Annotated in this window: 56 protein-coding genes (1 of these 56 cut by a window edge); 21 read left to right on the plus strand and 35 right to left on the minus strand. The window is 66.5% G+C overall.

Annotated elements, in window-relative coordinates; all coding sequences use genetic code 11:
- Positions 1-53: 53 nt before the first annotated feature.
- On the minus strand, positions 54-521 hold the full coding sequence (locus tag ACP15I_RS19695; protein WP_424974124.1) for a hypothetical protein: 468 nt from the start codon (positions 519-521) through the stop codon (positions 54-56).
- Positions 522-1,319: 798 nt separating this feature from the next.
- On the opposite strand from ACP15I_RS19695, the gene adh reads away from it, so the two are divergent.
- Positions 1,320-2,840, plus strand: a complete 1,521-nt coding sequence (adh, locus tag ACP15I_RS19700) for an aldehyde dehydrogenase (protein ID WP_424976359.1) — start codon at positions 1,320-1,322, stop codon at positions 2,838-2,840.
- Between the two features lie 70 nt (positions 2,841-2,910).
- On the opposite strand, the gene ACP15I_RS19705 is transcribed toward adh, so the two are convergent.
- From ACP15I_RS19705 to ACP15I_RS19715, 3 genes are read right to left on the minus strand one after another with little or no spacing between them, the layout of a single operon-like run.
- A complete protein-coding gene (locus ACP15I_RS19705; RefSeq protein WP_424976360.1) occupies positions 2,911-3,912 on the minus strand; it encodes an ABC transporter substrate-binding protein in 1,002 nt (333 codons plus the stop codon).
- Positions 3,876-5,261 carry a sensor histidine kinase gene (locus ACP15I_RS19710; protein ID WP_424976361.1) on the minus strand — a complete coding sequence of 462 codons (1,386 nt, stop codon included), beginning with the start codon at positions 5,259-5,261 and terminating at the stop codon, positions 3,876-3,878. Before ACP15I_RS19710 ends, ACP15I_RS19705 begins: the two co-directional genes overlap by 37 nt.
- Positions 5,258-5,923 carry a response regulator transcription factor gene (locus ACP15I_RS19715; RefSeq protein WP_424976362.1) on the minus strand — a complete coding sequence of 222 codons (666 nt, stop codon included), beginning with the start codon at positions 5,921-5,923 and terminating at the stop codon, positions 5,258-5,260. The genes ACP15I_RS19710 and ACP15I_RS19715 overlap by 4 nt, the downstream gene beginning before the upstream one ends.
- A gap of 106 nt (positions 5,924-6,029) precedes the next feature.
- Here ACP15I_RS19715 and ACP15I_RS19720 point away from each other — a divergent pair, with 106 nt between their 5' ends.
- The 5 genes from ACP15I_RS19720 (at position 6,030) to ACP15I_RS19740 (ending at position 11,057) form a co-directional block, all read left to right on the plus strand.
- A complete protein-coding gene (locus ACP15I_RS19720) occupies positions 6,030-7,010 on the plus strand; it encodes a tripartite tricarboxylate transporter substrate binding protein (RefSeq protein WP_424976363.1) in 981 nt (326 codons plus the stop codon).
- An 81-nt stretch (positions 7,011-7,091) separates the two neighbouring features.
- Positions 7,092-7,580, plus strand: coding sequence for a tripartite tricarboxylate transporter TctB family protein (locus tag ACP15I_RS19725; RefSeq protein WP_424968254.1), 489 nt, complete (start codon positions 7,092-7,094; stop codon positions 7,578-7,580).
- Positions 7,581-7,583: 3 nt separating this feature from the next.
- A complete protein-coding gene (locus ACP15I_RS19730) occupies positions 7,584-9,107 on the plus strand; it encodes a tripartite tricarboxylate transporter permease (RefSeq protein WP_424976364.1) in 1,524 nt (507 codons plus the stop codon).
- Positions 9,097-10,299 (plus strand): CaiB/BaiF CoA transferase family protein, encoded by a 1,203-nt coding sequence (locus tag ACP15I_RS19735; RefSeq protein ID WP_424976366.1) that lies wholly within the window; start codon positions 9,097-9,099, stop codon positions 10,297-10,299. The genes ACP15I_RS19730 and ACP15I_RS19735 overlap by 11 nt, the downstream gene beginning before the upstream one ends.
- Entirely contained in the window at positions 10,296-11,057 is a 762-nt protein-coding gene (locus ACP15I_RS19740) for a citryl-CoA lyase (protein ID WP_424976367.1), read from the plus strand. Before ACP15I_RS19735 ends, ACP15I_RS19740 begins: the two co-directional genes overlap by 4 nt.
- A 4-nt stretch (positions 11,058-11,061) precedes the next feature.
- Here ACP15I_RS19740 and ACP15I_RS19745 read toward each other — a convergent pair whose 3' ends face one another.
- The 9 genes from ACP15I_RS19745 to ACP15I_RS19785 form a co-directional block, all read right to left on the minus strand.
- Positions 11,062-12,309, minus strand: a complete 1,248-nt coding sequence (locus ACP15I_RS19745) for a BatD family protein (RefSeq protein WP_424976368.1) — start codon at positions 12,307-12,309, stop codon at positions 11,062-11,064.
- Positions 12,306-13,820, minus strand: coding sequence for a VWA domain-containing protein (locus tag ACP15I_RS19750; RefSeq protein ID WP_424976369.1), 1,515 nt, complete (start codon positions 13,818-13,820; stop codon positions 12,306-12,308). Before ACP15I_RS19750 ends, ACP15I_RS19745 begins: the two co-directional genes overlap by 4 nt.
- A complete protein-coding gene (locus ACP15I_RS19755; RefSeq protein ID WP_424976370.1) occupies positions 13,817-14,803 on the minus strand; it encodes a VWA domain-containing protein in 987 nt (328 codons plus the stop codon). The genes ACP15I_RS19750 and ACP15I_RS19755 overlap by 4 nt, the downstream gene beginning before the upstream one ends.
- Positions 14,800-15,306, minus strand: coding sequence for a DUF4381 domain-containing protein (locus ACP15I_RS19760; protein WP_424976371.1), 507 nt, complete (start codon positions 15,304-15,306; stop codon positions 14,800-14,802). Before ACP15I_RS19760 ends, ACP15I_RS19755 begins: the two co-directional genes overlap by 4 nt.
- The gene (locus ACP15I_RS19765) at positions 15,303-16,238 is read right to left on the minus strand and encodes a DUF58 domain-containing protein (RefSeq protein ID WP_424976372.1); all 936 of its coding nucleotides are present in this window, start codon (positions 16,236-16,238) and stop codon (positions 15,303-15,305) included. Before ACP15I_RS19765 ends, ACP15I_RS19760 begins: the two co-directional genes overlap by 4 nt.
- 9 nt (positions 16,239-16,247) lie before the next feature.
- On the minus strand, positions 16,248-17,222 hold the full coding sequence (locus ACP15I_RS19770) for an AAA family ATPase (RefSeq protein WP_424976373.1): 975 nt from the start codon (positions 17,220-17,222) through the stop codon (positions 16,248-16,250).
- A 16-nt stretch (positions 17,223-17,238) separates the two neighbouring features.
- Positions 17,239-18,951: an alkaline phosphatase family protein gene (locus tag ACP15I_RS19775; RefSeq protein ID WP_424976374.1), complete on the minus strand. Its 1,713-nt coding sequence runs from the start codon at positions 18,949-18,951 to the stop codon at positions 17,239-17,241.
- A 16-nt stretch (positions 18,952-18,967) separates the two neighbouring features.
- Positions 18,968-19,924: an HAD family hydrolase gene (locus ACP15I_RS19780; protein WP_424976375.1), complete on the minus strand. Its 957-nt coding sequence runs from the start codon at positions 19,922-19,924 to the stop codon at positions 18,968-18,970.
- A 104-nt stretch (positions 19,925-20,028) separates the two neighbouring features.
- A complete protein-coding gene (locus ACP15I_RS19785) occupies positions 20,029-21,630 on the minus strand; it encodes an arylsulfatase (protein WP_424976376.1) in 1,602 nt (533 codons plus the stop codon).
- Positions 21,631-21,962: 332 nt separating this feature from the next.
- On the opposite strand from ACP15I_RS19785, the gene ACP15I_RS19790 reads away from it, so the two are divergent.
- Together ACP15I_RS19790 and ACP15I_RS19795 are read left to right on the plus strand one after the other, a co-directional pair.
- A complete protein-coding gene (locus ACP15I_RS19790; RefSeq protein ID WP_424976377.1) occupies positions 21,963-22,634 on the plus strand; it encodes a Crp/Fnr family transcriptional regulator in 672 nt (223 codons plus the stop codon).
- On the plus strand, positions 22,631-24,601 hold the full coding sequence (locus tag ACP15I_RS19795) for a multiheme c-type cytochrome (protein WP_424976378.1): 1,971 nt from the start codon (positions 22,631-22,633) through the stop codon (positions 24,599-24,601). Before ACP15I_RS19790 ends, ACP15I_RS19795 begins: the two co-directional genes overlap by 4 nt.
- A gap of 61 nt (positions 24,602-24,662) precedes the next feature.
- On the opposite strand, the gene ACP15I_RS19800 is transcribed toward ACP15I_RS19795, so the two are convergent.
- The 5 genes from ACP15I_RS19800 to ACP15I_RS19820 form a co-directional block, all read right to left on the minus strand.
- Positions 24,663-25,220, minus strand: coding sequence for a nuclear transport factor 2 family protein (locus ACP15I_RS19800; protein WP_424976379.1), 558 nt, complete (start codon positions 25,218-25,220; stop codon positions 24,663-24,665).
- A 59-nt stretch (positions 25,221-25,279) separates the two neighbouring features.
- The gene (locus ACP15I_RS19805) at positions 25,280-26,239 is read right to left on the minus strand and encodes an alpha/beta hydrolase (protein ID WP_424976380.1); all 960 of its coding nucleotides are present in this window, start codon (positions 26,237-26,239) and stop codon (positions 25,280-25,282) included.
- A 124-nt stretch (positions 26,240-26,363) separates the two neighbouring features.
- Positions 26,364-27,251, minus strand: coding sequence for a helix-turn-helix domain-containing protein (locus ACP15I_RS19810; RefSeq protein WP_424976381.1), 888 nt, complete (start codon positions 27,249-27,251; stop codon positions 26,364-26,366).
- Between the two features lie 62 nt (positions 27,252-27,313).
- On the minus strand, positions 27,314-28,081 hold the full coding sequence (locus ACP15I_RS19815; RefSeq protein WP_424976382.1) for a DsbA family protein: 768 nt from the start codon (positions 28,079-28,081) through the stop codon (positions 27,314-27,316).
- 75 nt (positions 28,082-28,156) lie between these two features.
- Complete coding sequence (locus ACP15I_RS19820; RefSeq protein ID WP_424968235.1) at positions 28,157-28,774, minus strand: LysE family translocator; 618 nt, start codon at positions 28,772-28,774, stop codon at positions 28,157-28,159.
- A 117-nt stretch (positions 28,775-28,891) separates the two neighbouring features.
- On the opposite strand from ACP15I_RS19820, the gene ACP15I_RS19825 reads away from it, so the two are divergent.
- The 4 genes from ACP15I_RS19825 to ACP15I_RS19840 all read left to right on the plus strand — a co-directional run bounded on the left by ACP15I_RS19825 (position 28,892) and on the right by ACP15I_RS19840 (position 31,436).
- Positions 28,892-29,551: an RluA family pseudouridine synthase gene (locus ACP15I_RS19825; RefSeq protein WP_424976456.1), complete on the plus strand. Its 660-nt coding sequence runs from the start codon at positions 28,892-28,894 to the stop codon at positions 29,549-29,551.
- 524 nt (positions 29,552-30,075) lie between these two features.
- Positions 30,076-30,741, plus strand: a complete 666-nt coding sequence (pgsA, locus tag ACP15I_RS19830) for a CDP-diacylglycerol--glycerol-3-phosphate 3-phosphatidyltransferase (RefSeq protein WP_424968234.1) — start codon at positions 30,076-30,078, stop codon at positions 30,739-30,741.
- Positions 30,738-30,989: a molybdopterin converting factor subunit 1 gene (moaD, locus tag ACP15I_RS19835; protein WP_424976383.1), complete on the plus strand. Its 252-nt coding sequence runs from the start codon at positions 30,738-30,740 to the stop codon at positions 30,987-30,989. The genes pgsA and moaD overlap by 4 nt, the downstream gene beginning before the upstream one ends.
- Before the next feature lie 3 nt (positions 30,990-30,992).
- Positions 30,993-31,436, plus strand: a complete 444-nt coding sequence (locus tag ACP15I_RS19840; RefSeq protein ID WP_424976384.1) for a molybdenum cofactor biosynthesis protein MoaE — start codon at positions 30,993-30,995, stop codon at positions 31,434-31,436.
- 10 nt (positions 31,437-31,446) lie between these two features.
- Here ACP15I_RS19840 and ACP15I_RS19845 read toward each other — a convergent pair whose 3' ends face one another.
- From ACP15I_RS19845 to ubiA, 3 genes are all read right to left on the minus strand, one after another.
- Entirely contained in the window at positions 31,447-31,761 is a 315-nt protein-coding gene (locus tag ACP15I_RS19845) for a hypothetical protein (RefSeq protein ID WP_424968231.1), read from the minus strand.
- Positions 31,758-33,620: an OmpA family protein gene (locus ACP15I_RS19850; protein WP_424976385.1), complete on the minus strand. Its 1,863-nt coding sequence runs from the start codon at positions 33,618-33,620 to the stop codon at positions 31,758-31,760. Before ACP15I_RS19850 ends, ACP15I_RS19845 begins: the two co-directional genes overlap by 4 nt.
- Positions 33,621-33,681: 61 nt before the next feature.
- On the minus strand, positions 33,682-34,650 hold the full coding sequence (ubiA, locus tag ACP15I_RS19855; RefSeq protein WP_424976386.1) for a 4-hydroxybenzoate octaprenyltransferase: 969 nt from the start codon (positions 34,648-34,650) through the stop codon (positions 33,682-33,684).
- A 27-nt stretch (positions 34,651-34,677) separates the two neighbouring features.
- Here ubiA and ACP15I_RS19860 point away from each other — a divergent pair, with 27 nt between their 5' ends.
- The 4 genes from ACP15I_RS19860 to ACP15I_RS19875 all read left to right on the plus strand — a co-directional run bounded on the left by ACP15I_RS19860 (position 34,678) and on the right by ACP15I_RS19875 (position 38,212).
- Positions 34,678-35,436 carry a 16S rRNA (uracil(1498)-N(3))-methyltransferase gene (locus tag ACP15I_RS19860; RefSeq protein ID WP_424976387.1) on the plus strand — a complete coding sequence of 253 codons (759 nt, stop codon included), beginning with the start codon at positions 34,678-34,680 and terminating at the stop codon, positions 35,434-35,436.
- Between the two features lie 130 nt (positions 35,437-35,566).
- Positions 35,567-36,193, plus strand: a complete 627-nt coding sequence (locus ACP15I_RS19865; RefSeq protein WP_424968227.1) for a VPLPA-CTERM sorting domain-containing protein — start codon at positions 35,567-35,569, stop codon at positions 36,191-36,193.
- A gap of 70 nt (positions 36,194-36,263) precedes the next feature.
- Positions 36,264-36,797: a hypothetical protein gene (locus ACP15I_RS19870; RefSeq protein WP_424976388.1), complete on the plus strand. Its 534-nt coding sequence runs from the start codon at positions 36,264-36,266 to the stop codon at positions 36,795-36,797.
- 44 nt (positions 36,798-36,841) lie between these two features.
- Positions 36,842-38,212, plus strand: a complete 1,371-nt coding sequence (locus tag ACP15I_RS19875; RefSeq protein ID WP_424976389.1) for a glutamate--cysteine ligase — start codon at positions 36,842-36,844, stop codon at positions 38,210-38,212.
- Here the strand turns inward: ACP15I_RS19875 and ACP15I_RS19880 are convergent.
- From ACP15I_RS19880 to ACP15I_RS19910, 7 genes are read right to left on the minus strand one after another with little or no spacing between them, the layout of a single operon-like run.
- Positions 38,206-38,628, minus strand: a complete 423-nt coding sequence (locus ACP15I_RS19880) for a DUF805 domain-containing protein (RefSeq protein ID WP_424976390.1) — start codon at positions 38,626-38,628, stop codon at positions 38,206-38,208. The two genes, ACP15I_RS19875 and ACP15I_RS19880, sit on opposite strands and share 7 nt — an antisense overlap.
- Positions 38,588-39,088 carry a DUF805 domain-containing protein gene (locus ACP15I_RS19885; protein WP_424976391.1) on the minus strand — a complete coding sequence of 167 codons (501 nt, stop codon included), beginning with the start codon at positions 39,086-39,088 and terminating at the stop codon, positions 38,588-38,590. Before ACP15I_RS19885 ends, ACP15I_RS19880 begins: the two co-directional genes overlap by 41 nt.
- Before the next feature lie 2 nt (positions 39,089-39,090).
- Positions 39,091-39,708 (minus strand): glycerol-3-phosphate 1-O-acyltransferase PlsY, encoded by a 618-nt coding sequence (plsY, locus tag ACP15I_RS19890; RefSeq protein WP_424976392.1) that lies wholly within the window; start codon positions 39,706-39,708, stop codon positions 39,091-39,093.
- Entirely contained in the window at positions 39,705-41,000 is a 1,296-nt protein-coding gene (gene pyrC, locus ACP15I_RS19895) for a dihydroorotase (protein ID WP_424976393.1), read from the minus strand. Before pyrC ends, plsY begins: the two co-directional genes overlap by 4 nt.
- Positions 41,000-41,572 (minus strand): hypothetical protein, encoded by a 573-nt coding sequence (locus tag ACP15I_RS19900; RefSeq protein ID WP_424976394.1) that lies wholly within the window; start codon positions 41,570-41,572, stop codon positions 41,000-41,002. The genes pyrC and ACP15I_RS19900 overlap by 1 nt, the downstream gene beginning before the upstream one ends.
- A complete protein-coding gene (locus ACP15I_RS19905; RefSeq protein ID WP_424976395.1) occupies positions 41,569-42,021 on the minus strand; it encodes a hypothetical protein in 453 nt (150 codons plus the stop codon). Before ACP15I_RS19905 ends, ACP15I_RS19900 begins: the two co-directional genes overlap by 4 nt.
- Positions 42,018-42,968 (minus strand): aspartate carbamoyltransferase catalytic subunit, encoded by a 951-nt coding sequence (locus ACP15I_RS19910; protein WP_424976396.1) that lies wholly within the window; start codon positions 42,966-42,968, stop codon positions 42,018-42,020. The genes ACP15I_RS19905 and ACP15I_RS19910 overlap by 4 nt, the downstream gene beginning before the upstream one ends.
- Before the next feature lie 116 nt (positions 42,969-43,084).
- Here ACP15I_RS19910 and ACP15I_RS19915 point away from each other — a divergent pair, with 116 nt between their 5' ends.
- Both ACP15I_RS19915 and moaB read left to right on the plus strand, forming a co-directional pair.
- Positions 43,085-43,885 carry a uracil-DNA glycosylase gene (locus ACP15I_RS19915; protein ID WP_424976397.1) on the plus strand — a complete coding sequence of 267 codons (801 nt, stop codon included), beginning with the start codon at positions 43,085-43,087 and terminating at the stop codon, positions 43,883-43,885.
- Positions 43,882-44,424, plus strand: coding sequence for a molybdenum cofactor biosynthesis protein B (moaB, locus tag ACP15I_RS19920; RefSeq protein WP_424976398.1), 543 nt, complete (start codon positions 43,882-43,884; stop codon positions 44,422-44,424). Before ACP15I_RS19915 ends, moaB begins: the two co-directional genes overlap by 4 nt.
- A gap of 250 nt (positions 44,425-44,674) precedes the next feature.
- On the opposite strand, the gene ACP15I_RS19925 is transcribed toward moaB, so the two are convergent.
- The 5 genes from ACP15I_RS19925 to ACP15I_RS19945 form a co-directional block, all read right to left on the minus strand.
- A complete protein-coding gene (locus ACP15I_RS19925; protein WP_424976399.1) occupies positions 44,675-44,809 on the minus strand; it encodes a hypothetical protein in 135 nt (44 codons plus the stop codon).
- A 151-nt stretch (positions 44,810-44,960) separates the two neighbouring features.
- Entirely contained in the window at positions 44,961-45,557 is a 597-nt protein-coding gene (locus tag ACP15I_RS19930; protein ID WP_424968214.1) for a hypothetical protein, read from the minus strand.
- Between the two features lie 17 nt (positions 45,558-45,574).
- Positions 45,575-45,712, minus strand: coding sequence for an aa3-type cytochrome c oxidase subunit IV (locus ACP15I_RS19935; protein ID WP_424968213.1), 138 nt, complete (start codon positions 45,710-45,712; stop codon positions 45,575-45,577).
- A 56-nt stretch (positions 45,713-45,768) separates the two neighbouring features.
- On the minus strand, positions 45,769-46,854 hold the full coding sequence (locus tag ACP15I_RS19940; protein WP_424976400.1) for an MBL fold metallo-hydrolase: 1,086 nt from the start codon (positions 46,852-46,854) through the stop codon (positions 45,769-45,771).
- A 25-nt stretch (positions 46,855-46,879) separates the two neighbouring features.
- Complete coding sequence (locus tag ACP15I_RS19945; protein WP_424976401.1) at positions 46,880-48,595, minus strand: acyl-CoA dehydrogenase; 1,716 nt, start codon at positions 48,593-48,595, stop codon at positions 46,880-46,882.
- Positions 48,596-48,741: 146 nt separating this feature from the next.
- On the opposite strand from ACP15I_RS19945, the gene ACP15I_RS19950 reads away from it, so the two are divergent.
- Together ACP15I_RS19950 and ACP15I_RS19955 are read left to right on the plus strand one after the other, a co-directional pair.
- Entirely contained in the window at positions 48,742-49,698 is a 957-nt protein-coding gene (locus tag ACP15I_RS19950; protein WP_424968209.1) for an L-threonylcarbamoyladenylate synthase, read from the plus strand.
- A gap of 32 nt (positions 49,699-49,730) precedes the next feature.
- Entirely contained in the window at positions 49,731-50,294 is a 564-nt protein-coding gene (locus ACP15I_RS19955; protein WP_424968208.1) for a GNAT family N-acetyltransferase, read from the plus strand.
- Positions 50,295-50,340: 46 nt separating this feature from the next.
- Here ACP15I_RS19955 and ACP15I_RS19960 read toward each other — a convergent pair whose 3' ends face one another.
- The gene (locus ACP15I_RS19960; protein WP_424968207.1) at positions 50,341-50,919 is read right to left on the minus strand and encodes a YqgE/AlgH family protein; all 579 of its coding nucleotides are present in this window, start codon (positions 50,917-50,919) and stop codon (positions 50,341-50,343) included.
- A 157-nt stretch (positions 50,920-51,076) separates the two neighbouring features.
- On the opposite strand from ACP15I_RS19960, the gene ACP15I_RS19965 reads away from it, so the two are divergent.
- Complete coding sequence (locus ACP15I_RS19965) at positions 51,077-51,901, plus strand: protein-disulfide reductase DsbD domain-containing protein (RefSeq protein WP_424976402.1); 825 nt, start codon at positions 51,077-51,079, stop codon at positions 51,899-51,901.
- A gap of 41 nt (positions 51,902-51,942) precedes the next feature.
- On the opposite strand, the gene ACP15I_RS19970 is transcribed toward ACP15I_RS19965, so the two are convergent.
- Positions 51,943-54,031 carry the 3' portion of an efflux RND transporter permease subunit gene (locus ACP15I_RS19970; protein ID WP_424976403.1) on the minus strand. Its footprint extends 1,304 nt past the window's final position, so the window shows 2,089 of its 3,393 coding nt (coding positions 1,305-3,393); its start codon lies beyond the right edge, outside the window — the gene reads right to left on this strand; it ends in the stop codon at positions 51,943-51,945.

The raw sequence follows: 54,031 nt of genomic DNA on the forward strand, positions 1-54,031 counted from the left end.
GAAACGCCCGCCCGGCGGGAGGAGGCCGGGCGGGGTTTGGGGGATGTTAAGGATTACTCGTTAGACGAACCCTTGGCGCCTTTGATCGCGGCCAGCTCGGCGAAGCTGTAGTCGTTTGCGTCCAGCCCGAGGGAGGCTGCGAGCTGTGCGCTTGCGCCGGTCACGCCCACGGATTGGGTCGAGACGACTGCGCCGCGCTCGGCCACGTTATAGCCGGTGTCGGTGTCGAAGCTGCCCTTGATGGCGGCCAGTTCGCCGAAGCTGTAGTCATTGGTGTCCAGGCCCAAGGTCGCGGCCAGCTGTGCATGGGCCGGGGAGATGCCGACCGACTGGGTCGAGACCACGTCGCCGCGGGGCGGGATGTTGTAGCCATTGTCGGTGTCGAAGGAGCCTTTGATCGCGGCCAGTTCGGAGAAGCTGTAAGCGCCGGGCTCGACGCCGAGCTGACGCTCGAGCTGGGAGGAGGCGAAGGCCGGAGCGGTCAGGGCGATCACGAGGGCGGATGTCAGAGCGAGTTTCATTTCAGTAGTCCTTTCAGTGTGTTACGCGGCTTGAATGTGCGTTGCGAGCCGCGGTGTTGTGTGTGTCGGCGGTGTGTGTCGCTGCCGATGAGTTGGATTTGGGGCGGTTGGGCCGGGAATGAAATGGCGATGATGAGAGAGGCATTTGCGCGCTGACGCACATCACGCTCGCGCGATCAGGCCTTCTGCGCGGGGCGCCGATGCCTTTCGGGAAAACGTAGCCCTTCCAGAGACTTACCCCGAAACACCCCCTCACGCGCCGGTGATGTTTCCAACACCGCCCGCCCAGAGCCCGAAACCTCACGCCGCGCGTGACAGAAAAACATCGAAAAAAACGCACACATGCCCTTGGCGGCGTGGAACCCCGCCGTTTTACCCGCCGAACTGGCCGATCCTGCGCTCAAATCAGGCCGAGTTGCCCTGGAGATCCCTAGGTCGACTGCGAAAATCACCGGAAAAGGGGCAATGACAGGTCACTGCCTCTCCATGCGAGAGCCATCCCTCTGCCGGTGCCGCGCGAACACTCTCTATATATATGTCCCGCTGGGAAACCGGCGCGCCTGTCGCGGGATCGAGTCGGGAACTTGGCCTGAGCCGAGGGTGTAAAGCCGATACCGCGCCATGCCACGCCGGAAATTGCACAGGATCCGTGAATTTGTCCTGCAACCTGTCTCACTCCTGAGACAGGTCCCCCGAACCACGACTAAGGGACCACCCCGGCCGCGGGATCCGCTGTCCTAGGCTCCGTTGCATCACATGGGGGCAACCCCGACTGCACCACCCTAGGAGGACCACGACATGAATGAGATGACCCAACTGGACGAGACCCTCGTCTCCCCGTTCAAGGACCGCTACGACAACTTCATCGGCGGCCAGTTCGTGGCCCCGGTCGAAGGGCGCTACTTCGACAACGTCACGCCGATCACCGGCGAAGTGGTCGGCCAGATCGCCCGGTCCTCTGCTGCGGATGTGGAGCTGGCGCTGGATGCGGCCCATGCGGCGAAGGACGCCTGGGGCAAAACCTCGGTCACCGAGCGCGCCAATATCGTGCTGAAGATCGCCGACCGGATCGAAGAGAACCTCGACATCATCGCCAAGGCCGAGACCTGGGATAACGGCAAGCCGATCCGCGAGACGACGCTGGCCGACATTCCGCTGGCCGTTGACCACTTCCGCTATTTTGCCGGTGTGCTGCGCGGGCAGGAAGGGTCGATGTCCGAGATCGACAACGACACCGTGGCCTATCACTTCCACGAGCCGCTTGGCGTCGTGGGCCAGATCATCCCGTGGAATTTCTCGATCCTGATGGCGGCCTGGAAACTGGCCCCGGCCATCGCAGCAGGCAACTGCATCGTAATGAAGCCCGCCGAGCAGACGCCCGCGGCCATCATGGTCATGGTCGAGCTGATCGCAGACCTGCTGCCGGCTGGTGTTCTGAACATCGTGAACGGCTATGGCGGCGAAGTGGGCGCGGCCCTCGCGACCTCCGACCGGATCGCAAAGATCGCCTTCACTGGCTCTACCGCCACGGGCCGCAAGATCATGGAGGCCGCCACGGTCAACCTGATCCCGGTGACGCTGGAACTGGGCGGCAAGTCCCCCAACATCTTCTTCAAGGATGTCATGGCCGAGGACGACGCCTTCCTCGACAAGGCCGTCGAAGGCTTCGTGCTCTTTGCGTTCAACCAGGGCGAGGTCTGCACCTGCCCGAGCCGCGCGCTGATCCACGAAGACATCTATGAAGAGTTCATCGCCCGCGCCATCGCCCGCGTGAAGGCCATCGTGCAGGGCGACCCGCGCAAGATGGAAACCATGGTCGGTGCGCAGGCCAGCGCCGAGCAGAAAGAGAAGATCCTCTCCTACTTCCAGATCGGTGTCGAAGAAGGTGCCGAGGTCCTCACGGGCGGCAAGGTCGCAGAGGTCTCCGACGATCTGAAGGACGGCTTCTATATCGAGCCGACCATCCTGAAGGGCCACAATAAGATGCGCGTCTTCCAGGAAGAGATCTTTGGCCCGGTTGTCTCGGTCACGACCTTCAAGACCGAAGAAGAAGCGCTCGCGCTGGCCAATGACACCATGTACGGCCTCGGCGCCGGTGTCTGGTCGCGGGATCAGAACACCTGCTACCGCTTCGGGCGCGGTGTCGAAGCGGGCCGTGTCTGGGTCAACAACTACCACGCCTACCCGGCCCATGCGGCCTTTGGCGGCTACAAGCAGTCCGGCATCGGGCGTGAGAACCACAAGATGATGCTCGACCACTATCAGCAGACCAAGAACATGCTGGTCAGCTACAACCCGAACAAGCTGGGCTTCTTCTAAGCCCGGACCTTCGAAATGCGGATCGGCGCGGCGCCTTCGGGGGCCGCGCCTTTTTCATGGGGGCGGGTGGTCACTGCAGGATTGCGCTTTCCCATTCCGACAGAAAACCGCGCCGTTTGAACCGGTCGAGATAGACCATCAGGGCCGGACCCAGCTCGATCCGCCGCACCGCACTGTCATTGCTGGCGGGGCTGAGGGGGGGCAGGGCGGTCCCGTCAAAGGTCTCGCTCAGCAAGTGATCCACGAATTGCCGCGCTGTCTCGGGTTCGGCGGCCCCCGCCGGGATCAGGGCCGAGCGCAGCATGAGTGTCGTGAAATCCGAGGGCAGGATGATCGTATAGGCGTCCCGATCCGTCCGCCCCAAAGCATAGCTCGCCAGAACATTGTAAGCGATGGCCAGCTCGCCCCCGACCACGCCATCGATCATGTCGGACGAACAGCAATAGAGCTGGACGTCGAGCGCGCCCATCACTTCGGTCAGCCGCCAATAGGTCTCGGAGGTGCGGGCGTCCTGCGTCGCGAACAGATAGCCGAGCCCGGATTGGCGCACATCATAGGTGCCGATCCGCCCGCGAAACCGGTCGGGGTTCTCGCGCAAGGTCGTGATGAGCTCCTGCCGGCTGCGGGGCAGGGGCAGATCGGCGAAGGCCGCCTTGGAGACGACCATGGCCGCCGGCTCTTGGCTGAAGGCGAAGACCCGGTCGTTCCACAGGGCCCAATCGGGCAGCGCTTCGGTGGCGTCCGAGCTGTGCGGCTGGGCCAGCCCGTCATTGGCCAGTTTGGTCTGCAGATCCATTGCACTGGAGATCGCGATGTCGAACCGCGCGCGCTCGCTGCGCAGGGCACGGTCCAGCTCGGCAGAGCTGGCCACGGTATAGGCCACCGCCGTATCCGGTGCGCCCGCGAGGTAGGACAGGATCATCGGCTCGAAGAACGCGATATCGGCGGTCGAGATGATCTCGAGCGTGGTCGTGGCCCCCTCCGGGCCGAAGCGCGCCTGATCCTCGATCTCGAAGGCCGCGAGCGGCGCGGCGATCAGGAACCCGACAAGGGAAAGGAGAGTGTGACGCATGCGCCGCCTCCGGCTGAATTGGCAAGGATGAGCTGACCGCCATGGACCCGGGCGACCTCGTCGGCAATGGTCAGGCCGAGTCCGGACCCGATGATCTGCGCCGCGTTGCTTCCGCGCACGAACCTTCCGGTCAGCGCCGCAGGGTCCGCATCCGGAAAGCCCGGGCCGGTATCAGTCACGCGCAGCCGCGCACGGTCTTGGTCCCGGTCCACGCTCAGGGTGATCTGCCCCTCGGCGGGTGTGTATTTGATCGCGTTGTCGAGGATATTGGCCACCGCGCTCTGCATCAGGATGAGATCGCCACGCAGGCGGGACTCGGCGGCGCCCTCTACTGTGATCTCAATGTCCTTGAGCTCCGAGATCGGGCGCGCGCGGGCCGCAGCCTCCCGCGCGAGCGTCTGGAGAGAGATCTCGCCGCTCTCCAGACTGTCGGAGCGGAAGCTCACGGTTGCGTGATCCAGCAATTGCCCCGCCGTGCGCGAGGTTTCGTCCACGGCGCGCATCATCTCTTGCAGGGTCTGGCGCGCCTCCGGGGTCTCGGCGCGGCGATGCAAGATTTCGGCTTGCGTCCGGACAATGGCCAGCGGGGTGCGCACCCGGTGCGCCGCCTCGGCGATGAAATCCTCGGACCGGGCGAGCGACGTTTTCAGCCGCGTCATGAAACTGTTCAGCGTCGCGACCAGCGGGGCCATCTCGCGCGGCACGGCCGTGGTCACCTCGCGCAGATCCGACGGGCCCCGGCGGGACAGACTGCCGGTCAACCGGTTGACTGGGCGGATCGTGGTGCTGGCCACGACAATCGCGAGTAGCGCGGTGAGCGCAAAGAACCCCGCCCCGATCCCGAGCGAGAGCCGCGACACCCGGGTCAGCACCGCGCGCTGCCCCTGCCGCGTCTGCGCGATGGACACCTGCAGCAGGGACGACCCCTCGATCAGCGAGATTGGCCGGGCCACGGTGGCAAGTCGCACCTCCTCGCCGAGAAAGGGCAGGGTGTCGAACCGCGCGGGCTCCGCCGGGGGGCCTTCGGGACGGGGCAGGCTGTCATAGCCCGACAGAAACTCGTCGCCGAGCCAGATCGCATAGAACACCCGTTCATCGGCGGCACTGCCCAGCATGGAGAAGGCGAAATAGGGGATGTCGATCATGATCTCGCCATCGCGCACCCGGGCGTTGTCAACAATGGAGACCGCCGAGGCCGTCAGGATATTGTCCTGGCTTTCCTGGGCGAGTTGCGCGGCCACGGATTGCACAACGAAATAGAGAATGATTGCCGTGGCCGCCGCCCCCGTCAGCAGAAAGGTCAGCAGGCGTCGCCGGATCGATGTGGTCGGCGCCAGTCCGAAACTCATGGCACGTCCAGCTTGTAGCCGAGCCCGCGCACTGTGGTGATCCGCACCCCGGTCTCGGCCAGATGGCGGCGCAACCGGCCCACATAGACCTCGATCGCGTTCTCGGTGACCTCTTCGTCAAAGGAAAAAAGCCGGTCCACAAGGGCCGATTTCGAGAAGATCTGGCCCGGTGCATTGGCAAAGGTTTCGAACAGCCGCAGCTCGCGCGTGCGCAACTGCACCACCCGGTCCGGTGTCTCGAGCGTGCCGGCCAGCGCGTCGAAAGTGACCTCGGCCAGGGTGATCTGATTGCCCGCCGCCCCGCTCTTGCGCCGCATGACGGCCCGGCAGCGGGCCTCCAGCTCGGCGAAATCGATGGGTTTGACCATGTAATCATCCGCGCCCAGATCCAGAACGCTGACCCGGTCGGACACCTCGGAACGGGCGGTCAGCACGATCACGGGGGTCTCCTGCGCCTCGCGGCGGCAGCGGCTCAGAAAGGTGCGGCCATCTCCGTCGGGCAGCATAATATCCAGCAAAAACAGATCGTAAGTCGTGGTCGCGATGAAATCCCAGGCCTCGGCCATGCTGTCGGCATGATCGACCACATGGCCATCGAGGCTGAGCCGGTCGATGACGGCCCGGGCCAGCGGCGCGTGGTCCTCGATCAAAAGAAATCGCATGGGCGCAAAGATTCCCGTGAGCGGTGTCAGGTTTATGTCAGCTTTCGGTGCGACGTATCTTTCATGGGCGGCAACGACCGCCTTTGTCAAACGGGAGGATCTTGACATGACATTCGCAATGACTCGTCGCGCGCTCATGGCAGCCGCGGCTTCGCTCGCGCTGGCCGGTGGCGCTCAGGCCGGTGGCCACCAGATGCTCGACAGCGTGCATTTCCTCATCCCCGGCGGCGCCGGTGGTGGCTGGGACGGCACCGCGCGCGGCACCGGTGAGGCGCTCACCAATTCCGGGCTCGTCGGCTCGGCATCTTATGAAAACATGTCCGGCGGCGGCGGCGGCAAAGCCATCGGGTATCTGATCGAAAACGCCGAGAGCAACTACGGCACGCTGATGGTGAACTCCACGCCGATCGTGATCCGCTCGCTCACCGGTGTGTTCCCGCATAACTTCCGCGACCTGACCCTCGTGGCCGGGACCATCGGCGATTATGCGGCCATCGTGGTTGGCAAGGACAGCCCGATCAACTCCATGGAAGACCTGCTGGCGGCCTATGACGCAGACCCGAACTCCACCGCGATTGGCGGCGGCTCGGTGCCGGGCGGCATGGACCACCTCGTGGCGGCCATGGTGATGGAAGCCGCGGGCAAGGACCCGCTGGGCGTGAAGTACATCCCCTATGACGCGGGCGGCAAAGCCATGGCGGCTCTGCTCTCGGGCGAGATCGCGGCGCTGTCCACCGGGTTCTCCGAAGCGGTCGATCTGGCCGATGCGGGCGAGGTGAAGATCATCGGCGTGACCTCCGATGAGCGCGTGGGCGCAGCCCCCGAGGCCATGACCATGATGGAGCAGGGCATCGACACCACCTTCGTCAACTGGCGTGGCTTCTTCGGCGCACCCGGCATGCCTTCCGAGCAGGTCGAAGCCTATCAGGCGGCCATCGAGAAGATGTACGACACCGAAGAGTGGGAAACCGTCCGCGCCCGCAATGGCTGGGTCAACATCCACAACAGCGGCGACGAGTTCCTCAAGTTCCTGGAGACCCAGGAAACGCAGATCGGCGATCTGATGAAGAAGCTCGGCTTCCTCTGATCTGAAGCCTCGGCTTCTCGGGTGCGGCGCGGAGAACAACGCGCCCGCCCGCATTATTTCGAAAATTTGGGAGGGATGGACATGGCGCTCGACCGTTGGATCGCGCTTGTTTTGCTGGGTATTTGCCTGGTCTACGGCTACACGGCCTATTTCACGATGGACGACAATCTTGCCCCGTTCATGCGGCGCAATCCGATCTGGCCGTCCACTTTCCCCAAGGTTCTTGCCGTGCTCGGCGCGGTGGCCTCGCTGGTGATCCTGCTGGGGCTCGAGGGCCCGCAGAAGCCGCCCAAGGAGGGCGATATCGATTACCGCCGGCTTGGCGATTACAAGATTGGTCAGGCGGCTGCCCTTCTCGGGCTGATGGTGGCCTATGCGCTGCTGCTGCGTCCGGCCGGGTTCCTTCTCTCGACGAGCGGCTTCCTGATCCTCGGATCGGTCATCCTTGGCGAGCGGAACTGGCCGGTGATGATCGGTGTCTCGGCGGTGGCCGCGGGCTTTGTCTGGTATCTGGTGCAAGAGGTGCTCGGCATCTTCCTGCGCCCGCTGCCCATGTTCCTGGGGGCGTAAGAGATGCTTGAAGGACTGCTTATCGGCCTGCAAACGGCCTTTTCCATCCAGAACCTGCTGATGGTGATCGGGGGCTGCCTGATCGGAACGTTCATCGGCATGTTGCCGGGCCTCGGCCCGATGTCGATCATCGCGATCATGATCCCCGTGGCGATCTCGCTCGGCGACCCCTCGGCGGCGCTCATCCTACTGGCGGGCGTCTATTACGGCGCGATCTTCGGCGGCTCGACCTCGTCGATCCTGCTCAACGCGCCGGGGGTTGCGGGCACCGTGGCCACCAGTTTTGACGGCTATCCCATGGCCAAACAGGGCAAGGCGGGCAAGGCGCTGACCATTGCGGCCATCGCCTCCTTCTGTGGGGGAACCATTGGGGCGATCCTGCTCATGGTCTTTGCACCGGCCCTGTCCTCGGTCGCGCTGCTGTTCCACTCGGCGGAATACTTCGCGCTGATGGTGGTGGGCCTCTCGGCCATCGCGGCCTTCGCGGGCACGGGCCAGGTGGCCAAGGCGCTGATGATGACCATCCTCGGGCTGATCATGGCGACCGTCGGCGAGGGCGCTCTGTTCAACCTGCCGCGCTTCACCATGGGGCTGATGGACCTGCAATCGGGCTTTGGCTTCATCACCCTGGCCATGGCGATGTTCGCCCTGCCCGAAGCGCTGTTCCTGGTCATGAACCCGGTGCGCTCCGCCTCTGGTGGCGGTGATGACAGCGGCGAGATCAAGGATCTGCGCATCACCAAGGCCGAAGCGAAATCCATGGCCCCCGTGGTCGGACGGCAATCTGTGCAGGGCTTCTTCATCGGCGTGCTGCCGGGGGCGGGCGCGACCATCGCCTCCTTCCTCGGCTACGCGGTGGAGCGGAACATCGCGCCCAAGGAGGAGCAGGAGGAGTTCGGCAAAGGCTCGATCAAGGGCCTCGCCGCGCCCGAGACCGCGAACAACGCGGCCTGCACCGGATCCTTTGTGCCGCTTCTGACCCTGGGCATTCCCGGTTCGGGGACCACGGCGATCCTGCTCGGGGCCCTGATTGCCCTGAACGTCTCGCCGGGGCCGCGCCTGATGATCGATGCGCCCGAGATCTTCTGGGCGGTGATCATGTCGATGTTCATCGGCAACCTGATCCTGCTGGTGCTGAACCTGCCGCTGATCCCCTATATCGCCAAGATCCTGTCGGTTCCGCGTAACTTTCTGATCCCGTTCATTTTGTTCTTCACCCTGATGGGGGCCTATATCGGCCAGAACAACGCGACCGAACTGTTGCTGCTCGTGGGCTTCGGGATCTGCGCCACGATCCTGCGCTTTGCGGATTACCCGCTGGCACCCCTGCTGATCGGGTTCATTCTGGGCGGCATGCTGGAGGACAACTTCTCCCGCGCGATGCAGCTCTATGACGGGATCGGGTTCATCTGGGAGCGTCCGATGACCCTCGGCCTGCTGGTGATCGCGGGGCTTCTGATCATCCTGCCGAGCTACCGGGCGCGCCGCGCCCGGGCCCGGGCCGAAGGCGTAGCCGATGGCGACTGAGACCCAGGCCCCCGCGCCCCTGTCCGGGGTGCGGGTGCTTGATCTGACGAATGTTCTGGCCGGCCCCTATTGCTGCTATCAACTGGCACTGATGGGGGCCGAAGTCATCAAGGTCGAACGTCCCGGCAGCGGCGACCTCGCGCGTCAGCTCGGCGCGGACCCGGCGCGGAACGCCGCGCATATGGGGATCAGTTTTCTGGCCCAGAATGCGGGCAAATCCTCCATCACCCTCGATCTCAAGGCCCCGGCAGGCAAAGGGCTGCTCAAGCGGCTCGTGGCGGCGGCGGATGTTCTGGTCGAGAATTTTCGCCCCGGGGTGATGGACCGTCTCGGTCTCGGCTATGAGGTGTTGCGCGCGGCCAATCCCCGGCTGATCTATTGCGCGATCTCAGGCTTCGGGCAGGACGGGCCGCGCAAGAATGACCCGGCCTATGACCAGATCGTGCAGGGGGTGTCTGGCGCGATGTCGATTACCGGCGCTCCGGACACCGCGCCATACCGGGTGGGCTATCCGGTGGCCGATACCTGCGGCGGGATGACGGCGGCCTTTGCGGTGGCGGCCGCGCTCAATGCCCGGCCCCGGGGCGCGTTTCTCGACATCTCGATGACCGAAGCGCTGATTTCCAGCATGGGCTGGGTGGTGTCCAACCACCTGATCGGCGGTGTGCCGCCCGCGCCCCATGGCAATGAAAACACGACCTCGGCCCCGTCGGGGACGTTCGCGACCGCCGACAACCCGATCAACATCGCCGCCAATCGCGACACCCAGTGGGAAAGCCTCGCGCGTCTGCTCGGCCTGCCCGGCTTGATCGAGGACCCGGCCTATCGCACGCGCGAGGACCGCAAGGCCAATCGCGATGCCTTGCGCGCGGCGCTGGAGGCTGTGCTGAAAACCCGGCCCGCCGCCCATTGGGTCGCGGCGCTGAACGCCGAAGGGGTGCCCACGGGGCCCGTGCTCGGCGTGGCCGAGGCGCTGGAGGATCCGCAAGTACGGGACCGTGGCCTGATCGGGACCGTCCAGTTGGCCGGGGAAGATATCGCCTTGCCCGGCGCGCCGGTTCAGGTGAACGGCACCCGCCGGCAGCCTGCCGCACCGCCCCCGGCGCTGGGCGCGGATACGGACCGGGTGCTGCAGGATCTGGGCCTGAACCCGACGGAGATTTCCGCGCTGCGCGAGGAGGGCGTGATATGAGCGATGTCGCAGATTGGTGGTCCACGGCCATCATCGATATGGAGCCCGGGCGCATTCACCTGCGCGGTCAGCCGATCCAGGATCTGATAGGGTCGACCTCCTTCGCCGAGATGATCTGGCTGATGGTGCGGGGCGACCGGCCGGAGCCTGCCCAGGCGCGGCTCTTCGAGGCGGCGCTGGTCTCTGCGGTGGATCACGGACCGCAAGCGCCGTCGATTGCGGCGGCGCGCATGGCGGTCACCTGCGGGTTGCCCCTGAACAATGCGATGGCGACCGGGGTGAACATGCTCGGGGATGTCCATGGCGGCGCGGGTGAGCAGGCGGTGGAGATGTTCCATGCGCTGGCCGACAGGCCGCTCGGCCCCGCGCTGGATGCCTGGATCGCCGCGCGGGGCAAGATCATTCCCGGCTACGGGCACCGCTTTCACACGCCTGTCGATCCGCGCGCGCCGCGCCTGATGGCGCTGGTGCGCGAGGCGGTCGCTGCCGGGGCCTGCACGGGGCGCTTCCTCGCTCTCGGCGAGGCGGTGGAGGCCGAGCTCGCCGTGCGCAAGGGCCGCGCGATCCCGATGAACATCGATGGCGCAACGGCGGTGATCTATGCCGAGCTCGGCTTCGCACCGCCGCTGGCCCGCGGGCTCTTTTGCCTCTCGCGCTCGGTGGGTTTGCTGGCGCATTCCTGGGAACAGATGCAGCAGGGTGGCCGCAACAAGGGGCCGACCCCGCCCGCCTATCGCTGGACCTATACCGGCGAGTGAGCGCTCAGAGCGGGTTGAGCGCGGGCAGCGCCTCGGCCTTGCGTGTGCCCCGCCCTGCGGGATGCCTCGCATCGAAGGCGCGGGCCAGAGCGGCCCAGCGGGCTTTCGCATCGCGATCCGAAACCGCCCCCGACCCGTAGATTATCGCAGTGACCTGCGCCATCGCGGACTCGAAATCTGGCGACGGGTCCAGCGCCCCGTGCCGGGCCTCGAAGGCGGAGAGGCGCGCGAGGGTCTGTGCCAGATCCTGCGCCGCGATGGCGCGCTCAATATCCGCCCACATCTGCCGCGCCGACAGGGCCCGTGCCGCATGTCGTGCGGCCCACCAGTGCAGCACCCGTGCATGGCCAAAGCGCAGATAGCCGAACCCGACCGCGATCAGCCCCGCCGCGGCCAGCACCAGACGCAGGATGAGACCTCGATCCCAAGCGATGGGGGCCGCGGGCCCGGCCAGAACCTCGAAACTGGCCCCCTCCAACGTGATGGTTTCGACGCTGTTGGAGCTGGGATTGTACCATTCCAGCGTGATTTCCGGCAGCTCCGCTGGCCCCTCCGATAGGGCGATGTAACTGGCCTCCTCCTGCCGCGTGCCGGACAGAACACCCCGGTCCATGCTTTCGGTCAGCACGGCGTCCTTGGGATAGGCCCGCAGCTCGCTCTCGTCGGGCAGGCGCAGCAAGGGCGGCACAAAGAGCGGCGCGGTTCCGGTGATCTTGGCGCTGAGGCTCCGGGTCACGGCATCACCCACGGCGATGTCGCCCTCCGGCAGCACGATCTCCTGCGTTACGGTCAGCCCCTTGGCGATCACCAGCGGGTCAAGCCCCTCGGCCCCCTCGGGCACCAACCCGGTCAGGGTGAAGGGCTCGGTCGCGACCGTGGTCGTGATGTCCTCGGTGCCCGTCCCGCGATAGGTGATGCTGACCTGCTGAGCCGGGATCTCGAAGGGCCCGGCCACCATCGGATAGAGCGTATAGCTGCGGGTGACGCCGGACCATGTTTCGCCATCCACAGACTTGCTGGTCGGGCTGGTCGCGCGGCCATTCAGGCGCACCAGCAGGTTCGGCGTCTCGAAACTCGGCAGGCTGGGCGGGTTCGGCATGAAGCTCGGGACCAGGACCGTCAGCCGCAGGATGACAGGCTGCCCCACGGCGACGCTCTCTTCGGCGAGGCTGAGCTCGACCACCGGCTCCTGCGCCTGCGCGGGCCCGAAGGCGCAGATCAGCGTCGCAAGAAGGGTGATGAGGCGGTTCATTCCGCATCCCCCGCTGCCGCTTCGAGCTTGAACCGCGTGGCGAGGAAATCGCCCACATTGGTATCGACCGTGCGCATCCATTGCTCGGCGCTTTCCAGTCCCAGCCCGTCCTGATCGGGCATGATCTGGGTCTGCTCGCCCAGTCCGCTTTCGTTGTCCATGACCACCTCATCGGCGCCGATCCCGGCCTCTTCGCCGGTATCCGACTGGGCCTGAGTGCTTTCGACAAAGGCGACGATCGCCTGTGCGACGACCAGATTGCGCTCTGCCTCCGGGTAGTCCGGGCGCAGTTCGAGCGCGCGCTCAAAGGCGCGCACGCCCGGGCGATACTGGCGGTTGCGCAACCGTGCCATGCCTTCGCCAAAGGCGGCCTCGGCCCCGTCGAGGGCTGCATAGGCCTCTGCCGCGGCCTCGTATTGCCCGGCCCGGAAGAGAGAGAGGGCACGCCACATCGGATCAGAGAACAGCTCGGCCGCTGCGCCGAACTGATTGGCATCATAGGCGCGCTGGCCCTGCTGATCCGGGGTCCAGAAGAGGTCTGCGAGCCCCTCTGCCCGGGCCTGCGGCGCGGCCGTAAGGCCAAACAGCACCACGGCCACGGCCGCCCATGGCATGGTCCAGCCCCGGCGGAACGACATCAGCAGCAAGAGGGCCGCAGGCCATGCCAGCCACCAGCCGCGATCCTCCCACACTTGCGAGTCGTCCTCGGCCAGCGCGGCCTGATAGGCCGAGGTGAGGTGACGCTCGATCTGGTCCAGATCCCCGTCATCGGGGGTCATCCGGACGATCCGGGCGTTCTCGATGCCGTCGAGCTGCGGCAGGGCGATGTCGGGGGGGGCGACCACATAAACGACCAGCGGGCCCCGCTCCGCCGTGTTCAGCTCCGCCACGGCCTGCGGCGACAGGTCATCGAGGATGAACAGGATCGCTCCCGGTGTTTCCGCCCGGTCCATCTCGGCCTGCGCGCGCGCAAGTGCGGCGGCAGGGGCGTCGCCCTCGACCGGCATGACCTTGGCGCTGAGCCCATCGAGGAAGCTGCCCAGAATGCCGGGATCCGTCGTCAGGGGCACTACGCGGTGGGCGGTGCCCGCATAGGCGATCAAGGCGGTTTCCGCGCCCGCGCGCCGGTTCACGAGATCGCGGATCTTGAAGGTCGCCCGCTCGAGCCGTGATGGCGCGACATCGCCTTCCTCCATGGACGGGGTCACTTTCAACGCAACCACCATCGGGGCGGTCTCCGCCTGAAACGGGTCCGGCAGGCGGGTCCAGCTTGGCCCGGCCACCGCAAGCGTCAGCAGGGCCAGAACGGCCATGACCCCGTCCACGGGATAGAGCCGCCGCCGATCCGCGCCGCCCACGGTCAAGGCGTTGGCCAGATGCGGGGCAAGTCCGGACAAAGCAGCAGGCGAGGCCGTGCGTTTCGGACGGATCCGCCACCAGAGCACTGCCAGCACGGGCAGGACCAGCAAGGCCCAGGGGCGCAGCAGGTGAAAGGCCTCCAGCGTGTTCATGCCGCCGCCTTCTGGCCCCGGGCCAGATGGAGATACGCGCTGGTCAGAACGCCGATCAGGAGCGCTAAAGCGAAGGGGATGTGACTGATGGGTTCGCGGGGCTGATAGGTTGCGCTGTCGGTCACGCGCGGGTTGAGCGTGTCAATCTCCGCATAGATCTCGGCCAGCCCTTCCACATCGGTGGCGTAGTAGAACGCACCTCCGCCCCTCCGGGCGATGTCCTCGAGCGTGGCAGGGTCGAGACGCTCCTCGCCGCTGCCATCGGGGTTGCCCACGCCGATCGTATAGATCGTGATCTGCGCATCGGCGGCGATTTCCGCGGCGTTGATCGGGCTCATGGCGCTGGCCGTATCGGCGCCGTCGCTGAGCAGGATCAGCAGCCGTTCCTCGATCTCGCTGTCCTCGAAGGCGCGGATCGCGAGCCCGATTGCATCGCCGATCGCCGTATTCGGTCCGGCCATCCCGGTTTGCGTCTGCTCCAGCAGCTCGGCGACGCTGTCCAGATCCTCGGTGAAGGGCACCTGAACATAGGCATTCGCGCCGAACACGATCAGGGCAATGCGGTCACCCTCGCGCTCGGCAACAAAGGCGCGCACCACGTCCTTGACCGCCTGCAGGCGCTGGACCCGGTCCCCCTCCGGGGTTTCCATGTCCCGGTCATCCATCGACCCCGAGATATCCACGGCGAGGATCAGGTCCCGCGCGGCATTCGTCACCGTAATCGGATCGCCGAGACGTTCGGGACGCGCAAGGCCCACGACAATCAATATCCAGCACAAGGTCGTCGCCAGCACCTGCAGTCGGGAGCGGGCCAGAACCCGCGCGCCATCGGCAGCCCTCACGCCGGTTGCGGCCGTCACGCTCCGAAAAAAGGGAATGCGCAGGGCGGCCGTACGCTCGCGATGGGGCGGGACGAGCCACCAGACGAGGAGCGGCAGCGGCAGCATTAGCAGGATCCAGGGGGTGGCGAAGGCGATGCTCATGATGCGGCTCCTTCGGCGGGGCCGAGGGGGCGATGCGTCTCGATCCACCGTTTTGCCAGCGCGGCCAGATCGGTCGAGGGCGGTTGCGCGGCATAGGGCCCGGCGAGCAGGACCTCCGCCAGCGGAGACTGCGCGAGGCCTAGACCCGGCGCGGTCCGGTCGAGAAATGCAACCCAATCCGTCCCGTGCAGCCCGGCGACCGCGTCGCGCGGAAAGGCGGCGAGTGCGGTGCGCCGCAACACGGTGGAAATCGCCGCCGGGTCCGATCCTGCTGCGCTGAGCGCGGCAAGCCCGGCGCGGCGATAGGCATTGGCCGCGTGGCGCCGCCGCACGTACATACCCGCGAAGACCAACCCGCCCAGCAGGGCAAGCCCGAGCACCGCCCAGGCCGGGGTTTGGGGCATCATCGAGATCGCGGGCGGCGGCGTGATCGGCGCCAAAGCGTCGAAGAGTTCCGGCAGGCTCAGGCCGTCGAGCGCGTCGGGGGTTGGCGTGTCGCTCATGTCCGCATCTCCCGCGCGCCCATCAGGCGCAGGAGCTGGGGCAGGGTGTCCTCCGCCGCGCTCAGGGGCAGGACCGGAATGCCGGTCCGGGTGCAAAAGGCGGTCATCGCCGCCAGCCGTGCGGTCGCAAAGCTGCGCAGCGCGGCGCGGGTCTCGCCGGACCGGGTGTCGATCTGCGCTTGCAAGCCGCCATCGGAGACGACGAGCTGCGCGGTCTCTGGCAGCGTCTCGAGCACCGGGTCCGAGACGGTCACAAGGATCACGTCGTTGCGGCGCGCCATCCGCGACAGGCTCTTTTCCGTGTCCTCATCCCAGGCGTCGAAATCGCTGAAGACCATCACCAAACCGCCGGACCGCACGATCCGTTCCGTGGCGCGCAAGGGGGTGTTCAGGGCGATGCGGGTCTCGGCCTGTCGGCCCGCATGCAGGGCCATGTTGGCCTGGGCAACCGATCCGAGGAACCGGTGCAAGGCGCGCGGGCTGGCTTTCGGGCGATGCTCGATCACGGCGTCATCGGTGAAGACAATACCGCCCACCCGGTCGCCCTGCGCCCGGATCCGGTGCGCGGCGATGGCGGCGGCCTCGGCGGCGGTGACCGATTTCATGTTGCGCACGCTGCCGAAGAACATGGACATCCGTTGATCCACCACCAGCATCGCGGCCCGGTCCCGTTCCTCGGTATAGACCCGGATATAGGGGCTCGCCGTGCGGGCGGTGACCTTCCAGTCGATGGTGCGGATGTCATCGCCCGGCATGTAATGGCGCAGTTCCTCGAAATTCAGGCCGCGCCCCTTCAGCTTGGAGGCATGGCGTCCGTTCAGGATCGAGCGCACGGGCTGGCGAGGCAGAAAGCTCAGGGGCCGCGCCTGTCTCTGCAACCCCTGCAGATGGGGCAGATCAACGGCAATCCTTGGATCAGAGGGCGGGGCCATGGGACGGACCTAGGGCAGGGCCACGAGATCGAGCAGGCGGTCGATCACCTGATCGGGTGTCACCCCCTCGCCCTGCGCCTCGTAGCTGAGGGTCAGCCGGTGACGCAGCACGTCATGGGCGATCGCGCGAATATCGGTGGGATCCACAAAGTCGCGCCCGGACAGCCAGGCATGGGTGCGCCCGCATTTGTCGAGGCCCAGCGAGGCGCGCGGGCTCGACCCGATCTCGATCCAGCGGGCCAGATCCGGATCCAGCGCGGCCGGCGTGCGGGTGCCGTAGACCAGATCGGCCATGTAGCGGCCCATCGCATCCGAGACATGGATCCCGGCGATCTCGGCGCGGGCGGCGAAAATCACATCCTGCGGGATCCGGGGCGGGGGCGCGGTGGGCGCGTCCCCGGCTGCATTGTCTTCGCCGCGAACGAGCGCGATGACCAGCGTCTCTTCCTCGACCGTGGGATAGCCGACCTGCACATGCATCAGGAAGCGGTCCATCTGGGCCTCGGGCAGGGGATAGGTGCCCTCCTGTTCCACGGGGTTCTGCGTGGCCATGACGATGAACAGCGGCGGCATCTTGTGGGTGGTGCCCGCGACGGTGACCTGACGTTCTTCCATCGCTTCGAGCAGGGCGGCCTGCACCTTGGCCGGGGCGCGATTGATCTCGTCGGCCAGCACGATATTGGCAAAAATCGGCCCCGGTTCGAACTTGAACGCCGAGCCGGTCTCGGTCTGATGGTACACCTCGGTGCCCGTGACATCCGACGGCAGCAGGTCCGGCGTGAACTGGATCCGCCCGAACTCGGCCTCGATATTCTTGGCCATCGCCTTGACCGCCCGGGTCTTGGCAAGCCCCGGCAGCCCTTCGATCAGCAAGTTGCCATTGGCCAGAAGCCCGATCACCAGCCGGTCGATCACATCGCGCTGGCCGATGATGGACTGGCCCATGGCGGTGCGCAGGGTGTCGATATGCTCTCGGGGGGTCATGGTCGGTCTCTCTTGCTCAGGGCAGGGCTGCGATCAGGGGGGAGCCCACCGCGCCCGAGGGCAGTTTCGTGCCCAGATAGGTCGCGATGGTGACGGCCAGATCCGTTGTGCTGACCGGATCGGCGACGCGGGCCGCGGGAATGCCGGGACCCGACAGGATGATCGGCACATGGGTGTCATAGGTCCAGGGCGAGCCATGGGCAGAGGCCACATGCAGCCCATCGAAATCGGCAATGAACCAGTGGGGCTCGAAGACGATATAGATGTCGCCGGACCGGTCAGGGTGGAAATTGGCGCGCACCGCATCGGTAATCTTGCCGGGCGCGACCCGGCCCGCGCGCAGCTCCGTGCTCGGGATGGCATGGGCGATCCCCGGCAGGGCGTCCAGTTCCGCCGCCACGGCGCGCGACACCTCGGCAAGGTCCAGCCCGCGCGCGGCGATCACCTCTTGATCCAGGTAGAGATAGGGGTTCGAGAAGTTCCGGATCAGGGCCGTGCTGTCCCCGAAATCCTCGGTCAGGCGGACAAAGCCGGGTTCCGTATCCACCCGCTCGAAATCGAAGGTCCCGGCCTGAATGCCAAGCGTCGCGAGGTAATCCGGATGCTCCGGCGCGCCGTGATCCGCCGACAGCACGACGAGGGTCTGGTCGAGCCCGATCTCGGCATCGAGAAAGCTCAGGAAGTCGGCGAGCACCCGGTCGAGACGATGCAGGTTGTCTTCGGCCTCCAGCGAGGAGGGGCCAAAGAGATGCCCCACGTAATCTGTCGAGGAAAAGCTCACGGCGAGGTAGTCGGGCACCGCGTCCTGCCCGAGGCCCTCGGCGGTGATCAGCGTCTTGGCGAAATCCGCCGTGATCGCGTCGCCAGCCGGGCTCAGGGTCAGACGGGTGGTGAAGTACTTGTCGTCCCGTGCGCCCCAGTCATGGGGGAAGGTGATGCCGAAGCCGGGGAAATCGGTCTCCCATGGCTGGGCGTCGCGCGCGCCGAACATGTAGCTGTCGGGATCCGCGCGCAAGGTCCAGCTTTGCCCGGCATAGCTGTCGATTAGGCCTTCTGCCTGCCACGCGTCCATCCAGTCGGGATAGCTGTCGCGATAGAAGGTGCTCGTGACGAACCGCCCCTCGGATTTCGAGAACCAATAGGCCTGACCTGCGTGACCCGCCATGGAGATCGCGCCGCGATCCTTGACCGAGACCCCGAAAATCCTGGAGGCGGGGCCGAAATGCAGGGCAATCTCATCGGCAATGGTGGAGCTCAGCAGGGCACGGGGGGACCGGCCATCCGTGGTCGCCGCCCGTTGGGTGGGGTCGATCTCGGCATCGGCATCCACGCCCGCGGCGCCCACCAGCGGGTAATCCGGGTCCTGCACATTGTAGAATTGCGCGCCCGAAACCCGGTCAAACCAGAGATTTGCGACCATGCCATGGATCGCGGGCGTGGTTCCCGTGGCCAGTGTGGCATGGCCCACGATCGTTTCGGTGTTGGCATGGGGGTGATGGGCGTTGGTATAGACCGTCCCGCTATCGATCAGTCGGCGAAAGCCATCGGTCCCCAGCCCGCCCCCGAACCGGTCGATCAGATCCGCGCGCAGCTGATCGACCGTGATCTGAACCACCAGCTTGGGGCGCTCCTGCGCGCTGGCCGCGACGGGCATGACCGCGCAGAGCGCGATCCCCAGCACGGGGCTCAGACGGCTGTATCCGGTGCGGTGGCGGTCCTTGATCCACATGCGGGCCTCCACACGCTCAGTTCGGGAAGATGGTTTTCCAGTCTTCGGCCATGTCGATGATGACCCAGCCGCGGTCCGGTCCCTCGTCGAGACCCCGGTTCAGAACGCCGATATGGCCTTCGCGGTCATAGGCAAACTCGCGCGCGCCATCCGTGTGATGCAGCAGCAGGCCAAAGCTCGGGCCGTCCCCGCCGGTGGTGTATTCGAGCATGGCGAAGTCGCCATCGGAGTTCCCGGAGGCAAAGATCGGGCGTTTGCCGATACGGCTGTCGATCCCGACGGGCTTGCCTTCCTTGTCATCGATGAAGTCGATGCCGGCCAGCTTCATGACCTTGCCATCCCGGTACTCGGTTGGGCCCGCGCTGCCGACCACCTGTTCGGGGGGAATGCCATAGGCCTCTTCTGCAAAGGCACGCACGAAATGCACGCCGCCGCCCGAGACGATCCAGGTCTGGAACCCCTCGTCGCGCAGGTAGCTCAGCAGCTCAAGCATGGGCTGATAGATCATCGCGTCATACCGCATGTCGGTGCTCGGATGCCGCGCCGTGTCGAGCCAGGCCAGCACATCTGCCTGAAAGTCCTCGACCGAGATGTCGGCATGGCTGACCGCGAGCACTTCGAGCAGGGCCTCGACCCCGCCTGCAGAAAGGGTGTCGATGTCCCCCTCTGCAGCGGCCTTGAGGGCATCGGTGCTGAGGATCGACGGGTCGGCTTCGGCGCGCTCGCGCAGGCGGTCCAGCGCATAGATCAGCTGAAAATAGACCGGCTGTTCAGCCCAGAGGTTGCCGTCATTGTCGAAGGTCGCGATCCGGTCGGCCGGGGTGACGTAATCGGGCGATGCAGGGTCCGTCACACTGTCCACGAAGGCGATGATCGCGCTCTTTGTCTCGGTGTCATTCCAGGAAGGCAGCGGGTCGGCAAAGGCCGTCCCGGCCAGGGCAAGACATCCGGCGAAAACAGTCCGAAAAAACATGGCAGCAGATCCTGTCTTAGGGGGGCTGAGAAAATGGGGGGAAGGATCGCCCCCCTGCCACGGGTGAGGGCAGAGGGGCGATCGGTTGGCTATGCGGGGGGCGCTTACTGGGCGCCGCCCGGATCCGAGAGCTTCTCCATGACCTTTTCGAGGCTGAAGGACGCCGCCTTCTGCCGCGGCGGGTATTCCGCAAAGGTCGACAGGAACTGACCCACATAGGCCTGTGCAGGCACGAGCAGGTAAACGCGGTCGATCAGCCAGTCGTAATAGGTGTTCGACGTCCGGTAGGCCCGCTCATAGGGGTCACGGCGCAGGTTGGTGATCAGCGGCACACGCAGCTCGGTGAGCGGCTCGGCCCAGGCCCGCAAGGTGCCCCAGACTTCCTGCTCGAGGAAGGTGATCTTCCAGTCGCCATAGCGCAGCGCCGCGAGGTCGCCGTCATCGGTGAAGTAGAAGATCTCGTTGCGCGGGCTCTCGTCGGTTTCCCCCGTCAGCATCGGCAGGATGTTGTAGCCATCCAGATGCACGCGGTAGTCACGACCGCCGCCGACCTCGGCCACGGTGATGCCGTCGAGCAGGTCTTCCTTGACCGTTTCATTCCCGGCCATGGCGAGGAAGGTCGGCAACCAGTCCATATGGTGGACGATCTCGTTGCTGATCGAACCCGGCTCGATATTGCCCGGCCAGCGCACCATGGCAGGCACGCGCCAGCCACCTTCCCACTGGGTGTTCTTCTCGCCCCAGAACGGGGTCATGGCCGCATCGGGCCAGGTGTTCATGTGGGGGCCGTTATCGGTGGAATAGAAAACGAAGGTGTTGTCTTCGATCCCAAGCTCCTCGAGCTTGTCGAGGAACATGCCGATATGCATGTCGTGCTCGATCATGCCCGCCGTGTACTCGTCCACGGTCTTGCCGATCTGGTCGTTCGCCATCTGCTGGCGCTCATCGCTCACATGGGTCCGGAAGTGCATCCGGGTCCCGGACCACCACAGGAACCACGGGGTGCCCGCAGCCTCTTGCCGGTCGATGAAGTCGAGCGCGGCGGCGACGGTTTCGTCGTCGATGGTTTCCATGCGCTTCTTGGTCAGTGGACCGGTGTCTTCGATGGTGCCGTCAGCCGAGGACTTGATCACACCGCGCGGGCCAAAGGTTTCGCGGAAGGTCCGCCCGTCGGGCATGACCAGATCCCCGGGATAATCCGCGTTCTCGGGCTCTTCCTCGGCGTTCAGGTGGTAGAGGTTGCCGAGAAACTCATCGAACCCGTGGTTGGTCGGCAGCATCTCGTCCCGGTCGCCCAGGTGGTTCTTGCCGAACTGGCCGGTGGCATAGCCTTGCGCCTTGAGAAGGCCCGCGATGGTCGGATCCTCGATTCTCATGCCTTCTTCGGCACCGGGCAGACCGACCTTGGACAGGCCCGTGCGGAACACCGACTGACCCATGATGAAGGACGACCGGCCCGCGGTGCAGGACTGCTCGCCGTAATAGTCGGTGAAGATCATGCCTTCATCGGCGATCCGGTCGATATTCGGCGTCTGGTAGCCCATCAGACCCATCGTGTAGGCCGAGATATTGGACTGACCGACATCATCTCCCCAGATGACGAGGATATTGGGCTTGTCCGCATCCTGGGCATTGGCGATGCCCGCGGTCAGCGCCAAAAGGGCCACCCCGAGGGTCAGCTCCTTCCGGGTCCTGTTCCGTGTCATGGTGCATGTCTCCTTGTTATATCGATTTGTTGTTTTTGGTGTGAGTGGGGCCCGCATGGAGCCATAACCGACCGATGCCGGTCAAGCCTGAGGCGGAAAAGCGTTGCATCGCGCCCGAGCCTGCGGGGCCGGACACATCTCGTGCGCAGGGCCGCACACGCCCTATCTTTATGAAAAATATAGAGGATTGGACGCATATTCTCGTGCTGTGTTGGCATTGTGGCCCGGGGCGCTCCGTACTACGCTCTGACCGAGTCTATGCATCTGCCTCCGATCACGCTTTCTATCATTTGACAGGTTGTTTCAGGTTTTTTGTCGTATAGGGGCGTAAAATGACGATGGAACCAGAGATCCTCCGCCGCCATGGCTGGCTGTCCGGGCGTACGCCCGAGATGCAGGCGCGCATCCTCGAGGGGGGGCGGCTGCGCAGCTTCGCGCCCGGTGAAACCGTGTACCGGGTCGGGGACACGTCCGAGGGGCTCTACGGTCTTGCCCGGGGCAATGTGACGATCGCAATCCCCAATACCATCGGCAGCGAGCACACGATCTATCAGGCCACGCCCGGCTTCTGGATCGGCGATCTGGCGCTCTTTTCCAAGCAACGCCGTCTTGTCACCGTGCTCGCAGTGTCTGAGGTTGAGGTCTACTTCATCCCGCAGCCCAAGCTGGCTGCCCTTGTGCGCGATGAGCCGGGGATGTTGCGCGAGTTCTATGCGCTGAGCCATGTGAACATGGAGCTGCAGCTCAACATTCTGGCGAACCTGTCCATCCCGAACTCGGAAAAACGCATTGCCGCCTTCCTGCTGTATTCCAATTCGGTGCAGGCCGAGCCTGGCGCGTGGCTCGAGACGCCGCAGGATCGTCTGGCCACGATGACGGCCCTGTCCCTGCCCACCGTGCAGCGGCTGGTCAAGCGGCTGGCCAGTCTCGGGTTGATCGAGATCGGCTATGGCCGGATCCGGGTGCAGGATGCCGAGGCTCTGGCACGGCACGCGGCGGAATGAGCGGGACCGCTCGCATCACGCGCCGCCCGCTGCGCTGGGTCTTCGCACTGGGTCTGAGCGCGGTCTGCGCGGCCCTGCCCGCAGCGGCTCAGGATCCGCGGACGCCGGCCTATATCGGGTCCGAGAGCTGTACCGAGTGTCACACGGAGGAGGCCGAGGCCTGGACCGGGTCGCACCACGCGCTGGCCTGGACCCCGCCCGATGCGACCCATGTGCTGGGCGATTTCGACAATGCGGAGTTTCTGCACAAGGGCGTGCGGACGCGGTTCACCACCGAAGACGGCCGCTACTACATCACCTCCGATGGGCCGGACGGGCAAATGACAAGGTACCCGGTCCACTCGGTTGCCGGCGTTGCGCCGCTCCAGCAATACCTGATCGAGACGGAGCCGGGCAAAATCCAGTCCTTCGACGTGGTGTGGGACGTGGATCAGGCGCGCTGGTATCACCTCTATCCGGATCAGGACCTGCCCTATTCGGATGGGCTGCACTGGACCGGGCCTTACAAGAACTGGGCCGCGCGCTGCGCCGAATGCCACGCCACGGGCTATGACAAGGGCTATGACCCCCGCAGCCGCAGCTATGCCAGCCGTCAGGCCGAGATCGGGGTCGGATGCGAGGCCTGTCACGGTCCGGGCGAGGCGCATCGGGACTGGGCCCTGCCGGGGGGCAGCTACGATCCGGGGCTCTGGCGCTCGGTGGGGGCGACCGGCCTGACCATGGATTTCACCGCCGGGGCCGAGGCCGAGATCCAGCAATGCGCCAGCTGCCACTCCCGACGCGAACCTTTCGAGGCGGGCAATCCGCTGCCCGGGACGGCCTTTCACGATGCCTATCGGCTGACCCTGTTGCGGGATGGCACCTACCATCCGGACGGGCAGATCCTCGACGAGGTCTATGTCTATGGCTCGTTCCTGCAATCCAAGATGTATGCCAAGGGCGTGGCCTGCACCGATTGCCACAATCCGCATACGGCGCAGGTGATCTCGGACACGAACACGGTCTGCACCCAGTGCCACTCGACCGCCGGAAATCCCGATTTTCCGAGCCTGCCGCTGGCCGACTATGATACCCCCGCGCACCACTTCCACGAGATCGGCAGCGAAGGTGCGCAGTGCAAAAGCTGCCATATGATCGAACGCGACTATATGGGCATCGACGGGCGGCGCGATCACTCCTTCCGGGTGCCGCGCCCGGATCTGACGGTGCGGACCGGCGCGCCCAATGCCTGCAATGACTGCCACACGGATCGCAGCGCCGAGGAGATGGCCGAAATCCTGCAGGCCCGTTTCCCCGATAGCCGCCATCGCGGCCCGCATTTCGCCGATGTCTTTGCCCGCGCCCGGATCGCACCCCAGAGCACGGCGGAGAATATCGTCGCCCTGACCGAATATCTGGAGCTGCCGGGAATCGTGCGCGCCACGGCGTTGGAGCTTCTGCATCCGATCGCGACGCCGGATCTGGCCAGCCGGATGATGCCGCTTCTGTCGGACCCGGATCCGCTGGTCCGGGCGGCGGCGATCCCGGTGCAACGGGCCGCGCCCAATACCGAGCGCGCCCCGCGCCTTGCTCCGTTGCTGGCGGATCCTGCGCGCAGCGTGCGCATGGCCGCCGCGCGGGAGTTTCTGAACATGAACCTCGCGCGTCTGCCCAACCGTGTGAACGCGGATCTGGGGCGGGCGATGTCCGATTGGCAGGCCTCGCTGATTGCGCGGGCGGATTACCCCGAGACCCAGATCGTGCTGGCCGGGATCGGCCTGACCTCGCGCAACATGCAGGCCGCGCTGATGGCCTTTACCGAAGCGGTGACCATGGATCCGCAACTGGAACAGGGTTGGACCATGATCGTCCGGATCCACGCCGCGCTGGGCAATGCGGATGCGGCCAAGGCCGCTGCGGAGGATGCAATCGCGGCCAATCCCGACAGCGTCCCGCTCAAGGTTCTGCGCGGCGAGCTGGGCCCGTAGCGCAGCATACGCGCCGCGCCCGGCCCTCGCATCCGAGCACCGGGCGGGGCTCCCGAGCCTCTTAGCTGCCCGGCGTATTCCGGACAAAGCTGCTGCCGCGCTCGGCGGTCGCGGTGAAGCTCATGCCGGTCACCTCCCACCCGCGCGCGCCCCGGCGCAGGTCGTGGGTGTAACTGCCCCAAACCTCCCACAGGGCCTCGCCCCCGTTTTCCGGCGCAAGCCCGCGCTCCATCCGGTTCCAGGCATAGCCATGGCTGTAGACGGTGGCAGTATCGGCGCTGGAAAAGCTGACCTGATGGTTGCCGCGCAGGTGGAAGCTTTCTTTCTCGGCGGTGAGGTTCCCAGCCCAGCCCGCGATCAACGCATCCGCCGGGATCGTTGCCGGGTCTCCGCCGGTCAGGCTGGTGAAATCCACGTGGATCGTCTCGGCAAAGTAGCTGCGCGCGGTCTCCCAGTCCTTGCGGTCCACGGCGATGTCGATGGCATTGGTGATGCGGATGATCTCGGCCTGATCCACGAGCTGTGCGAGGCTGGTGGCAGGCATCTGCGGGCTCTCGGCCTGTGCGGCCATGGGGGCGAGCGCGATGAGCAGGGCGGCGAGGGGGGAAAGGCGGGTCATGGAACGTCTCCTGTGATGAGGTTGGGGAAGCGGGGGGCCAGGCAACGGCCCCGCCGGGATCAGAGATCGGCGTCCGAGGTCTGGGCGAAATGGGCGGCCATGGTGTCGGCGGCGCGGCGCACATCCTCGGGATTGTCGTAGAAATCGAACTGCGTGACCTCTTCGAGCATCTGCAGCGTGGCCGGACCACCGAACCCGTCGAGAAAGCGGCGCAGACCTTGCGGGATCGCGGCGGCCTCGGAATGCACCACGGCCAGCGGCTGGGTCAGCCGGTCGGGATTGTCAGCCGGGTGATAGGTCAGCCAGCCCTCCCAGCCCGCATTGTTCCAGCGATTGTCATAGGCCGGGATCGCGCCGCGCTCGGGCTCGTGGTAATAACCGCCGATAGGCATGAGCACGCCCTCGGCCCCTTCGGGACCTGCGGCGGGGATCACCTCGCCGCCCGCGGCAACGGCTGCGCGGCCCAGGGCGATCAGGCCCGCGACCCCCTCGGACCCACCATAGACCGCCTCGACGATCTCGGCATCCTGCAACCAGGGCGCGACAAGACCGATCCGCTGAACCCCCGCATTCCCGGCTACGGCGTCGATCATGTAGCCCGCCGAGGCGCAGATCCCGAGACCGTTGATCCGGGTGGCATCGACCTCGGGCAGGGTCGCGACCACCTCGAAGGCCGCGCGGATATCCGATGTCTTGGCGTCCGGGCTCTCGACGAAGCGCTGGGCATCCGGCAGATCGCCCGACTTGCCCCAGCCGCGGAAATCGAAGGTGAAGGCGGCAAAGCCCCGGGCGACCATCGCTTCGGCATAGACGCGGGGCATCTGCTCCTCGACGCTGGTCCAGGCGCCGGTCACGACCACCGCAGGCAGGGCCGTGCCGTCATGGCCCTCGGGCAGGTAGAGTGTGCCCGACAGGATCGCGCCTTCGTTCTCGAAGCTCACGCTGCGGGTCTCGACCTGCGCCAGCGCGGCGGTGGAGGCCAGAAGGGCGGCGGCGGTGGTCAGGGTGAACTGGGTCATCTGTATCTCTCCTCTGTCTGGGCGGTGCGCCCGATGAGGACAGATCTACGGTGTCGGGCCGCTCGGTTCTTGGAGCGCCCTCCGGCGTTTTTGAACAATCCTGCTTTTTTGCATCGCGCGGGTGTCAGGCGGTCTGGGTCCGCCGGTATCGCCGGGGCGTCTCGCCCGTCACCTGCTTGAAGCTGCGCGAGAAATGCGCCTGATCGGCGAAGCCGCAGGCCAGGGCGATCTCGCCAAGCGACAGTGCGGGGTCCGTCATCATCTCCATGGCCTGCTCGATCCGGTAGGCCATGACATATTGCATCGGCGTGCTGCCCAGCGTCTCCTTGAAGAGACGGCTGAAATGAGAGGGGCTCATCCCTGCCTCGGTGGCCAGCGCCTCGACGCTGATGGTCTGGTCGAGCCGGGCGCGGATATAGGCCAGCACCCGACGGTAATGCGCCGAGGTGAAGCCGGTGCTGCGGCGGACGGGCTCGGGCCGCTCCTGTCCGTAGCGCTGCAGGAGCTTGACGAGAAACACCCGGCTCATGGCCTCGAACATCACGCCGGAGGTGACATCGCCCGTCTCCAGCGCGTCGCGCAGCATCACTCCCGCCGTGCAGAGATCGGGATCGGTAAACAGGGGCAGATCGCGAAATTGCTGCGGATCGAGCAGCAGCCCCATCTCGCGCTGGGCGAATTGCGCCACCCGCTCCGGGTCCAGCGTCACCACGATCACATCCGAGGTCGCGAACCAGCGCCAGCCCGACCGCATCCCCGCCGGGGTCACGATGATATCGTCCTTGCGGAAGATGAAATCATGCATCTCGCCGTCGCGGCGGTTTTGCACTCGGTGCGGTTCCGTCTGCAGGTTCAGCAAGACGTGATGCTCGGCAAAGACATCCTCTGGCATGCTGTCCGGCGCGGCCTGAAAGTAGCGCAGAGACATGAGTGCGGCGGCCGAGACATGCTCGGACGCATCGCTGTTGAGCAGCGGCAGCGACGGATAGATCTCGGCATAGCGGCGCGGCATCTGCGTCCTCCTTTCCCTGCCCGATCTAGGGCGGGGTGTCGCCGGTCCCAGTGTCGGCGCGATCAGGCGCAGCCCGGGGGCGGACCTGCAGCCCGCTCCACCGCGATCAGCCGGTCGAGATTGCGCGCGCTGATCTCGCCCTGCACCAATGTGCGCCCGACCACCAGCGCCGGTGTCCCCACCATCCCGAACAGTTGCGCCAGCGCGCGGCTATCGGTCAGGGCGGCATCGATCGCCGGGCTCTGCATATCCGTCAGCAGGCGTTCGGCATCGAGGTTGAGGTCCTGCGACAGCGCGCGCAGATAGGCCTCGGTCGGCTGAAAGGCCGCCCGGATCAGCCGGGCATGGGTCTCGGCATAGCGGCCCTGCTGCGCGGCGGCGAGGGCGGCCCGCGCCCCATCGGTCGAGGCCGGTCCAAGGATCGGCAGCTCATGCCATTTCACCCGGAGGGCACCGCCGGAGGCCGCCTCCAACGCGTTCAGGCGCGGGGTCAGGACCCGGCAGAACGGGCAGGCATAATCGCTGAACGAGGCGATGGGCACCACGCCGTCGGGCACCCGGTCCAGCCCGAACAAGGCCTCGCAGAGCCGCCCGTCCAACTGGTCCGGCGCGACCTCAAGGACCTGCGCGGGTTCCAGCCCGACCAGCGGATCGAGGCCCTGGCTCACGCTGCTCAGGGGCAGGGCGCGGAACCCAGCGGGGGCGTCCAGCGCCTGCGCCTCCGGCAGCGGGGTCAGCAGGTCGCGCAGGGCCGGGCCGCCATAGCGCAAGGCGGAGTAGCCACCGGCCAGCACCACGGCCCCGCCGATGAATTGTCGTCTCGTGGTCATGGCGGCTCCTCGGCTCGGTTGCGCGCAGGGTGCCCCGGCGCGGGTTAACGTCAAGCCAAAGCTTCGTGATCGCGGTCAGCCCGTGCCAACATTGGGCGCGAGGCCAAGGGCGATCCCATAGGCGACAAAGCACAGCGCGAGCGCCCGGCGCACCCAGACATTCAGGATCGCACCCAATGCCAGCTTGCCTAGACCCACGCCCAGCAGCGTGTAGCCGCAATAGGACAGCGCGGTAAGGCTGAGCGCCGTGGGAACGATCACGCTCATCTGCGACAGGATCGGCACGTCGGGCTGGACGAATTGCGAGAAGGCCGCGAGATAGCCCGCAAGGCTCTTGGCGTTGAAGGTGGCAATGGCCAGCGCGCGCAGGTAGATCGACCGCCCGCCCGTGGCCGGGCGCACGGGCTGGGTCGCCGTCAGCCAGGCCCGGATCCCCAGCGCCACCAGCACCGCCGCCCCGCCCAGCTTGACCCAGGCAAAGACATCCGGCGCGGCGGTGATCAGCGCGGTGACCCCAAGCGCCGAGAGCGCGAGGAACAGGCTCGCCTGGGTCAGGATCCCCAGCACGCCCCAGAGCGCCTTGGGCATTCCATGATCGATCCCGTTGGCAATGCAATTGACCGCGTTCGGACCGGGCGTCGTCACGAACAGCGCCCAGAACAGGGCGAATACGGTCCAGGCTTCGAAACTCATGGGGCCTCCGGGAATTGCCGGCACCCTAGGCAGGGCGGCGGGGCAGGCCAAGGCCCCCGGGCGGTGTCCGTACAAAAAGCGCTGTTCCCGGCGGCGCGGCTCTCTTATGAGGCGGGCATGCCGCCCTTGCCGCCAGATAACTACGCCCCGCCACAGGAGCCGCTGCGCCTCATTCACGAGGACGCGCATCTCTTGCTGGTGGACAAGCCCTCGGGTCTCTTGTCGGTGCCGGGGAGGGGGCCTGAGTTGGCCGATTGCCTGCTCAGCCGGGTGCAGGCGGCCTTTCCCGATGCGTTGCTGGTGCATCGGCTGGACCGGGATACCTCGGGCCTGATGGTTTTCGCGCTCACCCCCCATGCTCAGCGGCATCTGGGCCTCCAGTTCGAGAAACGCCAGATGCGCAAGAGCTATGTGGCGCGGGTCTGGGGCGAGATGACCGAACGGACCGGGACCGTGGATTTGCCGCTGATTGTGGATTGGCCGAACCGCCCCCTGCAGAAGGTGGATCACGAGACCGGCAAGCCCGCGGTCACCGATTGGCGCGTGCTGCGGACCGGCGCAGGTGAAAGCCGGGTGCGGCTGAGCCCCAAGACAGGTCGCTCGCACCAGTTGCGCGTGCATATGCAGGCGCTGGGCCATCCGATCCTGGGCGATCCGTTCTATGCCACGGGGGCGGCGCTGGCCTTTCCGCGCCTGATGCTGCATTCGGAATCCCTGCGCCTGCGCCATCCGGATGGTGGTGTGGGGATGACCTTTCGCGCGCCGGTCCCGTTCTGAGGCCTGATCGGGTCAGCTTGAAACCGCTCAGGTTGCCGCTAAGTCATCGGCGATTCGCTGCTGATTCGCGACGAAAGTCTCGCCGCCTAATGGTGTTTGGGGTGTCTGCGCACACTACATCTAGCTTCGCTACATCCGGGGGTTGTGTGCGACTGCAGAAAACGCAGTCGCTTTTTGCGATTTTCAGGACCCATGTTACCGTTTTCGCACCAAGGCATTCATTGGGCCCTGGGGGGAAGCATTGAAGTGAGAAACGCTGCGACGCGTGGGGCGTAGGGGGATGGTACGAGCCTACTGTTTTAGTCGCGTGTCGCAGCAATTTCTCGCAGCCCACCCCTGCTGATGCCGGCCCCATATCCTCAACCACACCGACCAACCACCAGACGCCGCTGAGCGCGATCGGTCCGCCTTTTGGCCCGTCTTCCGAGCGGGGATCCCGGCGCGTCGGGTGTGCGACCGCCTGTAGCCGCGTTTCCCGGAGGTTCCCCTTTCCGCGCCCTGTTACAGAGGCTACAAGGTGCCTCATGCGCTGGACTATTCCGAATATGATGACCGTTGCACGGTTGCTCGCAGCTCCGGCTGTGGCGGTCGTGTTCGCCGTGCTGCCCCGGCCCCTGGCCGATTGGGTGGCGCTGGCGCTGTTCATCGGCGCCTCCCTGACGGATTTCCTGGATGGCTGGATCGCGCGCGCTTGGGGACAGACCTCGCGCTTCGGAGCGATGCTGGACCCGATTGCCGACAAGGCGATGGTGATCACCGCGCTAGCCGTGGTCATGGCGCTGAGCGCGCTCGACCCGCTGGTGATGATCCCGGCGGCAGTGATCCTGTTCCGCGAGGTGTTCGTCTCGGGCCTGCGCGAGTTTCTGGGCGCGGATGCGGGCAAGCTCTCGGTGACAAAACTGGCGAAGTGGAAAACCACCGCGCAAATGGTGTCGATCGCCGTTCTGATCGGGGCGATTGCGCTGGAATACATGCATCTGGCCGCCTTTGGCAGCCTGACCCGCGAGGCCTATCAGGCCGCGCTCGACACGGGTCCGCAGGACTGGAACATGGTCTGGCTCTCGGCGGTGATCGGCGTGCCGGCGGCGTTTCTGGGCATGGCGCTCCTGTGGGTGGCCGCTGCCCTGACCCTGGTGACTGGCGCGGATTACTTCAGGAAATCCCTGCCCTTTCTGTCGGAGAAGCCATGAAACTTGACGTTCTCTACTTCGCCTGGCTGCGCGAGCGCATTGGCCTGTCGCAGGAACGGATCGAGACCGAAGCCAGGACCGTGTCCGAGCTGGTGGCGGAACTGCGCAGCAGGGAAGAACGCTATGATCTGGCCTTCTCGGATCTCTCGGCGATCCGCGTGGCGGTGGATCAGGACCTGACCGAGTTCGATGCGGATCTCTCCGAGGCCCGCGAGGTTGCGTTCTTTCCGCCGATGACGGGCGGGTAAGCCATGACCGTTCGGGTGCAGGAGGCGGCCTTTGCGCCGGGGGCAGAGCTCGACGCCTTTGCCATGGGGCGCACGGATATGGGCGCGATTGTCAGCTTTACCGGCGTGGTGCGCGATCTCGCCCAGGGCGATCTCGACGTGATGGAGATCGAGCATTACCCGGGCATGACCGAACGCGCGATCACCAAGATCGTGGAGGAGGCCATGACACGCTGGTCCCTCGGGGATGCGCTGGTCATCCACCGCTATGGGCGGATGGGGCCGGGCGATCGGATCATGATGGTGGCTACGGCCGCTCCGCACCGGGTGGATGCCTTTGCGGCGGCGGAGTTCCTGATGGATTACCTGAAATCCCGCGCGCCCTTCTGGAAGAAAGAGATCACCGGCACGGGCGCGTCCTGGGTTGCAGCCACGGACGAGGACGAGGCCGCGCTGACCCGCTGGTGAGGTCGCTGCCCTAGCGTTCGAGCCGGCTGCGCAGCTCTTGCGCCTCGGCCCGCGCCTCGCGCAGCCCGTCCATGGCCGCCGCCAGTTCCGCCTCGGTTTGCGTCATCGCATTTGTCAGCTCGCGCTCGCGCTGGGCGAGATGGGCCTCGGCATCGTCGCGGGCTTCTTCAGCCTCATGCAGGGCCTGGGCCATGCTTTCGAGCTCGCCAAGTTCGGCCTTGGTCACCCGCGACAGCCGCGCGATGGCCCAATGGGTGAACCAGCCCAGAAGAAACACCACGAACAGGATGACCGCCGTGGCGGCGATGAATTCCGTCTGGTTCATTCTGCGGGTCCTTCGCTTGGCTCGTCTGTCGTCTCCCCGGGCGTGCGCACGGGCGGGGTCGGGGGCGTGAAGCTGATCCGCCGGTTCGCCTCCCGTCCCTCTGCGGTCTTGTTATCCGCAATCGGGACTGCTTCGCCATAGCCGATGGCCACGAGATTGCCGGTCAACAACCGCCGCTCGGCCAGTGCGGCCAGCACCGCGTCGGCGCGCGCCTGACTGAGGTTGAGGTTCATGCTCTCCCGGCCCTGATCATCCGTGTGCCCGGCGATCTCGATCTGCACATGGGCGCAATCGGCGATCACCTCGGCAATGCGGTCGATGATCCCCCGCGCTTCGGCGGCGATCTGCGACGAGCCCGGATCGAAGGTGATCTTGCCCTCGGCCTGAATCGCATCGATGCGGGCGAAGCATTCCTCTTCGGTGGGCAGGGCCGTGGCCGGATCGAGGATCGGGTCATAGCGCACGTCCAGCCGCAGATCGGCCTCCTCCGGGATACGCTGGGACAGAAGGCGTGCGACCTCGGCGGGCAGTCCCTCATCCCCCGTGCGCCCGGCAAGTCGCACGAAATCCGGGGATACGGTGACCGACCCGTTATGCAGATGGCTCAGCGCCTCGACCGCAGCCAGCACGCGGATTGACCAGCCCTCGGGCACCTGCGGGGCGACGGAGGTGGCGCTATAGACATTATCCGCCCCAAACAGCGCTTTGGCCAGGGCTGCGGTCACCTCTTTGCGGGTCTCGTCGGTCACGTGCCCCCGCAGTTGCACCAGCCCCTCAGGACTGAGCGTCCCGGTAAAGCGCAGGCGTTCGGGCTCAAAGATCCCCGGTTGCGGCGCTTCGGGTTCGGCCAGCGTGCTGGTCAGCGAGAACACCGCCGGAAGATCCGCGCCAAGCTCGGAGGTCACCCGGTCAAACAGGGCGCGATTGGTGCCCACCGCCCCCACCAGCGTGACATCCGCATCCGACAGGGTCACGGTCCCGCCCCCCAGCGCGTCGATCGCGGCGATGCTGCGGCTGGCCGCGTCGGCCCAGCTCGGCGCGGGGGCGCCAAGGCCAAGGCGGCAGGTCACACTCTCCGGCGCACCGGCGGCCCGCGCCGCGTCGAGGATCTGCGCTTGCGCGGCCTCGGTATCGGCGGCGCAGGCGTCGAACCCGGCGCTGTCATCGGTCTTCGTGAACCGTAGCAGAAAGGGCGTGATGGCCGGGCGCGGGGCCGAGATCTCCAGCGTGACGTCCAGCCCTGCCGGAGCCTGCCGGGTGAGACGGGTCTCCAGCGCGGCCTTCTCTTCGGGGCTGTCGACCAGCGCGCTGACATGAACAGCCTCGGCGGTCACGCTGATCTTCGCCCGCGGCAGGGCGCGCACCGTGTCGAGCGCGAAGCCCACCGCGCCCAGCCAGCGCGTGGGCAGGGGGAAATCCGCGGTTTCGACCATGTTGGTGACCGGGCCGATATCCGCGATCCCGGCGCCCAGAAGGTCCGTGCCCATCTCTGCCGGAACCAGCCCGATGATCGACAGCCCGTCGGAATTGCGCAAAAGCTCCAGCGAAAAGCGGGGCGGGGCGATCTCGGTGGCCTCGACCACCTCCATCCCGTCGATGATGCGGTTGGGCGCGATCACCGTGCCCACCGCCGAAAGCGCCGCGAACCGTGTGGCCTCATCCGGTGCGGTGCCCAGCACGGTCACCCGCAGCCCGTCGATCTGGGCTTGTGCGAACTCCGTCCCGGCCTCGGCCAGCGCGGTTTCGACCCCGGCCAGGGTGCGGGTCTCGACCTCGAGCACGATCGCTCTTGCGGCGAACCCGCAGGCGACGGCAGCGCTGATCAGGGCAAGGGCGGGCAGAACTCTGCGCTTGGTCATGGGCACCAGGACGGTTGTAAAACGGTCCCCCGGTCCTACCGCCAGTGGCGCGCAGGTGCAATCAGGCCAGCAGCGTCACGGCGAGAAACAGCGCGAGGATCAGGCCGGTGTCGCGATTGGCGCGAAACAGCCGGAGGCAGGTGCCCGGATCCTCGGTGTCGAGCTGGCGCAACTGCCACAGCATATGCCAGCCAAAGGCCCAGACGCCGCCCAGCCCGAGCGCCAGTGCCAGCGGCGCCCCGAGCGGAGCCAGAGCCGTGATCACCGCACCGCCCGCCAGCACGGTCGCCGCGATCAGGAAGCCACCCAGCCAGCGCCGGGACTGCGCGCCGAACAGGCGTGCGGTGGACTTCACCCCGATCAGCGCGTCATCCTCGGTGTCCTGATGGGCGTAGATCGTGTCGTAGAACAGGGTCCAGGCGATCCCGGCCACATAGAGCAGGACGCTCGGCGCATCAAAGACCGTGCCTGTCTCGGCGGTCCAGGCCAGCAGCGCGCCCCAGTTAAAGGCAAGGCCCAGAAAGACCTGCGGCCACCAGGTGAAACGTTTGGCAAAGGGATAGATGCAGACCAGCGCAAGTGACCCGATCCCCAACAAGATCGCCGGCAGGTTGAAGGTCAGGAGGATCCCGAAGGCGATCAAGGACTGGATTACCATCCAGATCAGCGCGCCCCGCACCGTGACCTGCCCCGAGGGGATCGGGCGCGAGCGGGTCCGCGCCACTTGCGCGTCATAGTCCCGGTCCGTGATGTCATTCCATGTGCAGCCCGCCCCGCGCATCAGGAAGGCTCCGATGGCGCAGCCGATCAGGATCCACGCCGTGCCGAGGTCGAACCCCTCCCCCGCCGCAGCGCCCAAGAGCGCCGCCCACCAGCAGGGCAGCAGCAAGAGCCATGTGCCGATCGGTCGATCCGCCCGGCTCAGCCGCAGATAGGGGCGCGTCACTTCGGGCGCATAGCGGTCGACCCAATTGTCCGGCGGTGCGTCCGCAACGATGCCCTGTGCCTCGGTCTGCGCGTCGTTGCTCATCGGATCAGCCCTCCATATGCTGCGGTCATGTCGGCCGGAAAGATCAGGCTCTATGTAGAGCACCCTCTGGGGGCGGGGCAAACGCTTGGTTTGTCGCGGGACCAGGCCCATTACCTGTTTGGGGTGATGCGGCGCAAGCTGGGGGAGGTCGTGACCCTCTTCAACGGGCGTGACGGGGCTTGGGCTGCAGAGGTGGTCGAGGCGGGCAAACGCGGCGGTGTGCTGGCGGTGCAGGGGCAAACCGCGCCCCAGCGCGATCCGCCGGATCTCTGGCTCTGTTTTGCGCCGATCAAGAAGGCGCGCACGGATTTCATCGTGGAAAAGGCCACCGAGATGGGTGCGGCGCGCATCCTGCCGGTCCAGACCGCCTTCACCAATGCCGAACGCATCCGGCGGGACCGGCTGCAGGCCCATGCGGTCGAGGCTGCCGAGCAATGCGGCGGAACCTTCGTGCCGGAGGTGGCTGATCTGACCTCGCTCGACGCCCTGCTCCGGGACTGGCCGGCGGATCGCCGGCTGATGTTCTGCGACGAGGCGCTGGCGGGGTCTGATGCGGATCCGACCGGACCGGGCGCGTCCGCGCCCTCGTGCAGCGAGGGCGCCATCGAGGCCTCTTGGGCGATTCTGATCGGTCCCGAGGGCGGGTTTTCCGAAGCCGAGCGCACGCGGCTGCGGGCGATGCCGCAGGCCGAGACGGTGCAGCTGGGTCCGAGGATCCTGCGCGCGGACACCGCCGCGGTGGCGGCCCTGACCGTCTGGCAACAACGCTATGGCGACTGGCGCTGAGCAAGGGCGCGCGCCGCCACGCAATCCCCTGTCGTAAACCAAGGTCACACAAAGCCCGGTCCAAAGCTTGACCGGTTTTTACATCTTGCCTAAAATTTGCGCCATTATGAGTTTGTTCCGAGGACCCGATATGCCCCGTACACCCCTTTTCCTTTCCCTCAGCGCCCTTGCCCTGTCCGCGACTGTGGCCCATGCCGCTCCGGTCTCTCCCGTCAGTTACGATATGCTCAATGGCGAGACCGGGTCCTTTACCTATTTCGACGACACCTATGACGGCACGGTTTCCGGGCGGAACCTGACCGGCGGGACCGGTGATCTGACCGATGGCGTGATTGCAGGCTCGAACTGGAATTCCAGCGGCCAGACCAGCTCCACACCCTATGTCGGTTGGTTAAACGAGACCCCGCGGATCACCTTCGTCTTCGATCAGGTCTATGCATTCAATTCGGCGACCTTCCATTTCGATCACTCGAACGAAGGTGGGGTGGACCAGCCCAGCTCCGTTACGATCAACGGGGTGAACAAGGTCGTTCCCTTCCAGCCGGGCAGCGCGCCCTTCGCATACACCTTTGATTTGACCGGTCAAACGACAGATACGCTTGTGGTCGACCTGTTTCGCAGTGCTCCTTGGGTGTTCCTGTCCGAAGTCACCTTTGACGCCAATGTCTCGCCGGTGCCGATTCCGGCCAGCGCGCTCTTGCTTCTGAGCGGTGTCGCGGGTCTCGGAGCCATGCGGCGCGCCAAGCGTCGGTCCTGACACCGATATTGATTTGAACAGGGGGGGCGCAGGTCGTACAAGGCCTGCGTTTCTCTGTTCAGGTCCACCCATGCCCTTCATCCGACCCGAGATTGCCGAAAGGCTGCGCGACTGGCGCGAGGTGCTGATCTGCATCGGGGTGCTACTGCTCGGGCTCTGGATGACGCAGCAGCCCGGCCCGGTGGTCAAGGGCGTCGGTCTTGTGGCGGCGCTGGCCGGGGCAGGTCTGGGCTTCGTGGCGATCCGGCGCAAGCGTTTCGCGGCCGAGGATGCCGCGCCGGGCATGGTCCTGCTGGATGAGCGCGAGGTGACCTATATGGGGCCCATCGCCGGGGGCTCGGTCGATCTGGACCGATTGAGCGTGCTGCGGTTGCGCCGACAGGCCGGGCGCAAGGTCTGGCTTCTGCAGACCGAAGACGGCAATGCGCTGGCCATTCCGCATGGTGCCGAAGGCGAGACGACCCTGTTTGACGCCTTTGCGGCGCTGCCGGGGCTCCATATGCCCGGGCTTCTGGCGGCGCTCGACTCCTCCGAGGATGGGTCGGTCATTGTGTGGCAACGCACACTGGATCCCAAAGGCCTGCGCTTGACTTCCGGATCCTGACGGGACACCCCGGTGTCAAGAAACGGCCTCGGAGAGGAGCCCCCATGTCCATCCCCCAATCCGGCGGCGGCCCGATCGAGAGCCGCGCGCAACTGGCCGAGTATCTGAGCACAGGCTGTAAACCCAAGGAAGACTGGCGGATCGGCACCGAGCACGAGAAGTTCGGCTATTGCAAGGACACGCTCAAACCGCTGCCCTATGACGGGCCGCGCTCGATCCGGGCGATGCTCGAAGGCCTGCGGGATCGCTTCGGCTGGGCCCCGGTCCTCGAAGGCGGCAAGATCATCGGGCTGGAAAAAGACGGCGCGAATGTCAGCCTCGAGCCGGGTGGGCAACTGGAGCTCAGCGGCGCGCCGCTCGTCTCGATCCATGAGACCTGCGACGAGGTGAATGTCCATCTGCGCGAAGTGCAATCCGTCGCCGAAGAGATCGGAGCCGGGTTCATCGGGCTCGGGGCTGCGCCGATCTGGTCCCATGACGAGATGCCGGTGATGCCCAAAGGCCGCTACAAGTTGATGACCGATTACATGGACCGGGTCGGCACCATGGGCAAAACCATGATGTACCGAACCTGTACGGTGCAGGTGAATCTCGACTTCTCCTCCGAGGCGGACATGGTCCAGAAGCTGCGCGTGGCCCTTGCCCTGCAGCCGGTGGCGACCGCGCTCTTTGCGAATTCCCCGTTCCTCGACGGCAAGCCCAATGGCCACAAGAGCTGGCGCAGCCGGGTCTGGCGCGATCTCGACGCGGACCGCACGGGCATGCTGCCCTTCGTCTTTGACGAGGGGTTCGGGTTCGAGGCTTGGGTCGACTACGCGCTCGATGTGCCGATGTACTTCGTCTATCGCGACGGGGTCTATATCGACGCGCTGGGCCAATCCTTCCGTGACTTCCTTGAGGGGAAGCTGCCGGCCCTGCCGGGCGAGGTCCCGACGCTCAGCGACTGGGCCGATCATCTGACGACGATCTTCCCCGAGGCGCGGATCAAGAAGTTCATCGAGATGCGCGGAGCTGATGGCGGCCCATGGCGCAGGCTTTGCGCGCTGCCCGCCTTCTGGGTTGGGCTGACCTATGATCAGGGCGCGCTGGATGCCGCCTGGGATCTGGTCAAGGACTGGGATGCCGAGACCCGCGACGCCCTGCGTGTGGCGGGGTCCGTGGACGGGCTTCAGGCGGAAGTCGGGGGCATCAAGATGCACGATCTCGCGCGCGAGGTGGTGGCCATCTCCGAGGCGGGGCTCGCCGCGCGCGCAAAGCCCGGTGCCGGGGGCATGATCCCGGATGAGACCCATTTCCTCAACGCGCTGAAAGACAGTCTCGAGACAGGCCGTGTGCCCGCCGATGACCTTCTGGCCGAGTATCACGGGGCCTGGGACGGTGATCTGTCAAAAATCTACGCCGCCTATAGCTACTGATCGCGAGGCGGTGCCTGGGTGCCGGGCTGCGCGGTCATGACAAAAATGACCAACGGTCCCGCGATCGGCACCAAACAGAAGAAGGCCCAGTAGCCGGAGCGGTCCGTGTCGTGGAGCCGCCGCACCAAAACGGCCAGCATCGGCAACAGGAAGATCAGAGCAAACAAAGCTGCAAGGACGCTCAGTTCACTGCCGCCCACAGCAACGAGGGCAAACCCCATCGTGCCCAAGATGTAGCCTAGAAAAGCTCCAGACCTCTTGGCGACTGGCCCGGGAGGTCTGCGAAACGCTGCGGACCAGTCTTCAGAGCGTCCACAATTCCCAGATGGGGCACGTGCCCGATCAGGGGCAAGGCGGCGCATGTCCGGCGCCATGTCAGGACGGCGCTTGCTTGACCCGCGCGAGATAAAGGGCATGGACCTCGGCCTTGCGATCTTCTTCGGTGGCCGGGCCCCGCTGGCTCGGCTTGGGCGGCGCGGGCGCGCGCCGGGTGCCGGGAGAGGCGCCGAACCGGTTCGCACCCGGACTGCCCGGCAGCAGGCTGAACACAAAGAGCACGATGGCCCCCACGAGCGGGACGAAGGCGATCAGCCACCAGAACCCGGAGCGGTCGATATCGTGCAACCGGCGGATCAACAGGCTCCAGGAGGGCAACGAGAAGAGTGCGAAGCACCCCAGCACATAGGCAGGTTCGCGCAGCTTGGCCTCCAGCGCGGCCAGCGTTTCAGGTGTTGCAAGCATTACGCCCGCCATGCCAAGACCGAGACCCAGCAGCGTCAGGTAGAGGTGGAAACACCAGTATTGCGCCCGGTTCGCCCGGCCGCCGAAATTCACGATGTTGATATAGGCGGAAAGGACGGCGCGCAGAAACCCCATCTCTACCCTTTCTTCTTGGCTCCGATCTTCGGTTCTGAGCCAGAAAGCAGGCGAATTATGTTCTCTCTGTGGCGGATCCAGATCAAAACGCCGAGAAATGCGCAGAAAGCCACGGCGTCCGGGCGGCCAAATCCCCAAGCGAAGACCGGGGTCATCAGGGCCGCGATCAGCGCCGAGAGGGACGAAAAGCGGAAGGCCGCCGCGCAGAGCAGCCACATCAGGCAGGCCGCCACGCCGATGGGCCAGGCCAGCGCCAGAAGCGTGCCGAGGAAGGTCGCGACCCCCTTTCCGCCCTTGAATTTCAGGTAGACGGGAAAACAATGGCCGAGAAAGGCCGCCGCCCCGGCAAGCTGTGCGGCATCCTCTCCAAAGACCGCGCGGGCGATCAGGACCGCAACCGCGCCCTTGCCCGCATCGAGGATCAGCGTCGCCGCCGCTGCCGGTTTGCTGCCCGTACGCAGCACATTGGTTGCGCCGATATTACCCGACCCGATCTCGCGCAGATTGCCGAGGCCCATCAGTTTCGCGATGACCATGCCGAAGGGCACCGCCCCCAGCAGGTAGGCCGCCAGCGCCACGAGGGCGAGCAGGCCCGGCGCCGTGGTGATCTCGGGGATCATAGCCCGTCTCGCGCGTAGATCTGCGTGCCGCCGACAAAGCTGCGCAGGACGCGCCCCTGCATCCGCGCGCCGTCAAAGGGCGTGTTCTTGGATTTCGAATGCAGCTTGGCACGGTCCAGCACGAAGGGCGCGTCCGGGTCGAACAGCACCAGATCCGCAGGCGCGCCGACCGCCATCCGCCCCTGGGGCAGGCCGAGACGGTCGGCCGGGTTCAGGCTCAGGGCGCGCCACAGGACCGGCAAGCTCAGATCCCCGGAATGCACCAGCCGCAGGGCCGCAGGCAGCAGCGTTTCCAACCCGACCGCGCCCGAAGCGGCCTCTTCAAAGGGCAGGCGCTTGCTTTCTTCATCCTGCGGCGTGTGCATGGAGCAGATCACATCGATCACCCCCTGGGCCACCGCCTCGACCATGGCGAGGCGGTCGTCTTCGCTGCGCAATGGGGGTTTGACCTTGAAGAAGGTGCGATAGTCTCCCACGTCGAACTCGTTCAGCGTCAGGTGATGGATCGACACACCGGCCGTCACATCGAGTCCGATCTCCTTGGCGCGGGTCAGCGCGGGCAACGCTCGCGCCGTGGTGATCTGGTCCGCGTGATAGCGCGCGCCCGTCATCTCGACGAGGGCGAGGTCCCGTTCCAGCCCCATGCGTTCCGCCATCGGCGAGACCGCAGGCAGACCGCGCAGGGTCGCGAATTTGCCCGAGGTCACCGCCGCCCCGGCGCTCAGCCCCGGATCCTGCGGATGGGCCATGACCAGCGCTCCGAGGCTCGCCGCATAGCTCAGGCATCGAGAGAACACCTTGGGATTTTCGACCACATGGTCGCCATCGGAAAAGGCCACCGCCCCGGCATCGCGGAGAAAGCCGATCTCGACCATCTCGCGCCCGGCCCGGCCCTTGGTAAGCGCCGCCATGGGGGCCAGCCTTACCGGGCTCATCTGGGCGGCGCGACGGGCTGCGAATTCGAGGGTTTCGGGGCTGTCGATGGTGGGCGAGGTATCGGCGCGGGTGACCATGGTGGTCACGCCGCCGGCGGCCGCCGCGCGCCCGGCGGTCTTGAAGCTTTCCTTGTGGCGCTCGCCCGGCTCGCCGACCTTGACCCCGATATCGACGATCCCGGGGGCGAGACACTTGCCCGCGCAATCCACGATCTCGGCCTCGGCGGGCAAGGTGTCGGCAGGCGACAGGATCCGGGCGATCACGCCCCCCTCGATCAGCACGCCGCCCGCGCTGATCTCGGCAGCAGCAGGATCGATCACGCGGGCATTGATCAGGGCGGTCGGGCGCTGGGACATCACGCTCCCCCTCGGGCCAGAAGAAGGACAAGCCCGACCGCGACCAGCAGCCCCAGCAGAATGAAGGGCAGCTTGCCGACACCCTTGGGCGCGGCAGCGGGCGGGGCGCTTGCGGGCGCGGGCATCGGGTCGGCGGGGCGGGCGGGGATTGCGCCGCTCAGCGGGACGTCGGCCATCTCATAGGCGCCGATGAAGGTCAGATCCGGCCCCGGGCGCAAGGTCTGCGCCTCAAAGCCCAGGGCGCGCGACAGCACGATCAGCACCTCGCCCTCCAGCGCGTCGAGCCGGGACCGATCCGCGCTCAGCTGCGCATGGGGAATGTCCATGGCCGTCGCCAGATACTGGGTCAGGCCCAGCTCGCGGATATCGGCGAGGGTGATCGTTTCGGTATAGGTCGGATCGATCCGGTAGACGCCGAGCATGGCCTGCAGGCGGGTGGCCTCGGCGGCGATCGCTTCGGGGCTCTGCTCCAGACGGCTGAGAAAGCTCTGGGCGGTGCCCGTGCCCTCGCTCGCGCCGTTCACGGCAAAGATGCGGACCATGCCGGTTTCATTGGCCGGGATCTCGATCATTGCGCGGCCCCGTCGGGTTTGGGTTCGGTTTGGGGCGCGGTCTCGGCGGGCGGACGGGCTTTGGCTCGGCCCGCGGCCTCTTCGATGGCCACCTTGGCGGTCTGCGCCTCGGCAAGGTACTTGATCAGATGCTTGTCGCCTTGCGCTGTGATGACCTGCACCGAACTGCCGAGCATGCGCACGGTGGTGATGTCGCGAAGCGCCATTTTGCGCCATCCGGGACCTTCGAGCCGGTCGCGGCTCAGCTCCCAACTGATCGCCAGTTCCTCGGAGCTCAGATACCAGCCGCGCAGGGCAATCGCGGCCAGCCCGCCCACGGCCCCGGTCCAGGGGTAGGGATTGCCCATCGCCCAGAGCACGCCCATCCCGATCGCCATGGCGATGGCGGCCATGGTCGCATAGGCGCGCAGATAGGCCATCCGGTCCGGGCGAAAGACGGTCACGCTCATACCATGACCCCGGCGGGCGCGCTGTGCAGGTTCCGCGCCAGCAGATCCATGGCAGCCATGCGCACGGCGACACCCATCTCGACCTGTTCCTGAATCACCGAGCGGTTGATGTCATCGGCCAGGGTGCCGTCGATCTCGACCCCGCGATTCATCGGGCCGGGATGCATGACGATGGCGTCGGGCTTGGCATAGGCGAGCTTCTCTGCGTCGAGCCCGTAGCGGTGGTAGTATTCCCGCTCCGACGGGATGAAGCCGCCATCCATGCGCTCGCGCTGGAGCCGCAGCATCATGACCACATCGACGCCGTCGAGCCCGGCTTTCATGTCCTCATAGACCTCGACGCCAAGGGCGGCGACCTCGGAGGGCATCAGGGTGCGCGGGCCGACGAGGCGGATCCGGTTCTCCATCTTGCCGAGCAGCAGGATGTTCGAACGGGCAACCCGGGAATGGGCGATATCCCCGCAGATCGCGATGTTGAGCCGGTGCAGCTTGCCTTTGGCGCGCCGGATCGTCAGCGCATCGAGCAGGGCCTGGGTCGGGTGCTCATGCCGTCCGTCCCCGGCATTGAGCACGGCGCAATTGACCTTCTCGGCGAGCAGGTTCACCGCCCCGGAATGGGGGTGGCGCACCACCAGCAGGTCCGGGTGCATGGCGTTGAGGGTCATGGCCGTGTCGATCAGGGTTTCGCCCTTTTTGATCGAGGAGGCGCGCACTTCCATGTTCATCACATCCGCGCCGAGGCGCTTGCCGGCGATCTCGAAGCTGGCCTGGGTGCGGGTGGAGTTCTCGAAGAACATGTTGATCTGGGTGAGGCCGCGCAGGGCGTCCGCGTGCTTGTCCTTGCGGCGGTTCAGATCCGCATAGCGGTCGGCCAGATCCAGAAGGGTGACAATCTCGTCCGGGGCGAGGGTTTCGATGCCCAGAAGGTGGCGCGCGCGAAAGGTCATGGGAGCCTCGGAGTGAGTTGCCCGCTTATAGGCGCAGGCGGGTCGGACGGGCAAGGGGAGGGGCGGGGGGAACACATCCGATTGCGGCGCCGCGTCGCGCTGGGTAGGGTCGCGCCATGGATCAGGAGCTGGATTATCACGCCCTGCGCGCGGCGCTGGAATGGCAGGTGGAGCTTGGGGCGACCGAGGCCATCGGGGATGTGCCCGTGGACCGCACGGCGATCCCGGCCAGCGCGCCGAAAGCGGCACCCGTGGCGGCGTCTGGCACGCCAGACGCCGCGGACCCGCCCCAGGTCAGCGATCCGGCACAGCAGGCGCTGTCGGATGCGAGGAGCGCGTCCGCGCGGTCAGAGACTCTGACCGCGCTACGAGAGGCCTTGGCCGCCTATCCCCATTGCGAGCTGCGCAAGGGCGCGCGCAACCTTGTTTTCGGCGATGGCCAGCCCGGGGCGCGGGTGATGATCCTCGGCGAGGCGCCCGGCCGCGACGAAGACCGTGAGGGCCGACCCTTTGTTGGCCGCGCCGGGCAAATGCTGGACCGGATGTTCGGGGCCATCGGGCTCGACCGGTCGGACCCGGATCCAGCCAAGGCGCTCTACATCACCAATGTCCTGCCCTGGCGTCCGCCCCAGAACCGCGACCCGCGTCCGGACGAGATCGCCATGATGATGCCCTTCGTGCAGCGCCATGTGGCGTTGGCCGATCCGGACATCCTCGTGCTGATGGGCAACATCTCCTGCCAGGCCGTTCTGGGGCGCAAGGGGATCACCCGGTTGCGCGGCCAGTGGACCGAGGCCATGGACCGCCCGGTCCTGCCGATGTTTCACCCGGCCTTCCTGCTGCGCCAACCGGCCCAGAAACGCGCGGCCTGGGCGGATCTGCTCAGCCTGCAGGCCAAACTCAGAGGTATGTCATGAGCCGCATCGACGAGAGCAAACCCTTCATGCCCTTGAAAATCGCGGTCCTCGCGGTTTCGGACACGCGTGCTTTGGAGGAAGACCGCTCGGGCCAGACCCTCGTGGACCGGATCGAGGGCGCGGGCCACAAGGTCGCTGCCCGCACCATCCTGCGCGACGAGCGGACCGAGATCGCCGCGCAGCTCCGCAGCTGGTGCTCGGACCCGGAGATCGACGTCATCCTCAGCACCGGGGGCACCGGCCTGACCGGGCGGGATGTCACCGTCGAGGCCCATCGGGACGTCTATGAAAAGGAAATTGAGGCCTTTGGCACGGTCTTCACCATCGTCTCGATGAAGAAGATCGGCACCTCGGCGGTGCAATCGCGCGCCTGCGGGGGCGTGGCCAATGGCACTTACCTGTTCGCTCTGCCCGGCAGCACCGGCGCCTGCAAGGATGCCTGGGACGAGATCTTGCAATGGCAGTTCGACTATCGTCACCGGCCCTGCAACTTCGTCGAGATCCTGCCCCGGCTGGACGAGCACCTGCGCCGCAAGTGAGCGCAGGGCCCGGGGGTGCGGTCAGGCCTCCGGAGGGTTCCGTCGTCCCAGATCGCGCCGTTGAGCCGCAGGTTGTGCTCATCCACGGCACTCGGGGGCCCGCTGGGCAGTTGGGCGAGGGTCATCAGCTTGCGGTCATCCGCCGGGCGGGTCGGTCGTGTACGCGCTGGATTCGCTGATCATCACCTTGCGCGGAACCACACCCCGGTTACGGGCGGCAGGGTCGAGTCCGGTGGCTGCCTTGCCGAACTCAATGATGCCGGAACCGATGGGCCAGCCTCCGGTCCAAACTCAGATGGCAGGCAGGAACCGCATGGGCGTTCGTGATGGCGACATGGATCGGCGCGTTGGGCCGGGTCACGATGGCGGCGTGATAGTCGAACATTGGACCGCGTCTGGGCCGGGCGCAGATCGAGGGGATCTCGCGCCGGGGACGGGATCGTTGTGTGGGAACACCATGTCCCCCCGCGCCACGCAGGCTGGAGCGGTTTCGCGCAGGCCGGCAACGGGGCGCAGGGATCGTGATGGCAGGCCCTCTACTGCACAACCCGCAGCGGATTCGTGCGATCCGCATCGTTATCATCGAAATAGGTTTTGGTTTCGACCCCGGGCAGGGTGGCGAATTCTTCCATGATGGTGACGGGGAACCATGTGGTGCTCAGGCTCTCGAATCCCGGGAAGTCCTGCAGGATGGAGGAGGTCACCCGTGCGCAATTGGCCTTGCCCACCGCCCCGTTCGCCGCAAAGGCCGCGATCATCGCATCGGCGGTGGCGGGATCGACCTCAATGCGCTGTTCAACAACGCTCCAATCCTCGCGGGCGTGGTAGTCGATGTAGTGGTTTTCCAGCCACGGGGTGATCCCGTAATGCAGATCATTGCGTTCGGGCGATTGCGGATACCACCAGGTGCCCGCCGGATCCCAGATGACCCGCTCGCTCCCGTCGATCAGGAGCGCCGTGTGCCCGCCCTCGCCCGAGCGAATGCGGATCACCGTGTAGAGCGTGACCGACGTGGTGCCGCCATCCGCATAGCGGTACTGGCTCACCTCGGCGTCAGAGGCCCATTCGGACGGCCCGCCACAGGCGGCCAGTCCAAGGGTTGTCCCCAGCAAGAGCCATGGGGTCAGGCGCATCGCTGGGCGATCCCGGCTTAGCCGTTGACCATGTAGATGAAGAGCAGGAGGGCGATGATGATGATCGTCGACCACTTCGTGATGGCGATGAAGCCATTGAAGGTCTTTTCCTGCTCGGTCGTGTCCATGCTGCCGTGCTTGTGCTCTTCGGCCATGATGTTTCTCCCGTTCGCGTTAATCCCGACCCGCCTAGCCTATCCGAAAGCCGCTGTCACGGGGCCTGCGCCGGAGCGGGGGCCGCAGGGGCCTCTGTCGCGACAGCGTGCCACAGCCGCACGCCATCCGCCCGCAGGGTGAAGTCGGCCTGCCCCGTGGCGCGCAGGTGGTTGAGATGGGCAACCGCCTCGACCAGCGCGAGCCCGTAGGTATCGCCGGTGATCTTCCGCTTGAAGAGCAGGGGAAAGCAGTCCGGTGCGCTGCGCGGCTTCTCGGCCAGAAAAGCCCGCAGCCTGGGCAGGGCGTTGTGATGGTTCTCGATCAATTGCCGCAAGCGGATCGGCAGCCCGGTGAAGGGCAGCTTGTGGCCCGGCAGGACGAGCTGGTCCTCGGTCGCATAGGCCTGCAGGCGGGTGCAGCTCTCGAGCCACTCGCTGAGCGGGTCGGCCTCGGGCTCGGTGGCGTAGACCCCGATATTGGGTGAGATCGTCGACAGGAGTTGATCGCCCCCCAGCACGAGCGCGCCATCCGTGCTCCAGAGCGTGGCGTGCTCGGGCGCGTGGCCATGGCCGATATGGATGTCCCAGTCGCGCCCGCCCGCGTGGATCCGGTCGCCCTCCTGCAGGCGGGTGAACCCCAACGGCATCGGCGCCACGATATCGGCGAAGTTGAAGGGGCGCTCGGCGGCGCGCTGGGCGAGGATCTCGGGATCCATCCCGGCGCGGGTCCAGAAGGCGAGCGTTTCGGGCGCAGGCAGGGCCTGCTCGTCGAAGGTCAGCATCCGCGCCATCAGCCAGGCGGTGCGCGTGGTCAGCAGCTCGGCGCCATGGGCGCTCTGAAACCAGCCGGCGCAGCCGATATGATCGGGATGGTGATGGGTCACGATTACCCGGCGCACGGGTTTGCCGACCAGTGGCCCGGCAAGGATGTCCTCCCACAGCGCGCGGGAGCGGCGGGAGAACATGCCCGTATCCACGAGGGTCCAGCCATCGCCATCGTCCAGCGCGAAGACATTCACATGGTCGAGCACCATGGGCAAAGGCAGCCGGATCCACAGGATGCCCGGAGCCACTTCGGTGGCGGTGCCCGGCGCGGGCGGTGTGTCAAACGGGGTTCGGAGAGGCCCCAGAGGTTTGTTCATACGGCTTGCTCTTGGGGCATCTTCATCAGGCAACGAGATCCTCGGCGCTCAGGGCGTAGAGATCCTTATCCCCTGCAAGCGCCTGACGGGCAAGGGCGGCATGCTCCGGCAAGAGGCGCAGGACAAAGAACCGTGCCAGATCCGTACGCGGCCCGGATCCCCCCTCGGCCAAGGCCGCAGCGAGATGGGCATACCCGCCCAGAACCCGGGCCGTGGCGGCCAGGAACGGGCTCGCCCCGGCAAATCGCGCATTCAGCCGGGTCTCGGCCACCAGCGCCTCGGTTGTCTCGCGCAGGGTCTCGCAAGCCTGCCACACGGGCTCGGCCAGATCGGGCAGGCGCGCGCGGGCGGTCTCGGCCAGCGCCTCGATCTCGTCCAGCAGCCGGGCCATGGCCTCGCCGCCATCGCTGAGCTTGCGCCCCACCAGATCCATGGCCTGAATGCCATTCGTGCCCTCGTAGATCGCGGTGACCCGGACATCGCGCAGGAATTGCGCGGCCCCGGTTTCCTCGATCACGCCCATCCCGCCATGGACCTGCAGGCCCAGATCCGAGACGCGGATGCCGGTTTCGGTGCCATAGGCCTTGCAGATCGGGGTCAGCAGAGCGGCCCGTGCGGCCCAATGGCCTTGGCCCGTGGCCTCGCTCATATCCGTGGCCACCGCGGTCGAGAGTGCGATGGCCCGCGCGGCAAAGGTCTCGGCCCGCATGGTCAGGAGCATCCGGCGCACATCCGCATGGGCGAGGATCGTCGGATCGCCCTCCACCGGCGTGCGGCCCTGCTTGCGCTCCAGCGCGTAATGCAGGGCGTGCTGATAGGCGGCCTCGGCCACACCGATCCCCTGCACGCCGACGCCCAGCCGGGCATTGTTCATCATGGTGAACATCGCGCGCATCCCGCCATGCTCCGGCCCCACGAGCCAGCCGGTTGCGCCGTCATACTGCATGACGGCGGTGGGGCTGCCATGCAGGCCCATCTTATGCTCGAGGCTCACGACCTTGAGGCTGTTGGCCATGCCCGCCGCCCCGTCCGCATCCGGCAGGCGCTTGGGCACCAGAAACAGGCTGATCCCCTTGGTCCCCGGACCGCCATCGGGCAGCCGCGCCAGCACCAGGTGACAGACGTTTTCGGTGAAATCGTTATCGCCCCAGCTGATATAGATCTTCTGCCCGGTGATCGCGTAGGTGCCGTCGCCATTGGGCACCGCCTTGGTGCTGAGCGCGCCCACATCCGACCCGGCCTGGGGCTCGGTCAGGTTCATCGTTCCGGACCATTCGCCGGAGACGAGCCTGGGCAGGTAGAGCGCCTTGATCTCGTCCGAGGCATGGGCCTCCAGCGCTTCGATCTGGCCTTGGGTCATCAAAGGCGCAAGCTGCAGCGAGAGGCAGGCGCTCGACAGCATCTCGTTCATGCAGGTGGTCAGCGCCATGGGAAGGCCCATCCCGCCGAACTCCGGATCGGCGGACATGCCAACCCAACCGCCCTCGGCAATCGCGCCATAGCCGTCGGCAAAGCCCGGCGAGGTCCGCACGACACCGTTCTCCAACCGCGCCGGATGCAGATCCCCGGCCCGTTGCAGGGGCGCGATCTCGGTCTCGCAGAGCTTGCCCGCCTCGCTCAGGATCGCCTCGGTCAGGTCAGGTGTCGTTTCGGCAAAGCGCGCGGTGGCCTGCAGCGCGGGAAAGCCCACCACATGCTCGAGCAGGAAGCGGAAGTCGCTGAGAGGGGCGGTATAGGGCATGGAGCCTCCTTTGGGCCGACCGGTCGCAGGCGCGCCGGTCTTGGCAGGGGCGCGGTGTCGGTTTATGGGCTGATCGCTGAGGGTGACCTTAGGCAGGGGGCGCGGCCCCCTCAAATGAAACGCAGCGTCACGAAAGGGGCCGCGCGGTGCAGACCAGACGTCTTGATCCCAGTGATACGGGCCTTGCGGCCGCGGCCGAGATCCTGCGCGCGGGCGGGCGCGTGGCCTTTCCGACCGAGACCGTCTACGGGCTCGGCGCCGATGCGCGCCAAGAGGCGGCGGTGGCCGGGATCTATGCCGCCAAGGGCCGCCCCAGCTTCAACCCGCTGATCGTCCATGTCCCGGACCTGCAGGCGGTGCGGGATCTGGTCGAGCTCCCCGCGCTGGCCGAGCAGGCGGCGCGGGCCTTCTGGCCCGGGGCGCTGACCCTTGTGCTGCCCTTGCGGGCGGGGGCGGGCATCTCGCCGCTGGTGACGGCGGGGCTTGAGACGCTCGCGGTGCGCGTGCCCGCCCATCCCGTTGCGCGCAGGCTGCTGCAGGTGTTTGGCGGGCCTGTGGCCGCGCCGTCGGCCAACCCCTCGGGCCAGGTCAGCCCGACCCGGGCCGATCACGTGCTGCAGGGGCTCGACGGGCGGATCGATGCGGTGGTCGATGGCGGGGCCTGCCCGGTGGGGGTTGAATCAACCATTCTCTCGGTACTGGGCGAGGGGCCGCGCCTGCTCCGTCCCGGCGGCGTGACGTCCGAGGCGCTGGAGGAGGCGCTGGGGCAGGCGGTGCCACTTGGCGGGCCTGCCGGGCCGCAGCCCACGGCCCCGGGTCAGCTTGCATCCCATTACGCACCCGAGGCTGCGGTGCGGCTCAATGCCCGTGCGGCGGAGCCGGGCGAGGTCTGGCTCGGCTTCGGGCCCGATAGCGCAGGCGCGCTCCTGTCCCTCTCCGAGACCGGGGATCTGGATGAGGCCGCCGCGGGCCTCTTTCACGCCCTGCGCGCCATGGATGCCTTGGCTGCGGGGCGGCGGATCGCGGTGGCACCGATCCCCGAGACCGGGTTGGGGCGCGCCATCAATGATCGCCTGCGCCGGGCTGCAGCGCCCCGGGATTGACCGATCGGGGCAATTGACCGCCCTGCCGCCCCGTGATCGACTGCGAAAGCCGGGTGCAAGACAGCGAGACGAGGCGCATGGAAATCCGCGATACAACCCCCGAGGACAGGGCCGCCATTCTGGCCCTGTACCCCAAGGCCTTCCCGGAGGAGGACTTGACCGCCCTTGCGGCGGATCTGCTCGATGCCGCCGGGGCAGAGATCCTGTCCCTCATGGCGGTCGAGGGGGCGGCGGTGCTGGGCCATGTGGTCTTCACCCGTTGCATACCGCAGGGCGATGGACGCCGCGGCGCCCTGCTCGGGCCGCTGCTGGCAACGCCGGAGCGCCACGGGCAAGGCATCGGCTCGGCGCTCGTCGCGGCCGGGCACGCTCGGCTCGATGCCGAGGGCGTGGCCGAGGTGCTGGTCCTGGGCGATCCCGCCTATTACGGACGGTTCGGCTTTGCCCAATCCGACCGGGTCAGCGCCCCATACAGCTTGCCCGAAGACTGGGCACCCGCCTGGCAATCCCTGCGGCTCGGAAACAGGCAGGGCCTTGCGGCGGGCCCGCTCGATGTGCCGAAGGTCTGGCGCAATCCGGTCTATTGGGGCCCTTGAACGAAGCCTCCACACCCAGCCCGACCCGGGCGACCGCCCTAGCCGGTCAGGCCCGCCCGCCGGTCGCCGAGAGCATCATCGGATCGATCCCGAGGCTCGCCAGAGCCATCTGCCATTTGCGATCGGGATCCGGTGAAAACACGATCTCGGGCTCTGCGTCGCAGGTCAGCCAGCCATTGCGCTGCAGCTCGTCCTCCAGCTGCCCCGGACCCCAGCCCGCATAGCCCAGAGCGAGGAAACAGCGATCGGGCCCGGTTCCCCGGGAAAGATCTTCTAACACATCCAGCGTCGCAGTCATGCCGAAGGCGCCATCCACCTGAAGGGTCGACTCGTTGCCCGAGTAGTCCGAGGAATGCAGCACAAAACCCCGCCCACCCTCGACCGGGCCACCGTAATGAACCGCCACCGCCGTGGCCTCCGCCGGGGGCGGGGCGATCTTGAGCTGCGCCAGCAGGTCCGAGAATTTCAGCTCCGGCGTCGGCTTGTTCACGATCAGCCCCATCGCGCCATCATCGGAATGGGCGCAGATGAAGACAACGCTGTGCTCGAACCGCGGATCCCCCATTCCGGGCATCGCGATCAGAAGCTTTCCGCTCAGGCTGTCAGTGGTGTTCCGCTCGTCCATGGGCCGAAAATGGGGGGCCTCTCAGCCCGTTACAATAGGCGCTTTGTCTCACGCAGCCTGTGCGCCTTGGTCTCACGCAGCCTGTGCGCCTTGGTCTCACGGAGCATCGCCGAAACGTGATTTCCGTTCGCAGGCCCCATGGCTAGGATCGCGCCCCATGATACAGCAGCTTTCCTTCCGCGCCGCGGCCCGGCTTTGCGTCCTTCTGGCGGCCCCGGTCGCACCTGTTGCCATGGCCCTGCCGGCCTTGGGCCAGAGCTTTGGCAACCCGGATGTGGTGAAGGTTGATGTGCTGCCCGGCTGGCGCGAGGCGGACGGGACCCATTATGCCGGGGTCCGGATCCAGCTCGCCCCGGGTTGGAAAACCTATTGGCGCACACCGGGCGACGGGGGCATTCCGCCCCAATTCGACCTGACGGGGTCCGGCAACCTTGTGGGGTTCGCCCCGCATATGCCGCGGCCCACGGTGTTTGACGAGGACGGCTTGCGCTCGGTGGGCTACAAGACCGAGGTGGTCTTCCCCCTCCGGCTTTCGGCGGAAACCGCCGATGCGCCCATCGCGCTCAACGGGTCGCTCTTCATCGGGGTCTGCGAAGAGATCTGCATGCCCGCAGAGGTGCAGCTTGATGCGGTGCTGACCGCACCGGGGCAGAGCAGTGCGCTGATCGCTGCCGCGCTGGAGGCGGAACCGACCCGGCTCAACACCCCTATGACCTGCGCCTTCGAGCCTACGGAGGAAGGCCTGCGTGTGCGGGCCGTTGTGGATGCCCCGCAGCAAAACGGCGAGGTGGCCGTGCTCGAACTGCCGGATCCCATGCTCTGGGTGTCCCATGCCACGACGGCGCGCGAGGGCGGCAAGGTCGTTGCCGAAGCCGAGATCCGCTCCGGCCATGACGGCCCGATCCAGATCGCCCGCGAGGATCTGCGCCTGACGCTGATCTCTGCCGGGGCGGCCTATGACGTGCAGGGATGCCGCTCCTGACCCCGAAAGCGCGCCGCGCCGCGTGAGTGGGTCCACCCGGGTCAGGCGTTGGGCGGTGTGCGGGCCGCGCGCAGCCCGTGGGCCAGCGCGGCGACCGCCCAACTGACCAACGCGATCACCGCAATCCCCGCGATGAAGAGCACAAAGGTCGCCATGGGCGTTGAGAGGCCCGCCGGCATCTGCTCGGCAAGCGCCGGTGGCAGAGCGCCGGTCACGAAGCTCACCCCGAAGGTCGCCGCGAGCCAGAGCGCGCCCAGCCCGGCCGCCACAAGCGTGGCGGGCCCGGCGCTGCCTGTCCGGCGCGGCGCCCGCACGGCCCGATGGAGCGCGGTGATCTGGCGTCCGATATCCTGCTGCATGGCCATCACCGCCGGGACCAGCACGAGCACCAGAAGCATCCCGAAGCCGAGCCCGTAGACCAGCGTGATCACCGTGGGCTTGAGGAATTGCGCCTGTTGCGACCCCTCATAAAGCAGCGGCGTCAGCCCGAGCACCGTGGTCAGTGTCGTCAGCAGAACCGGGCGCAACCGGTCCGTGGCCCCGTCGATGATCGCGGGGATCAGCCCGCGTTCCTTGCCATACTCGTCAATGGTCGTGACCAGGACGATACTGTCATTGATGATGATCCCGGCCATGCCGATCAGCCCGACCACCGAGAACATCGACAGCGGTACATCCCAGATGTAGTGCCCCCAGATTGCGCCGATGAACCCGAAGGGGATGACCATCATCACCACCGCCGGGCGCGTCCAGCTCGAGAAGATCCAGGCGAGGCAGAGATAGATTCCGATCAGGCAGAGCAGGAAGCCCAGCGTCGCATCCGTGAGGAAATCGCGCTCCTGCTCGGCGAGGCCGGACTGGACGTAGTTCACGCCATAGACTTCCTGGATTCGGGGCAGATGCTCATCGGTGAGCGCGGCGTTGATCTCGGCGGCGCGCACGGCATTGTCGCCCGAGATATCGCCCGACACCGTCACCACGCGCAGCCCGTTCTCGCGCTGGATCCGCGAGAACCCGTCCTGACTGCGGACCGACACGATATCCGCAAGCGGCACATAGGCCCCGCTGGGCGTGCGCAACTGCATCCGGTCGAGGAAATCCGCCCCCAGCTCGCGCGCGGGCAATTCGACCCGGATCGCGCCCGTGCGGGTGCCCGACGGATAGGTCGCGGCCTCGATCCCGTTCAACCGGTTGCGCAGCTCGCGCCCCAGCGCGTCGATGTCAAACCCGAGCTGGCTGCCGATCGGCGTCAGCTCGAGCACAAGCTCTTCCTTGTCATAGGCGAGACTGTCTTCGAGGGCGGACACCTCCGGGTACACCGCCAGCGCGGTCTTCAGCGCCTCGGCGGCTTCCTTGAGGACCTGAGTGTCGGCGCCGTAGAACTCGACCGAGAGCGCATCGCCCCCCGGCCCCGAGCGCCAGCCGCGGAAGCTGAGCGTCTCAAGCTTGGGATGGCGCGGCACGGCGTCCTGCAACTCGGCGAGGAAGGCGAAGGACGAATAGGGCCGCAGATCCGCATCGATCAGGTCAATCGCGATTGAGCCCAGCTGATCCGCGTCCTTGGTGTCAGCCCCGGCCAACCCGCGCCCGGTGGTGCCGCCCACCTCAGCGAGAACAAAGGCCAGCGGGTTCACCCCGTATTCGGCCTCGTAGCGGGCGCCGAGCTCTTCGGTGGCGGTCTGGATCACGCCCATGACTTCGAACGTGTCTTCGCGCGTCGCCCCGGGCAGCATGGCGAAATTGCCGGTGATCGAGCCGCGCTCGGGGGCGTTGAAGAACCGCCATGTCACGTCTCCGCGCACGAAGAGCGCCGCCTGGGACAGCAGGAGCAACACCGCCCCCGCAAAAACCGGGTAGCGTGCGAGAATGACCCAGCGGATCAGGCGGCGGAAGATCACCCGCTTGACCCAGTCGAGGCCCCGGTTCACCTGTCGCGAGGGCCAGTCATACCAATGCTCCTTCGCGGAATGCGCGAGGGCATGGGCCATGTGGTTGGGCAGGATCAGAAAGCATTCCACGAGGCTGGCAATCAGCACGGCGATGACCGTGAACGGGATCGCCACGATCAGGTCGCCGAAGCGCCCGTCAATCGCCGTCAGGCCGAAGAACGCGATGACCGTGGTGATGGTG

The organism is Dinoroseobacter sp. S124A, assembly GCF_049801015.1.
Lineage (GTDB): Bacteria > Pseudomonadota > Alphaproteobacteria > Rhodobacterales > Rhodobacteraceae > Dinoroseobacter.

What these genes read in the sequence shown, in the direction of transcription:
- ACP15I_RS19930 (WP_424968214.1), bottom strand. Translation starts at nt 45,557, where the DNA reads ATGCGCCTGACCCCATGGCTCTTGCTGGGGACAACCCTTGGACTGGCC.
- ACP15I_RS19935 (WP_424968213.1), bottom strand. Translation starts at nt 45,712, where the DNA reads ATGGCCGAAGAGCACAAGCACGGCAGCATGGACACGACCGAGCAGGAA.
- ACP15I_RS19880 (WP_424976390.1), bottom strand. Translation starts at nt 38,628, where the DNA reads ATGCCCTTTATCTCGCGCGGGTCAAGCAAGCGCCGTCCTGACATGGCG.
- ACP15I_RS19775 (WP_424976374.1), bottom strand. Translation starts at nt 18,951, where the DNA reads ATGTGGATCAAGGACCGCCACCGCACCGGATACAGCCGTCTGAGCCCC.
- ACP15I_RS19710 (WP_424976361.1), bottom strand. Translation starts at nt 5,261, where the DNA reads ATGAGTTTCGGACTGGCGCCGACCACATCGATCCGGCGACGCCTGCTG.
- ACP15I_RS19965 (WP_424976402.1), top strand. Translation starts at nt 51,077, where the DNA reads ATGATACAGCAGCTTTCCTTCCGCGCCGCGGCCCGGCTTTGCGTCCTT.
- ACP15I_RS19865 (WP_424968227.1), top strand. Translation starts at nt 35,567, where the DNA reads ATGCCCCGTACACCCCTTTTCCTTTCCCTCAGCGCCCTTGCCCTGTCC.
- ACP15I_RS19725 (WP_424968254.1), top strand. Translation starts at nt 7,092, where the DNA reads ATGGCGCTCGACCGTTGGATCGCGCTTGTTTTGCTGGGTATTTGCCTG.
- ACP15I_RS19715 (WP_424976362.1), bottom strand. Translation starts at nt 5,923, where the DNA reads ATGCGATTTCTTTTGATCGAGGACCACGCGCCGCTGGCCCGGGCCGTC.
- ubiA (WP_424976386.1), bottom strand. Translation starts at nt 34,650, where the DNA reads ATGAGCAACGACGCGCAGACCGAGGCACAGGGCATCGTTGCGGACGCA.
- ACP15I_RS19770 (WP_424976373.1), bottom strand. Translation starts at nt 17,222, where the DNA reads ATGACCCCCCGAGAGCATATCGACACCCTGCGCACCGCCATGGGCCAG.
- ACP15I_RS19910 (WP_424976396.1), bottom strand. Translation starts at nt 42,968, where the DNA reads ATGACCTTTCGCGCGCGCCACCTTCTGGGCATCGAAACCCTCGCCCCG.
- ACP15I_RS19840 (WP_424976384.1), top strand. Translation starts at nt 30,993, where the DNA reads ATGACCGTTCGGGTGCAGGAGGCGGCCTTTGCGCCGGGGGCAGAGCTC.
- ACP15I_RS19795 (WP_424976378.1), top strand. Translation starts at nt 22,631, where the DNA reads ATGAGCGGGACCGCTCGCATCACGCGCCGCCCGCTGCGCTGGGTCTTC.
- ACP15I_RS19870 (WP_424976388.1), top strand. Translation starts at nt 36,264, where the DNA reads ATGCCCTTCATCCGACCCGAGATTGCCGAAAGGCTGCGCGACTGGCGC.
- ACP15I_RS19940 (WP_424976400.1), bottom strand. Translation starts at nt 46,854, where the DNA reads ATGAACAAACCTCTGGGGCCTCTCCGAACCCCGTTTGACACACCGCCC.
- ACP15I_RS19805 (WP_424976380.1), bottom strand. Translation starts at nt 26,239, where the DNA reads ATGACCCAGTTCACCCTGACCACCGCCGCCGCCCTTCTGGCCTCCACC.
- ACP15I_RS19765 (WP_424976372.1), bottom strand. Translation starts at nt 16,238, where the DNA reads ATGGCCCCGCCCTCTGATCCAAGGATTGCCGTTGATCTGCCCCATCTG.
- ACP15I_RS19735 (WP_424976366.1), top strand. Translation starts at nt 9,097, where the DNA reads ATGGCGACTGAGACCCAGGCCCCCGCGCCCCTGTCCGGGGTGCGGGTG.
- ACP15I_RS19755 (WP_424976370.1), bottom strand. Translation starts at nt 14,803, where the DNA reads ATGAGCATCGCCTTCGCCACCCCCTGGATCCTGCTAATGCTGCCGCTG.
- ACP15I_RS19885 (WP_424976391.1), bottom strand. Translation starts at nt 39,088, where the DNA reads ATGGGGTTTCTGCGCGCCGTCCTTTCCGCCTATATCAACATCGTGAAT.
- ACP15I_RS19960 (WP_424968207.1), bottom strand. Translation starts at nt 50,919, where the DNA reads ATGGACGAGCGGAACACCACTGACAGCCTGAGCGGAAAGCTTCTGATC.
- ACP15I_RS19705 (WP_424976360.1), bottom strand. Translation starts at nt 3,912, where the DNA reads ATGCGTCACACTCTCCTTTCCCTTGTCGGGTTCCTGATCGCCGCGCCG.
- ACP15I_RS19800 (WP_424976379.1), bottom strand. Translation starts at nt 25,220, where the DNA reads ATGACCCGCCTTTCCCCCCTCGCCGCCCTGCTCATCGCGCTCGCCCCC.
- ACP15I_RS19825 (WP_424976456.1), top strand. Translation starts at nt 28,892, where the DNA reads ATGCCGCCCTTGCCGCCAGATAACTACGCCCCGCCACAGGAGCCGCTG.
- adh (WP_424976359.1), top strand. Translation starts at nt 1,320, where the DNA reads ATGAATGAGATGACCCAACTGGACGAGACCCTCGTCTCCCCGTTCAAG.
- pyrC (WP_424976393.1), bottom strand. Translation starts at nt 41,000, where the DNA reads ATGTCCCAGCGCCCGACCGCCCTGATCAATGCCCGCGTGATCGATCCT.
- ACP15I_RS19915 (WP_424976397.1), top strand. Translation starts at nt 43,085, where the DNA reads ATGGATCAGGAGCTGGATTATCACGCCCTGCGCGCGGCGCTGGAATGG.
- ACP15I_RS19850 (WP_424976385.1), bottom strand. Translation starts at nt 33,620, where the DNA reads ATGACCAAGCGCAGAGTTCTGCCCGCCCTTGCCCTGATCAGCGCTGCC.
- ACP15I_RS19945 (WP_424976401.1), bottom strand. Translation starts at nt 48,595, where the DNA reads ATGCCCTATACCGCCCCTCTCAGCGACTTCCGCTTCCTGCTCGAGCAT.
- ACP15I_RS19820 (WP_424968235.1), bottom strand. Translation starts at nt 28,774, where the DNA reads ATGAGTTTCGAAGCCTGGACCGTATTCGCCCTGTTCTGGGCGCTGTTC.
- ACP15I_RS19875 (WP_424976389.1), top strand. Translation starts at nt 36,842, where the DNA reads ATGTCCATCCCCCAATCCGGCGGCGGCCCGATCGAGAGCCGCGCGCAA.
- ACP15I_RS19815 (WP_424976382.1), bottom strand. Translation starts at nt 28,081, where the DNA reads ATGACCACGAGACGACAATTCATCGGCGGGGCCGTGGTGCTGGCCGGT.
- ACP15I_RS19810 (WP_424976381.1), bottom strand. Translation starts at nt 27,251, where the DNA reads ATGCCGCGCCGCTATGCCGAGATCTATCCGTCGCTGCCGCTGCTCAAC.
- ACP15I_RS19695 (WP_424974124.1), bottom strand. Translation starts at nt 521, where the DNA reads ATGAAACTCGCTCTGACATCCGCCCTCGTGATCGCCCTGACCGCTCCG.
- ACP15I_RS19790 (WP_424976377.1), top strand. Translation starts at nt 21,963, where the DNA reads ATGACGATGGAACCAGAGATCCTCCGCCGCCATGGCTGGCTGTCCGGG.
- ACP15I_RS19745 (WP_424976368.1), bottom strand. Translation starts at nt 12,309, where the DNA reads ATGAACCGCCTCATCACCCTTCTTGCGACGCTGATCTGCGCCTTCGGG.
- ACP15I_RS19905 (WP_424976395.1), bottom strand. Translation starts at nt 42,021, where the DNA reads ATGAGCGTGACCGTCTTTCGCCCGGACCGGATGGCCTATCTGCGCGCC.
- ACP15I_RS19925 (WP_424976399.1), bottom strand. Translation starts at nt 44,809, where the DNA reads ATGTTCGACTATCACGCCGCCATCGTGACCCGGCCCAACGCGCCGATC.
- ACP15I_RS19785 (WP_424976376.1), bottom strand. Translation starts at nt 21,630, where the DNA reads ATGACACGGAACAGGACCCGGAAGGAGCTGACCCTCGGGGTGGCCCTT.
- ACP15I_RS19740 (WP_424976367.1), top strand. Translation starts at nt 10,296, where the DNA reads ATGAGCGATGTCGCAGATTGGTGGTCCACGGCCATCATCGATATGGAG.
- ACP15I_RS19780 (WP_424976375.1), bottom strand. Translation starts at nt 19,924, where the DNA reads ATGTTTTTTCGGACTGTTTTCGCCGGATGTCTTGCCCTGGCCGGGACG.
- plsY (WP_424976392.1), bottom strand. Translation starts at nt 39,708, where the DNA reads ATGATCCCCGAGATCACCACGGCGCCGGGCCTGCTCGCCCTCGTGGCG.
- ACP15I_RS19760 (WP_424976371.1), bottom strand. Translation starts at nt 15,306, where the DNA reads ATGAGCGACACGCCAACCCCCGACGCGCTCGACGGCCTGAGCCTGCCG.
- moaB (WP_424976398.1), top strand. Translation starts at nt 43,882, where the DNA reads ATGAGCCGCATCGACGAGAGCAAACCCTTCATGCCCTTGAAAATCGCG.
- ACP15I_RS19750 (WP_424976369.1), bottom strand. Translation starts at nt 13,820, where the DNA reads ATGAACACGCTGGAGGCCTTTCACCTGCTGCGCCCCTGGGCCTTGCTG.
- ACP15I_RS19860 (WP_424976387.1), top strand. Translation starts at nt 34,678, where the DNA reads ATGTCGGCCGGAAAGATCAGGCTCTATGTAGAGCACCCTCTGGGGGCG.
- pgsA (WP_424968234.1), top strand. Translation starts at nt 30,076, where the DNA reads ATGCGCTGGACTATTCCGAATATGATGACCGTTGCACGGTTGCTCGCA.
- moaD (WP_424976383.1), top strand. Translation starts at nt 30,738, where the DNA reads ATGAAACTTGACGTTCTCTACTTCGCCTGGCTGCGCGAGCGCATTGGC.
- ACP15I_RS19720 (WP_424976363.1), top strand. Translation starts at nt 6,030, where the DNA reads ATGACATTCGCAATGACTCGTCGCGCGCTCATGGCAGCCGCGGCTTCG.
- ACP15I_RS19900 (WP_424976394.1), bottom strand. Translation starts at nt 41,572, where the DNA reads ATGATCGAGATCCCGGCCAATGAAACCGGCATGGTCCGCATCTTTGCC.
- ACP15I_RS19730 (WP_424976364.1), top strand. Translation starts at nt 7,584, where the DNA reads ATGCTTGAAGGACTGCTTATCGGCCTGCAAACGGCCTTTTCCATCCAG.
- ACP15I_RS19845 (WP_424968231.1), bottom strand. Translation starts at nt 31,761, where the DNA reads ATGAACCAGACGGAATTCATCGCCGCCACGGCGGTCATCCTGTTCGTG.